The 55260-nt window shown below is 65.2% G+C and carries 53 protein-coding genes, 4 tRNA genes, 1 pseudogene and 1 CRISPR repeat array; of the genes and pseudogenes, 25 read left to right on the top strand and 33 right to left on the bottom strand.

Going from position 1 to position 55260, the window contains the following annotated elements:
* Positions 1-519: 519 nt before the first annotated feature.
* Positions 520-1134 carry a DsbA family protein gene (locus H7347_RS00290; protein ID WP_152820291.1) on the bottom strand — a complete coding sequence of 205 codons (615 nt, stop codon included), beginning with the start codon at positions 1132-1134 and terminating at the stop codon, positions 520-522.
* A 216-nt stretch (positions 1135-1350) separates the two neighbouring features.
* On the opposite strand from H7347_RS00290, the gene pepN reads away from it, so the two are divergent.
* Positions 1351-3930 carry an aminopeptidase N gene (pepN, locus tag H7347_RS00285; RefSeq protein WP_152820289.1) on the top strand — a complete coding sequence of 860 codons (2580 nt, stop codon included), beginning with the start codon at positions 1351-1353 and terminating at the stop codon, positions 3928-3930.
* Here pepN and H7347_RS10900 read toward each other — a convergent pair.
* The 3 genes and pseudogenes from H7347_RS10900 to crtI all read right to left on the bottom strand — a co-directional run bounded on the left by H7347_RS10900 (position 3927) and on the right by crtI (position 7473).
* Positions 3927-4865: pseudogene (locus H7347_RS10900) on the bottom strand (leucine zipper domain-containing protein). The gene pepN and the pseudogene H7347_RS10900 overlap by 4 nt on opposite strands.
* 181 nt (positions 4866-5046) lie before the next feature.
* Positions 5047-5778, bottom strand: a complete 732-nt coding sequence (locus tag H7347_RS00275; protein WP_255476814.1) for a GntR family transcriptional regulator — start codon at positions 5776-5778, stop codon at positions 5047-5049.
* Positions 5779-5994: 216 nt separating this feature from the next.
* A complete protein-coding gene (crtI, locus tag H7347_RS00270; protein ID WP_152820284.1) occupies positions 5995-7473 on the bottom strand; it encodes a phytoene desaturase family protein in 1479 nt (492 codons plus the stop codon).
* 32 nt (positions 7474-7505) lie between these two features.
* Between crtI and H7347_RS00265 the strand changes: the two genes are divergently transcribed.
* Positions 7506-8489, top strand: a complete 984-nt coding sequence (locus tag H7347_RS00265) for an NADP-dependent oxidoreductase (protein WP_152820281.1) — start codon at positions 7506-7508, stop codon at positions 8487-8489.
* Here the strand turns inward: H7347_RS00265 and H7347_RS00260 are convergent.
* Complete coding sequence (locus H7347_RS00260) at positions 8486-9343, bottom strand: squalene/phytoene synthase family protein (RefSeq protein ID WP_186337052.1); 858 nt, start codon at positions 9341-9343, stop codon at positions 8486-8488. The genes H7347_RS00265 and H7347_RS00260 overlap by 4 nt on opposite strands.
* A 359-nt stretch (positions 9344-9702) precedes the next feature.
* Here H7347_RS00260 and H7347_RS00255 point away from each other — a divergent pair, with 359 nt between their 5' ends.
* Positions 9703-11442 (top strand): FAD/NAD(P)-binding domain-containing protein, encoded by a 1740-nt coding sequence (locus H7347_RS00255; RefSeq protein ID WP_152820278.1) that lies wholly within the window; start codon positions 9703-9705, stop codon positions 11440-11442.
* Between the two features lie 55 nt (positions 11443-11497).
* On the opposite strand, the gene hutI is transcribed toward H7347_RS00255, so the two are convergent.
* The 5 genes from hutI to H7347_RS00230 form a co-directional block, all read right to left on the bottom strand.
* Positions 11498-12676 carry an imidazolonepropionase gene (hutI, locus tag H7347_RS00250; RefSeq protein WP_152820275.1) on the bottom strand — a complete coding sequence of 393 codons (1179 nt, stop codon included), beginning with the start codon at positions 12674-12676 and terminating at the stop codon, positions 11498-11500.
* A 5-nt stretch (positions 12677-12681) separates the two neighbouring features.
* Complete coding sequence (hutU, locus tag H7347_RS00245) at positions 12682-14370, bottom strand: urocanate hydratase (RefSeq protein WP_186337051.1); 1689 nt, start codon at positions 14368-14370, stop codon at positions 12682-12684.
* A gap of 188 nt (positions 14371-14558) precedes the next feature.
* Positions 14559-15866: a YjiH family protein gene (locus H7347_RS00240; RefSeq protein WP_152820273.1), complete on the bottom strand. Its 1308-nt coding sequence runs from the start codon at positions 15864-15866 to the stop codon at positions 14559-14561.
* Between the two features lie 2 nt (positions 15867-15868).
* The gene (locus H7347_RS00235) at positions 15869-16051 is read right to left on the bottom strand and encodes a hypothetical protein (protein ID WP_152820271.1); all 183 of its coding nucleotides are present in this window, start codon (positions 16049-16051) and stop codon (positions 15869-15871) included.
* Between the two features lie 125 nt (positions 16052-16176).
* Positions 16177-16926, bottom strand: coding sequence for an IclR family transcriptional regulator (locus H7347_RS00230; RefSeq protein ID WP_152820269.1), 750 nt, complete (start codon positions 16924-16926; stop codon positions 16177-16179).
* A 1123-nt stretch (positions 16927-18049) separates the two neighbouring features.
* Here H7347_RS00230 and H7347_RS00225 point away from each other — a divergent pair.
* Positions 18050-19390 (top strand): amino acid permease, encoded by a 1341-nt coding sequence (locus H7347_RS00225; protein WP_152821186.1) that lies wholly within the window; start codon positions 18050-18052, stop codon positions 19388-19390.
* A gap of 10 nt (positions 19391-19400) precedes the next feature.
* Positions 19401-20333, top strand: coding sequence for a formimidoylglutamase (gene hutG / locus H7347_RS00220; RefSeq protein ID WP_152820268.1), 933 nt, complete (start codon positions 19401-19403; stop codon positions 20331-20333).
* Between the two features lie 83 nt (positions 20334-20416).
* On the opposite strand, the gene H7347_RS00215 is transcribed toward hutG, so the two are convergent.
* Both H7347_RS00215 and H7347_RS00210 read right to left on the bottom strand, forming a co-directional pair.
* Positions 20417-20923 (bottom strand): hypothetical protein, encoded by a 507-nt coding sequence (locus H7347_RS00215; protein WP_152820266.1) that lies wholly within the window; start codon positions 20921-20923, stop codon positions 20417-20419.
* 13 nt (positions 20924-20936) lie between these two features.
* The gene (locus tag H7347_RS00210; RefSeq protein WP_152820264.1) at positions 20937-22151 is read right to left on the bottom strand and encodes a cystathionine gamma-synthase; all 1215 of its coding nucleotides are present in this window, start codon (positions 22149-22151) and stop codon (positions 20937-20939) included.
* A 110-nt stretch (positions 22152-22261) separates the two neighbouring features.
* On the opposite strand from H7347_RS00210, the gene H7347_RS00205 reads away from it, so the two are divergent.
* Positions 22262-23290, top strand: coding sequence for a mechanosensitive ion channel family protein (locus H7347_RS00205; RefSeq protein ID WP_152820262.1), 1029 nt, complete (start codon positions 22262-22264; stop codon positions 23288-23290).
* 19 nt (positions 23291-23309) lie between these two features.
* Entirely contained in the window at positions 23310-23699 is a 390-nt protein-coding gene (locus tag H7347_RS00200) for a globin (protein ID WP_186337050.1), read from the top strand.
* 13 nt (positions 23700-23712) lie between these two features.
* Here the strand turns inward: H7347_RS00200 and H7347_RS00195 are convergent, their stop codons facing one another.
* Genes H7347_RS00195 through H7347_RS00180 form a run of 4 tightly spaced genes read right to left on the bottom strand, consistent with a single transcriptional unit; the run spans position 23713 to position 27106 of the window.
* Positions 23713-24348, bottom strand: a complete 636-nt coding sequence (locus H7347_RS00195; RefSeq protein WP_152820259.1) for a hypothetical protein — start codon at positions 24346-24348, stop codon at positions 23713-23715.
* Between the two features lie 13 nt (positions 24349-24361).
* Positions 24362-24793: a thioesterase family protein gene (locus H7347_RS00190; protein WP_152820257.1), complete on the bottom strand. Its 432-nt coding sequence runs from the start codon at positions 24791-24793 to the stop codon at positions 24362-24364.
* A 37-nt stretch (positions 24794-24830) separates the two neighbouring features.
* On the bottom strand, positions 24831-26501 hold the full coding sequence (gene ettA, locus H7347_RS00185; protein WP_152820256.1) for an energy-dependent translational throttle protein EttA: 1671 nt from the start codon (positions 26499-26501) through the stop codon (positions 24831-24833).
* Between the two features lie 56 nt (positions 26502-26557).
* Positions 26558-27106 carry a single-stranded DNA-binding protein gene (locus H7347_RS00180; RefSeq protein ID WP_152820254.1) on the bottom strand — a complete coding sequence of 183 codons (549 nt, stop codon included), beginning with the start codon at positions 27104-27106 and terminating at the stop codon, positions 26558-26560.
* 179 nt (positions 27107-27285) lie between these two features.
* Here H7347_RS00180 and H7347_RS00175 point away from each other — a divergent pair, with 179 nt between their 5' ends.
* Positions 27286-27882, top strand: a complete 597-nt coding sequence (locus H7347_RS00175) for a TetR/AcrR family transcriptional regulator (protein WP_186337049.1) — start codon at positions 27286-27288, stop codon at positions 27880-27882.
* Here the strand turns inward: H7347_RS00175 and H7347_RS00170 are convergent.
* Positions 27879-29954, bottom strand: a complete 2076-nt coding sequence (locus tag H7347_RS00170) for a cytochrome c oxidase assembly protein (protein WP_152820250.1) — start codon at positions 29952-29954, stop codon at positions 27879-27881. The genes H7347_RS00175 and H7347_RS00170 overlap by 4 nt on opposite strands.
* An 82-nt stretch (positions 29955-30036) precedes the next feature.
* On the opposite strand from H7347_RS00170, the gene nrdI reads away from it, so the two are divergent.
* From nrdI to H7347_RS00150, 4 genes are all read left to right on the top strand, one after another.
* On the top strand, positions 30037-30444 hold the full coding sequence (gene nrdI / locus H7347_RS00165) for a class Ib ribonucleoside-diphosphate reductase assembly flavoprotein NrdI (protein ID WP_152820248.1): 408 nt from the start codon (positions 30037-30039) through the stop codon (positions 30442-30444).
* Positions 30445-31452: a class 1b ribonucleoside-diphosphate reductase subunit beta gene (gene nrdF / locus H7347_RS00160; RefSeq protein ID WP_152820246.1), complete on the top strand. Its 1008-nt coding sequence runs from the start codon at positions 30445-30447 to the stop codon at positions 31450-31452. It begins immediately after the preceding gene.
* Between the two features lie 109 nt (positions 31453-31561).
* Positions 31562-31635, top strand: a tRNA-Arg gene (locus H7347_RS00155).
* A 1019-nt stretch (positions 31636-32654) separates the two neighbouring features.
* A complete protein-coding gene (locus tag H7347_RS00150) occupies positions 32655-33272 on the top strand; it encodes a hypothetical protein (protein ID WP_152820244.1) in 618 nt (205 codons plus the stop codon).
* A 900-nt stretch (positions 33273-34172) separates the two neighbouring features.
* On the opposite strand, the gene H7347_RS00145 is transcribed toward H7347_RS00150, so the two are convergent.
* Positions 34173-34325, bottom strand: coding sequence for a hypothetical protein (locus H7347_RS00145; RefSeq protein WP_186337048.1), 153 nt, complete (start codon positions 34323-34325; stop codon positions 34173-34175).
* A gap of 116 nt (positions 34326-34441) precedes the next feature.
* Positions 34442-36055: a CRISPR direct-repeat array (repeat unit 28 nt; unit sequence GGCTCATCCCCGCTAGCGCGGGGAACAC).
* A gap of 167 nt (positions 36056-36222) precedes the next feature.
* Between H7347_RS00145 and cmrA the strand changes: the two genes are divergently transcribed.
* The gene (cmrA, locus tag H7347_RS00140) at positions 36223-37023 is read left to right on the top strand and encodes a mycolate reductase (RefSeq protein WP_186337047.1); all 801 of its coding nucleotides are present in this window, start codon (positions 36223-36225) and stop codon (positions 37021-37023) included.
* A 95-nt stretch (positions 37024-37118) separates the two neighbouring features.
* Here cmrA and H7347_RS00135 read toward each other — a convergent pair whose 3' ends face one another.
* The 4 genes from H7347_RS00135 to H7347_RS00120 all read right to left on the bottom strand — a co-directional run bounded on the left by H7347_RS00135 (position 37119) and on the right by H7347_RS00120 (position 39535).
* Complete coding sequence (locus tag H7347_RS00135; protein ID WP_152820241.1) at positions 37119-37331, bottom strand: hypothetical protein; 213 nt, start codon at positions 37329-37331, stop codon at positions 37119-37121.
* Between the two features lie 18 nt (positions 37332-37349).
* Positions 37350-37520: a hypothetical protein gene (locus H7347_RS00130; RefSeq protein WP_186337046.1), complete on the bottom strand. Its 171-nt coding sequence runs from the start codon at positions 37518-37520 to the stop codon at positions 37350-37352.
* Between the two features lie 91 nt (positions 37521-37611).
* Positions 37612-38733 carry an isochorismate synthase MenF gene (locus tag H7347_RS00125; protein ID WP_152820238.1) on the bottom strand — a complete coding sequence of 374 codons (1122 nt, stop codon included), beginning with the start codon at positions 38731-38733 and terminating at the stop codon, positions 37612-37614.
* Positions 38726-39535, bottom strand: a complete 810-nt coding sequence (locus H7347_RS00120) for an SDR family oxidoreductase (protein WP_152820236.1) — start codon at positions 39533-39535, stop codon at positions 38726-38728. The genes H7347_RS00125 and H7347_RS00120 overlap by 8 nt, the downstream gene beginning before the upstream one ends.
* A 74-nt stretch (positions 39536-39609) precedes the next feature.
* On the opposite strand from H7347_RS00120, the gene orn reads away from it, so the two are divergent.
* The 3 genes from orn (at position 39610) to H7347_RS00105 (ending at position 41648) form a co-directional block, all read left to right on the top strand.
* The gene (orn, locus tag H7347_RS00115) at positions 39610-40239 is read left to right on the top strand and encodes an oligoribonuclease (protein WP_152820235.1); all 630 of its coding nucleotides are present in this window, start codon (positions 39610-39612) and stop codon (positions 40237-40239) included.
* A gap of 49 nt (positions 40240-40288) precedes the next feature.
* A tRNA-His gene (locus H7347_RS00110) sits at positions 40289-40361 on the top strand.
* 111 nt (positions 40362-40472) lie between these two features.
* Positions 40473-41648, top strand: a complete 1176-nt coding sequence (locus H7347_RS00105; RefSeq protein WP_152820234.1) for an LppP/LprE family lipoprotein — start codon at positions 40473-40475, stop codon at positions 41646-41648.
* 8 nt (positions 41649-41656) lie between these two features.
* On the opposite strand, the gene H7347_RS00100 is transcribed toward H7347_RS00105, so the two are convergent.
* Entirely contained in the window at positions 41657-42847 is a 1191-nt protein-coding gene (locus H7347_RS00100) for an Ig-like domain-containing protein (RefSeq protein WP_370513896.1), read from the bottom strand.
* Positions 42848-43139: 292 nt separating this feature from the next.
* Here H7347_RS00100 and H7347_RS00095 point away from each other — a divergent pair.
* Positions 43140-43212: transfer RNA gene (locus H7347_RS00095), tRNA-Lys, on the top strand.
* A 100-nt stretch (positions 43213-43312) separates the two neighbouring features.
* Positions 43313-43894 (top strand): isochorismatase family protein, encoded by a 582-nt coding sequence (locus H7347_RS00090; protein ID WP_186337045.1) that lies wholly within the window; start codon positions 43313-43315, stop codon positions 43892-43894.
* Here the strand turns inward: H7347_RS00090 and H7347_RS00085 are convergent.
* From H7347_RS00085 to H7347_RS00065, 5 genes are all read right to left on the bottom strand, one after another.
* A complete protein-coding gene (locus H7347_RS00085) occupies positions 43891-44709 on the bottom strand; it encodes a hypothetical protein (protein WP_152820233.1) in 819 nt (272 codons plus the stop codon). The genes H7347_RS00090 and H7347_RS00085 overlap by 4 nt on opposite strands.
* Positions 44706-45533, bottom strand: a complete 828-nt coding sequence (locus H7347_RS00080) for a hypothetical protein (protein ID WP_152820232.1) — start codon at positions 45531-45533, stop codon at positions 44706-44708. Before H7347_RS00080 ends, H7347_RS00085 begins: the two co-directional genes overlap by 4 nt.
* Before the next feature lie 77 nt (positions 45534-45610).
* Positions 45611-45889: a DUF3618 domain-containing protein gene (locus H7347_RS00075; protein ID WP_186337044.1), complete on the bottom strand. Its 279-nt coding sequence runs from the start codon at positions 45887-45889 to the stop codon at positions 45611-45613.
* A 156-nt stretch (positions 45890-46045) separates the two neighbouring features.
* The gene (locus H7347_RS00070) at positions 46046-46879 is read right to left on the bottom strand and encodes a cytochrome c biogenesis CcdA family protein (protein ID WP_186337043.1); all 834 of its coding nucleotides are present in this window, start codon (positions 46877-46879) and stop codon (positions 46046-46048) included.
* Between the two features lie 3 nt (positions 46880-46882).
* Complete coding sequence (locus H7347_RS00065) at positions 46883-47629, bottom strand: thioredoxin domain-containing protein (protein ID WP_186337042.1); 747 nt, start codon at positions 47627-47629, stop codon at positions 46883-46885.
* A gap of 43 nt (positions 47630-47672) precedes the next feature.
* Between H7347_RS00065 and bcp the strand changes: the two genes are divergently transcribed.
* On the top strand, positions 47673-48131 hold the full coding sequence (gene bcp / locus H7347_RS00060; protein WP_152820227.1) for a thioredoxin-dependent thiol peroxidase: 459 nt from the start codon (positions 47673-47675) through the stop codon (positions 48129-48131).
* Positions 48132-48455: 324 nt separating this feature from the next.
* Here the strand turns inward: bcp and H7347_RS00055 are convergent.
* Positions 48456-48537, bottom strand: a tRNA-Leu gene (locus tag H7347_RS00055).
* An 83-nt stretch (positions 48538-48620) separates the two neighbouring features.
* Between H7347_RS00055 and H7347_RS00050 the strand changes: the two genes are divergently transcribed.
* Complete coding sequence (locus tag H7347_RS00050; RefSeq protein ID WP_152820225.1) at positions 48621-49055, top strand: hypothetical protein; 435 nt, start codon at positions 48621-48623, stop codon at positions 49053-49055.
* Positions 49056-49066: 11 nt separating this feature from the next.
* Positions 49067-49441 (top strand): DUF3817 domain-containing protein, encoded by a 375-nt coding sequence (locus tag H7347_RS00045; protein ID WP_152820223.1) that lies wholly within the window; start codon positions 49067-49069, stop codon positions 49439-49441.
* Here H7347_RS00045 and rdgB read toward each other — a convergent pair.
* Genes rdgB through H7347_RS00030 form a run of 3 tightly spaced genes read right to left on the bottom strand, consistent with a single transcriptional unit; the run spans position 49438 to position 51576 of the window.
* Positions 49438-50046 carry an RdgB/HAM1 family non-canonical purine NTP pyrophosphatase gene (gene rdgB / locus H7347_RS00040; protein ID WP_186337179.1) on the bottom strand — a complete coding sequence of 203 codons (609 nt, stop codon included), beginning with the start codon at positions 50044-50046 and terminating at the stop codon, positions 49438-49440. The genes H7347_RS00045 and rdgB overlap by 4 nt on opposite strands.
* A 5-nt stretch (positions 50047-50051) precedes the next feature.
* Positions 50052-50786, bottom strand: a complete 735-nt coding sequence (gene rph / locus H7347_RS00035) for a ribonuclease PH (protein WP_152820219.1) — start codon at positions 50784-50786, stop codon at positions 50052-50054.
* A gap of 22 nt (positions 50787-50808) precedes the next feature.
* A complete protein-coding gene (locus H7347_RS00030; RefSeq protein WP_152820217.1) occupies positions 50809-51576 on the bottom strand; it encodes an MBL fold metallo-hydrolase in 768 nt (255 codons plus the stop codon).
* Positions 51577-51698: 122 nt separating this feature from the next.
* On the opposite strand from H7347_RS00030, the gene H7347_RS00025 reads away from it, so the two are divergent.
* The 3 genes from H7347_RS00025 to H7347_RS00015 all read left to right on the top strand — a co-directional run bounded on the left by H7347_RS00025 (position 51699) and on the right by H7347_RS00015 (position 52998).
* A complete protein-coding gene (locus H7347_RS00025; protein WP_152820216.1) occupies positions 51699-51956 on the top strand; it encodes a helix-turn-helix transcriptional regulator in 258 nt (85 codons plus the stop codon).
* Between the two features lie 11 nt (positions 51957-51967).
* Complete coding sequence (locus H7347_RS00020) at positions 51968-52471, top strand: hypothetical protein (RefSeq protein ID WP_152820214.1); 504 nt, start codon at positions 51968-51970, stop codon at positions 52469-52471.
* A 242-nt stretch (positions 52472-52713) separates the two neighbouring features.
* Entirely contained in the window at positions 52714-52998 is a 285-nt protein-coding gene (locus tag H7347_RS00015; RefSeq protein WP_152820212.1) for a hypothetical protein, read from the top strand.
* 190 nt (positions 52999-53188) lie between these two features.
* On the opposite strand, the gene H7347_RS00010 is transcribed toward H7347_RS00015, so the two are convergent.
* Positions 53189-54058 (bottom strand): GIY-YIG nuclease family protein, encoded by an 870-nt coding sequence (locus H7347_RS00010; protein WP_152820209.1) that lies wholly within the window; start codon positions 54056-54058, stop codon positions 53189-53191.
* Between the two features lie 792 nt (positions 54059-54850).
* Between H7347_RS00010 and H7347_RS00005 the strand changes: the two genes are divergently transcribed.
* On the top strand, positions 54851-55260 hold a 410-nt coding region (locus H7347_RS00005; protein WP_152820208.1), incomplete at its 3' end, for a DUF485 domain-containing protein.

Genomic DNA, 55260 nt, shown 5'->3' with positions numbered 1-55260 from the left:
GTACAAGGCAGGGCTATGGCTAGAGTGGGCTAGCTTCATTTTTGCCGCCTTGCTGGTGGTATTTTGCCTCGCGTTAGCGTTCACCAGTCTCTTGCTGCTTGATTCACCAGAGTCTACCGTGGGGGCCTCTATTTTCAGTCTCGGAGCGGTAACCCCGTTGATCCTGGCTTTCATCAAAGGAACGCGAGGGCCTCGCAAATAAGTTACCCTTCCTCAGTCCGGAGTTGCCGAGGTAGCGCGCTCACACCGCCTGAACACGCGCCGTACCCACCGCGCACCCCGGGTGCAGGGCAGCACGCAGGAAAACGGCGTGGCCGCAGGGTGGAAAAATGAAGTCACCGTGAAGGGCATTATCGGAGGATACCTCTCCGCCACGAACGGCATTGGCGACGAGAGAACTATCACCTGCAAGATCGTGAAAGACGGAAAAACGCTCGTGGAGAACACCGCTTCGGGGGTGGGGCCACGGCGACGTGCTCCGCGAATGCTGGCGACATCTCATAGCCCCCGCAGCGCGCCCTACACCTGCGGGTTCTCCGTCCGCGTGCGCTTGAGCTCGAAGAAGTGCGGGTACCCGGCGAGCGTCACGGCGGCGTCGAAAAGCTCACCGGCTTCTTCGCCCCGGGGCACCCGCGTGATCACGGGGCCGAAGAAGGCAGTCTCGCCCAGTCGCACCACGGGGGTGCCCACCTCGTCGCCCACGGCGTCCATCGCGCCCTGGTGGTAGGCGCGGAGCCGCTCGTCCCATTCGGTAGTATCGGCAGCCTCGGCGTAGGCGGGGTCCAGGCCGACCTCCGCTAACGCCTGGGCGATGACGCCGTTGTAGGCGCCGTAGTCCTTCTTCGCGCCCTGGCCACCGGGATGGATGATGGTGCCCATCGCGGTGTAGAGGGCGTCGATGCGCTCGGGTTCCCGGGTTTTCACGGCGGCAAACACGCGGGCCGGGCCCCAGTTGGCCTTCATCTTTTCCAGGTAATCGGGATCAAGGTCGCGCCCCTCGTTGAGCACGGAGAGGGACATGGGCACCCACTCCACCGTGATGTCGCGGACTCGTTCTACCTCCTTGATCCACCGGGAGGTCTGCCAGCAAAACGGGCAGGAGACGTCGAACCAAAAGGTCACAGGGGTGGGCATGGAGGCTCCTCACGTTCGTGCGGTATCGCGTTCCCCTCCACGATAACCACCCCCGGGTACAAACGGCGATATAGCGTACTACGGTGGTAGGTGCACAGCGATGGGACTCAACCCATTCTTGGGTTTCCCCCACGACCATGCGCACGCGGCGCACCACACGCCCACCCCGTGCCTCCGCGCCCATCGGGATCACCCGCGATACGAAAGGCAGAAGCCATGAGTTCTATCAATCTCACGCAGGAGGAAGCCCGAGAAAGGGCCGACATGGTGGACGTCCATCACTACGACGTCATCCTGGACCTCAGCGATCCCGACTCCGGGGAGTTTGGTTCCACCACCACGATCAAGTTCGCCACGCACCGCTCCGGCGATACCTTCTTGGATCTGCGGGCCACCCGGGTGGAGGGCGTGCGCCTGGACGGCCGCGATCTGCGCCCCAGCACCCACCCCGACGGCGCGTATCACGAGGAAAACGGCATCGCGCTCACCGACCTGGAGGCGGGAGAGCACACCCTGCGCGTGGTGGCCACCTGCGCCTATTCCCGCACCGGAGAAGGGTTGCACCGCTTCGTGGATCCCGCCGACGGCCGCACCTACCTGTACACCCAGTTTGAGACGGCCGACGCCAAGCGCATGTTCGCCTGCTTCGATCAGCCCGACCTGAAGGCCACCTATTCCTTGACCGTGCATACCCCGGACGACTGGCGGGTGATCGGCAACGCCGAGCAGCACACGGTGCGTCGCGACGATCGCACCCTGACCCACACCTCCTCCGTGGATTACCCGCTGTCCACGTACCTGGTCGCCGTGTGCGCGGGCCCCTACACCGAGGTGCGCAGCACCTGGACGGGACAGCTCACCCACCACCCGGAGACCCCGACGGATCAGCCGCGGGAGGTCACCGTGCCGTTGGGGTTGTATTGTCGCAAGTCCCTGGCCCCGCATCTGGACGCGCAGCGCCTCTTCCGGGAGACCAAGCAAGGTTTTGATTTCTACCACCGCAACTTCGGCTTCTCCTATCCCTTCGGCAAGTACGATCAGATCTTCGTGCCCGAATTCAACGCTGGGGCGATGGAAAACGCCGGCTGCGTGACCATCCGCGACGAATACGTGTTTACCTCCCCGGCCACGCATTATCGCTACGAGCGCCGCGCGGATACCATTTTGCACGAGCTGGCGCACATGTGGTTCGGGGATCTCGTCACCATGCGCTGGTGGGACGACCTGTGGCTCAACGAGTCCTTTGCCACCTGGGCCTCGGCGATCTCCCAGGCCGAGGAGACGGAGTATCACACCGCCTGGGTGACCTTCGCGGCGGTGGAAAAGGCCTGGGCATACAGCCAGGATCAGCTACCCACCACGCACCCGATCTCCACGGACGCCTCCGATATCGAGACGGTGAATCAGAATTTCGACGGCATCACCTACGCCAAGGGGGCCTCCGTGCTCAAGCAACTCCAGGCCTACGTGGGCCGGGAGAACTTCTTTGCCGGGGTGCGCCGCCACTTCTCCGCCCACGCCTGGGGCAATGCCACCTTCGACGATCTGCTGCACGCCCTGGAGGAGGCCTCGGGGCGCGACCTGAGCGACTGGGCCGAGCAGTGGCTCAAGACCACGGGGATCTCCCGGCTGCGCCCAAGCTTCGAGGTCGAGGACGGCGCCTACCGCTCCTTCCGGGTGATCCAGGAGGATCTCCCCCGCACCCACCGCGTGGCGGTGGGGCTCTACTCGCTGATCGACGGCTCGGTGGTGCGCACCCGGCGCATGGAGATCGACCTGGAGGGAGAACGCACCGAGGTGCCCGAGCTCGTGAGCACACCCGCCGCCGACCTGGTGTTGGTCAATGACGACGATCTCACCTACTGCCTCATGGGCCTCGACGAGGGTTCCCGGGAGTTCCTGCTGGGCAACATCGAGCGCATCGGTGACCCGATGGCCCGCACCCTGTGCTGGTCGGCCGCCTGGGAGGCCGTGCGCGATGGCCAGATGCGCCCCCGCGATTACGTAGCCCTCGTGGCCCGCGGCGCGGCGAGCGAAACCGAGCTGGCCGTGCTGGAGAAGATCCTGGCGCAGGCAACCACGGCGGTGACCAGCTACGCCGATCCCTCCTGGGCGCGCTCAGAAGGCCGCAAGGTCCTCTGCGACCTGCTGCTTGCAGGCGCCCAGCGAGAGGACCCAGCCGCCGCGCTGATCTTTGCCCACCAACTCGCCTCCGCCCCGTTGACCGAGGAGGCCGCGCAGTACCTGCGCGGCCTCTACGAGGATCCGGCAACGCAGACGGATCTGCGCTGGTTAGCGCTGACCTCCGTGATCGCTCACGGGGGCTTTCCAGAGGCGAATGCCGCGCGCACCGCCATCACGGAGCTCAGCGCGGTGGACCGCACCTCGGCCGGGGCGCAGGCGGCGCTGCGCGCCCAGGCCGCGGTGCCCGAGGAGTCCGTCAAGAGGGAAATCTTTGAGCAACTGGTGGCCGGGGAGATGTCCAATCTGGATTCCCGCGCGAAGATGGCCGGGTTGACCTGGGTCGATTCCGCACCTCTGCTGGCGCAGTTCAACGAGGAGTACTTTGCGGTGGCCCCGGGGGTGTGGGAAAAGCTGAGTTCGGAGATGGCACAGCGCACCCTGATCGGGCTCTACCCGGTGTGGGACGCCACGCCCGAGGCCCTGGATCGCGCCGATGCATTAATCGAGGCCGCCTCCTCCGCGGGCTTACGCCGCGTGATCCTAGAAAACCGGGATCGCGTGGCCCGCATCATTCGGTTGCGCGGGGTGGATGCCGCGCCCCGGGAGAGCTAGGTGTGATGCTTGGGGAGATTATCCAAACTGGTGATCGATGGTAGCTCCCCAATCACGGAATGAAATCTGCCATGACTATAGGCATGAACCCACCCCAGCAAAACAACAAGACAGGCGGCCCCTGAAAAATAAAACTTCTTAAAAGCCCACCCCCAACCAAAGCGCAATAGAAACACCCAACCTTCCCGTTAGTCTGCGGACAGTAAGGGCGAGTACATTTATGGACGATATCAAGATCGGCACAGGTACCCCTCCATACATGAGATCGATAGCAGCCACTATTACCAATGAAAACTCGCCCTACCGTGACCCCACACTAGAAAACCAGGCCACCGCATTACACAGCAACAGCGGTATCCTTTTCCTCGTCATCACAGACTTCAACACAAGCCACGCCGGAGCAATCATCGATCACAGTATGGAGATAACACGTCCCCATCAAAGACTTATCGATAAAACGTTAATCGGCGCTCCAGTACACGCTGAGGTCACGCCCAGTCTTTACACCCCTGTTGACGCCCGACGTAGCACCATCCACCACCATCAGGAATCTTACCGAGTTTCTTAACATCCATTGGAGCAGTTCACCAGGACGATCTCGCGCGTATAGGCGAATCACCTCACCGGTTTCACAGTCGATGTAGCTAAGCCGGTTAACCCTACAGCAAACCAACACAGCATAAACGATAACGGCAGCCATGTTGAGCCATTCAGAAATGTCAATAGGGCCTAACCCTCGTCGGACCCTCAAGGCTCACGATGCGTTTGACTATGCAGGTGAGGGTTCGGTTTGGCTGGTGATGGGGTCGTAATGACCGGTCTGCCATTCCGGCTTTACCCTCATGTTGGTAGCGTCGTGACCATTTCTGTACGGTCCTGTAAGAGACGTTGTAGCATCTCGCGGCGCGAGCGATGGGCCAGCCGTTGTCGATGATGAGTTAAGCAAACTTTAACCGGGCTCGTGGCATTAAAGCAGCGTTGGAGTGGGTAGTGTGGGCCACAAGAAGGCTTGCCTGCGGTGGAACTAGCTTTCAGATTACTCCAATTCCATCACAAGAAGCCTTCGTTTATACACTCACGCCACACACACCTAACCAACCTCCCTAAACACCACAATTAAGAGTCGGGGTTCTCCTCCGTGACCACCTTGATCTTGGCGATATCGGAGCGCACGGCGTCGTCCGAATACTCCACGTAGCTGCCGTCCTTGGACTGCGCCACGCGCTGGATGCGCATGATGGGGACGTTGCGCGGGATATTAAGGTGTGCCTGTTCCGACTGCGAGGGGATGCCGGGGCTGATGATTTCCCACTTGCGGGTGGGGGCCATATCCCAGCGCTTCTGCATGAGCTCGTAGAGGGAACCAGTGAGGTCCTCCTCCAGCATCCCCGGCACAAGGTCGGCCGGGTAGTAGCTGTTCTCGATGAGCAGCGGGGTGGTATCCACCGAGCGCAGGCGCACGATATTGAGTACCGGGGCATGCGGGGGTAGATGAAGGGACTGGGAGATCCGCACCGTGGCCTCCATCATGGTGGCGCTGAGCACCTTGGAGTACACCGAAAGGCCCCGCTGACGCAGCTGGATCATCAGGCCCTCCAGGCGGGTGAGTTCCACCGTGGGTGGCACCCCCTTGACGAAGGTACCGCCGGTGCGGCCGCGACGCCGGTCGATCAGTGCCTCCATCTGCAAGATGTCCAAGGCATGACGAACCGTCATGCGGGCTACCCCGAACTCCTCCACAAGCTGCCGCTCGTTGGGCAACTTGTCTCCCGGCGCGTAGTCACCACGTTCGATCCACGTTCTCATTTCGTCTGCGATGATGACGTACGCAGGACTCTTTCTCGGCATCCGTTCAGACACCCGTATCACGCTACCAATACATGAACAATTTTGCATATGACGTCTGAGCACCATGTCCGGGTGCTATTGATAGGCTTTTTTCGCTCCGCCCACGTCAGGGCGCGTTCATCTCAGTTTCACGATATAACTTTTTATTCCCGCCCATTCTTCCGTTGTTGAATCTATTGCACAAAGCACAAGAAAACCACCCCCATATGGGGGTGGTTAGAGCCAGTGAAGAAGATTCTCCGCGGAGATGAGGCACATCGGCACCCCCACTCCGGGCAGGGTCGTAGCCCCGGCATAGAAGAGGCCCGCGACCTTCCTTGAGGCCTGCGATCCTCGCAGGAAAGCGGACTGGCGCAGGGTGTGCGAGGGGCCGATCGCCCCGGCGCTCCACGCGTGATACCGGCGCGCAAAATCCCCCGGCCCCACCGTGCGACGCACCACGATCCGATTCGCCAGATCACGCTCCCCCGCGGCCCGGGCCACCTGTTCGATGGCGCGATCGGCGATCGCCTCCACCTCGCCGTTGGCCTCCCCGTAGGCGCTGCCGCGCCCCAGATCCGCCCGCGCCGGGGCGGGAACGAGCACAAAGAGATTCTCGTAGCCCTCCGGGGCCACGTGGGGATCGGTGACCGAGGGCTTGCACACGTAGAGGGAACGCGAGGGGCCCGTGCCGCTAAACACGGCGTCGAAGTCCGGCCGCCAATCCGGGGAAAATAAGAGGTTGTGGTGCGATAGGCCGGGTAGCCGCCCGCGCACCCCCAACAGGGCCAGCACCACCGAAGGGCCGGGCTCCCGGCGGCGCCAGCGCCGCGGCGGATAGGTACGACAATCGGCGGGAAGCAACGCGGTCTCGGTGTGGTGGAGATCTGCGGCGCTGACCACGGCGTCGGCGGGCACGAAGCCGCCGCCGGTGTGCACCCCTCGGGCGCGCCCGCCGCGCACCTCGATCCCGGTCACCTCGCAGCCCAGGCGCAGGTGTACCCCGGACTCCTCGGCCAGGCGGGCGATCGACTCCACGATGGCGAAGAAACCACCCGTGGGGTACCACACCCCCTGGCGCAGATCCGTGTGGCTCATGAGGTGGTAGAGCGCGGGAATGCGCTCCGGGCGGGAGGATAAAAACATCGCCGGATATTCCAGGATATGGCGCAACAGCGGGTCGCTGGCCACCTGGGACGTCCTGGCGGCCAGCGGGCGGGCCAGCAGGCTGGCCAGGTGCGGAAGCCGGGCGCGCACCTGCGGGGTGAGCAGGCGCGCGGGGTGCTCGAAGGTGGTGTAGAGGAAGGTCTCTAGGGCGATGCAGTAGGCCTCGGAGGCGCTATCGAGGTGAGCGCGCAAGCGCGCGCCGGAGCCGGGTTCGATGGACTCGAACAGCTCCTCGGCGTCGCCCGTGCGCACCTCGACCCGGCGCTCCCCCTGAAACACCCGGTAGGCGGGATCGAGGCGGGTCAGGCCGTACTCGCGCTCCGGGGTGGTGCCAAAGTGCGCGAAGAACCTCTCGTAGGCCTCCGGCATGAGGTACCAGCTGGGCCCGGTATCGAAGCGAAAGCCCCGTTCCTCAAGGCAGCCAGCGCGCCCGCCGATCTCCTCGTTCTTCTCGCACAGCGTGACCCGGTATCCCTTGCGCCCCAGCAACGCCGCCGCTGCCAGGCCCGCCACGCCCGCGCCGATGACCACTATGTGCCCGCTTGCCATGCCCTCATTGTAGGGCCCTATGATCGTGCCCCATGCACAGTAACCAGATTCATCTCGCTTCCCGCCCCACCGGCTGGCCCCAACCAGAGAACTTCCGCGCCGTGCGCGCCGAGCTGCCCGACCTCGGCGCGGGCGAGGTGCGCGTGCGCAACGAATACATATCCGTGGACCCCTACATGCGCGGACGCATGAGCGACGCCCCCAGCTACATCCCGCCCTTTGCCCTCGACGCCCCCATGACCGGATCCGCCGTGGGCCGCGTGGTGGAGTCGCGCGCCGAGGCGCTGCCTACCGGAACTCTGGTCACCCATCAGCAGGGCTGGCGCGACCTGGCCCAGGGCCCGGCCGAGGAGTTCCGCGCCGTGGACGAAGCCGTCTCTCCCTCGGCCTACCTGGGGATTTTGGGCATTACCGGCATGACGGCCTACGCCGGGCTGACCCGCATAGGCAACCTCAAGCCCGGCGAGACCGTTTTTGTCTCCGGGGCGGCCGGGGCCGTGGGCAGCGCCGCAGGCCAGATCGCCCGCCTGCTAGGTGCCGGCACCGTGATCGGCTCGGCAGGTGGGCCGGAAAAGGCCACCCTGCTCACCGAGCGCTACGGCTTCGACGTGGCCCTGGACTACAAAGCCGCCCCCATCGCCCAGCAGCTGCCCGACGGCATCGACGTCTACTTCGACAACGTGGGCGGGGATCACCTGGAGGCCGCCATCGGCGCAATGAACCGCTTCGGGCGGCTCGTGGAGTGCGGCATGATCAGCCAGTACAACCTCGACGAGCCAGCCCCCGGGCCGCGCACCATGACCGAGATCATCAAGAAATCCCTGCGCATGGAGGGTTTCACCCTGGGCGATCACCTGGACATCGCTCCCGAGTTCCTGGGCAAGGTGATGCCCTGGCTGCGCGAGGGCAAGCTGGTGTACGAAGAGACCGTGGTGGAGGGCCTGGACAACGCCGTGGAGGCGTTCCTGTCCATGATGCGCGGGGGCAACAAGGGCAAGATGGTGGTAAAGATTTAGTGCCTGGCCACGCGCAGGATCATTGCCCGCCCGACCAACCACCACTTGCGCCGGGCGGGCACCCGCACGCGCCGCCGCGCGATCTCCCCGGCGGGGGTTTCATCAAGGACGTCTAGCAGTTCCGCATACACGTCCCGGGCCACCGTCACCGCCCGGCGTGCGGCGGGGGGCAGCAGCGCCAGGCCGGGTTCCGCCGCCACGAGGTCGGCGCGGATCTCGGCCACGATCGTTGCCTTATCCCGTTCGGTCAACGTCACCGGGTAGTAGCGGCGCTCCAGTCGAGCAGCGTCGTCGCCAAGGTCGCGCAAGAAGTTCACCTTCTGGAACGCCGCCCCCAGCCTGCGGGCGGAGCCGCCCATGATGGCCCGCTGGCCCTCGGTGGGCGCGGGGCACACCCCGCGCAGAAAAATGCTCAGGCACATCAGGCCGATCACCTCGGCGGAGCCGTAGACATAGCGTTCGAAGTCCACCCGGTTCATGGGGCCGGGGGTGAGGTCGGCGCGCATGGAGGCAAAGAAGGCCCGCACCCAGTCCTCCTCAAATCCGCATCGTTGGGCGGTGAGTCCGAAGGCGTGCAGCACGGGGTCGGGGGAAAACCGGTGCGTCATGGCCGCCAGGGCCGCACGCTCGTAGGCATCGAGGCAGGCGGCGACGTCGATACCGGCCTCCGCGCCCACGCCGTCCACGATCTCGTCGGCCACGCGAACCATCGCGTAAAGGGCCCGAATATCGGCGCGCTCGCGGCCGCCCAGCAGCCGGGTGGCCAGGGAAAAGCTGGAGGAATAGGCCGCCAGCACCCGGGCACTGGCCCGGGTGGCGAGTGCGTCGAAGAGCGCAAGACGGCTGGTGGTCACGCGTGGGTATTGTATCGGAAGCGGCGCGGAAATTCCGGCTCGCCCGGACGTCCGCCAGCAGCGGGTGGCGGACGTGGAAGCAATAAGGGGTTGTTCGCCCCGTTGGTGAGCACGGAATAGACCCGCAGGCCTCGGGCGCGCAGGTGCTATTCCTCTCTACACGCCGGCCTCCACGTGGGTGAGGCTATCGGCGGGGCGCACCCACGGCTTTCTTCATTCCACACCTTTATAGACTGATCTGTCTATTCTGATAAAGGATATTTTCCTGCATTTTAGGCTAATCACACAAACAGTAACAAGACAATAAAGACAGATCGGTCTATTACGGTCAGCCGATCGCCCTATGCCACAATGGCGCCATGACTACCCCCGCCATCGCCGTCATAGGGATGGGCCCGCGCGGCGTCTCCGTCGTCGAGCGCATCGCCGCCGCCCGCCCCGCCTCACCCCTGACCCTCCACCTCATCGACGATGCCCCCCTGGGCTCGGGACGCGTCTGGGACCCCGAGCAGACCCGCACCCTGTGCATGAACACCCTGGCGGCCAAGGTCACCCTCTTTACCGAACCGGGCTCCTCGGTGGGCGCCCCCGTAACCGAGGGCCCCACCCTCTACGAGTGGATACGCCTCCTGCGCGGCGAGGCGGACGTGCCCGAGGCCGCGGCGCGCGCCTGGTGGGAGCACCCCGCCGACGCCACCACCCGGGACGCCTTCCTCGCCGAGGCCCGAGCCACCGAGGCCTGGTCCCACCCCAGCCGGGCGCTCTACGGCGCCTACCTGCGCTGGTGCTACGAGCTGGCCCTGCGGCGCCTGCCGCCCGCCGTGACGGTGCGCGAACACCGCCACCGCGCCGTCGGCCTGCGGCGGGCCGAGTCCTCGGGCCTCGACCTCATCGATCTGGCCGACGGCACCCGCCTGCCCGCCCACGCCACGGTGCTGACCCTGGGGTGGCAGGTGCCCGCCCGCACGCCGGAGGAGAAGAGACTGCACCGCGCGGCCACCGCGCACGACCTGCTCTGGGTGCGCCCCGACAACCCCGTGGAGCAGAACCTCGACGCCATCCGCCCCGGCGAGCAGGTGCTCGCCCGCGGCCTGGGCATGGGCTTCTTCGACGTCATGGCGTTGCTTACCCTGGGCCGCGGCGGCCGCTTCGAGGAGGCCCCCACCCGCTCTGGGCTGCGCTACCTCCCCTCGGGCCGCGAGCCGCGCATCGCGGTGGGTTCCCGCCGCGGCTACCCTTTCCTGCCCAAGTCCGATTACCGCGCCCTGCCGCCCACGCCGCGGCTGCGTCACCTCAAGGAGGCCATCGCCAGGCTCTCCCCCGGCACCGCGCCGATCGACTTCCGCGAGGTCTGGCCCGACATCGTCCGCGACGCCCGAGACGCCGACCCGGCCTTTGACCCCGCGGCCTGGCTGCACCCGCTATCCGGGATGACCGGCACCCCCGAGCAGGTCACCGAGCGCATCGCCGGGCGACTGGGCGAGGATATTCGCGCGGCCGCTGCCGGGGAGCGCGATGCCACCAAGGCCGCCCTATGGGAGATCAGCGCGGCGCGCAAGCCGGTGTCCCTCCTGGGCGCCCAGGGCCGCTACACCCCGGAGTCCCTGCCCGCGCTGCGCGGGTTCATGGCCTTAGGCCAGATGGTGGGGTCCGGCCCGCCGCTGTTTCGCAGCCGCCAGCTCCTCGCGCTCATCGACGCCGGACTAGTCACCATGATGGGCGCCGGGGCGCGGGTGGAGGCGGACGAGCGCTTCACCCTGCGCGCGGCCACCAGCACCGAGTCCCGCTCGGGCCGGGTGCTCGTCGACGCTTGGATGCACGCATTCGACGTCCGCGCCTCCGCCGACCCCCTGGCCCGCTGCCTCGACGGGCGCTGGCGCTCCTTTGCGGGCAGCGGCTCCCCGGAGACCGACGCCACCACCAGGGTGCTCATCAATCCCGACGGCGCCCCCGACCCGCGCGTACACCTCATCGGCATTCCCACCCACGCCCAGATGCCGGACACCACCATCTCCCCCATACCCGGCTCCGACCCGCTCATGCTCCAGGAGACCGACCGGGCCGCCCGGCACGCGCTGGCGGTGGCGCTGGGCAGCTGATCTTTCCCATCGTTGTGTGACGGAAGTGATTCCCACCCGCCACACAACGCCGAGGTTAGGCCACCCGCTCGCCCGCCACGTACGTGCGCCAGGTCAGCGGCATGCCAGGGCGGTAGGCGAGGTCGATCGCGTGCGGGGCATCGAGCACGTGCAGATCGGCCGCCGCCCCCACCGTCAGGGTGCCCTTGGCGGGGCGGCCCTGGGCGTCGCGCCCACCGCCCACGTCGTGGCGGCGCAGCGCGCGCGCTCCCCCCGCGGTGGCCGCGGCGATGGCCTCGTCGAGCGAGAGGCGCTGCTGCAACACGGCCGTGGCCACGCAGAACGTCATGGCCGAGGTATAGGAGGTGCCGGGGTTGAGGTTGGAGGCGATGGCCACGTGCGCCCCGGCGTCGAGCAGCCGGCGGGCGGGGGCCAGGGGTTGGCGGGTGGAGAGGTCGCAGGCGGGCAGCACCGTGGCCACCGTTTCCGAGGCGGCCAGGGCGGCGACGTCCTCGTCATCGACGTAATTGACGTGATCCACGCTGGCGGCCCCCAGCTTCACGGCCAGGCGCACGCCCGGCCCCTCGCCCAGCTGATTGCCGTGCACCCGCAGCCCCAGGCCCGCGGCCCGGCCCGCCTCCAACACGCGGCGGGACTGCTCCTCGCTAAAGGCACCGCGCTCGCAGAACACGTCGATCCACCCGGCGTGCGGGGCCACGGCGGCGAGCATCTCCCCGCACACCAGCTCCACGTATTCCTCGGCATCCGCGCCTGGGGGCACCACGTGCGCCCCCAGGAAGGTCACCTCGTCCACCGCCTCGGCGGCAATCCGAGCCGCCATCTCCTCGGAGGAGACATCCAGGCCGTAGCCGGTCTTGGTCTCCATGCAGGTGGTACCCCCGGCGCGCGCGGCCGCCAGGCGTCGGCGCAGCAGCGCGCGCAGGCGTGACTCCCCGGCACTGCGGGTGGCCTCCATGGTCACGGCGATGCCCCCGGCGGCGTAGTCCTGGCCCGCCATGCGGGCCTCGAACTCCTCGGCGCGGTCGCCGTCGAAGATCATGTGGCTGTGCGAGTCCACCCAACCGGGCAGCACGGCACGCCCGCCGAGGTCCACGGCGTCGTCGCAGGCAGGGGCGTCACCGGCGGGCCCGATCCAGGCCACCGCGCCGTCCTCAGCCACCAGGGCGGCGTCGCGCAGGGTGCCCGCCTCGGAGACGGTGCGCAGCTCGGAGATTCCGGTAAAGAGCGTGGCCATATGTTTTACGCCTCCTTCTCCCGGGAGCGGAAGGCCATGGGGATGTTCACCCCGCGCTCCTCGGCCACCTCGCGGGCGCGCTCATAGCCGGCGTCGAAGTGCCGGATCACGCCCATGGCCGGGTCGTTGCTGAGCACACGGTCGAGCTTGCGGGCAGCCAACTCCGTGCCGTCGGCCACGCTGACCTGCCCGGCGTGGATGGAGCGGCCGATACCCACGCCGCCGCCGTGGTGGAGGGAGACCCAGGTGGCCCCGGAGGAGGTGGCGGTCAAGGCGTTGAGCAGGGGCCAGTCCGCAATGGCATCCGAGCCGTCGAGCATGCCCTCGGTCTCCCGGTAGGGGCTGGCCACGGAGCCGGAGTCGAGATGATCGCGGCCGATGACGATGGGCGCCTTGACCTTGCCCTCGGCCACCAGGCGGTTAAACAGCAGACCGGCCTGGTGGCGCTCGCCGTAACCCAGCCAGCAGATGCGCGCGGGCAGGCCCTCGAACTCCACGTACTCCTCGGCGGCGTCCAGCCAGCGGTGCAGGTGCTCGTTGTCCGGGAAGAGCTCCTTGAGCGCCTGGTCGGTCACGCGGATGTCCTCCGGGTCGCCGGAAAGGGCCACCCAGCGGAAGGGGCCCAGGCCCTCACAGAACAGGGGGCGGATGTAGGCGGGCACGAAGCCGGGGAACTCGAAGGCGCGGGAGTAGCCCGCGTGACGGGCCTCGTCGCGGATGGAGTTGCCGTAGTCGAACACCTCCGCGCCCTCATCCTGGAACTCCACCATCGCCTGCACCTGGGCGGCCATGGACTCGCGCGCCTTCTTGGTGAAGGTCTCCGGGTCGTCGGCCGCCTCGCGCTGCCAGTCCGCCACGGCGATCTCGGTGGGCAGGTAGCTTAAGGGGTCGTGCGCGGAGGTCTGGTCGGTGACCACGTCCACGGCGATCTCGCCCGCGCGGTGGCGCCGCAGCATCTCCGGGAACACCTCGGCGGCATTACCCACGATACCGATGGACACCGCCTCCCCGGCCTCCTTAGCCCGGGCGGCGCGCGCCACGGCGGCGTCGAGGTCCTCGTACACCTCGTCCAGGTAGCGCTTGGACTGGCGACGCTTGAGCCGGGTGACGTCCACGTCCGCGATCAGGCACACCCCGCCGTTGAGGGTGACGGCCAGCGGCTGGGCCCCGCCCATGCCGCCGCAGCCGCCGGTGAGCGTGAGGGTGCCCTTGAGGCTGCCGCCGAAGCGCTTGGCGGCCACGGCGGCAAACGTCTCGAAGGTGCCCTGGAGAATGCCCTGAGTGGCGATGTAGATCCAGGAGCCGGCGGTCATCTGCCCGTACATCATCAGCCCCTCAGCCTCCAGGCGGCGGAACTCTGGCCAGGTGGCCCAGTCGCCCACCAGGTTGGAGTTGGCGATGAGCACCCGGGGTGCCCACTCGTTGGTGCGCAGCACCGCCACGGGCTTGCCGGACTGCACCAGCAGCGTCTCGTCCTCGCCCAGGGCCTTGAGCGTATCAACGATCGCATCGAAGGCCTCCCAGCTGCGCGCGGCGCGCCCGGTGCCGCCGTAGACCACCAGGTCCTCGGGGCGCTCGGCCACCTCGGGATCGAGGTTATTCATCAACATACGCAGCGGGGCCTCGGTCTGCCAGGACTTGGCGCTGAGCTCGGTGCCCCGGGGGGCGCGGACGGTGCGGGGTTGGGATACCACGAATCTTCCTCCAAAAACATCGCGTGCCAACGCCCACTGCGGCGGGAATCCGGCCTTTGGGACCGGGGCTGTCATTCCCGCTACGTCGGGCCGGCACTGTGGTGCTCAAGAATGACGATCACGATCGTAAGGCGCAACACACCCGAGGTTCCAGGGTGCGCGCGGGCAAGGTGTCTGAAATACCAGACTCAACCGACGAGCAGGTACGCCAGCGGCGTGGCCAGCAGGATGCTCAGCGCCACGCGTTCGAACCAGATCACCACCAGCTGCCACAGCCGCAGCGGCACGGAGGTGGCCATGATGCAGGGCACCAGCCCGGAGAAGAAGATCACCGTGCTCACCGAGACCACGCCGATAACAAAGCGCAGCACCAGGGAATCGGCCTCCGCCACTACCGTGGCAGGCAGCAGCATCTCCGCGATGCCCAGGGCCGCCGCCTTGCCCGCCAGCAGCGGCTCCGGTAGGCGCACCAGCCAGGCCACCGGGTAAAAGAGGTAGCCCAGCAGGTCAAACACGCGGGTGTAGGTGGCCAACACCAGGCCCAGCACGCCCACCGACAGGATCGAGGGCACCACCGCCGCGCTCATGCGCAGGCCGTCAAGGAAGTTCTCTCCCACCGCCCGGCCCAGGCTCGGGGCCCGGCCCAGGGCCTCCCTGGCCGCCGCCCAGGCCGCCGCGAGGCGCCCGGTGGTGACTTTCGGTTCCGGGTCCGGGGTGGCCCCCGGATAGTGCTCGGCGGGGATGACGCTCAGCGGCGGAATCCACACCGTGATCGCCGTAACGGCAAAGGTCACCACCAGGCTCACGGCAAAGTACTGGCCCCAGTAGTCCATCAGGCCCAGGGTGCCGGCCACCACCACCATGAAGGCCGCCGAGACCGTGGAGAAGCCGGTGGCGATGATCGCCGCCTCCCGCGCGGTATAGCGCCCCTGACGGTACACCCGGTCGGTAATCAACATGCCCAGGGAGTAGCTGCCCACGAAGCTCGTCACGGCGTCGATGGCCGAGCGGCCCGGGGTGCGCCACAGTGGCCGCATGACCGGCTGCATGAGCACGCCCACGAACTCCATGAGGCCATAGCCCACCAGCAGGGCCAGAAAGGCCGAGCCCACGGGGATGATCAGTGCCACCGGAATGGCGATCTTCTCCCACAGGAAGGGCACTAGATCGGGACGGGCCAGCACCGCGGGCAGGGTACCGGTGAGGATCATGGCTGCCACACCCAGGCCCGCCACCGAGAGCAGGCCAAAGACCGCCTGGGTGGGGTTGCGCCACGAGGTCCTGCGCAACCCGCGCACGGTGCCGTAGAGCACCAGCGCGCCCACCACCCAACCCACCGCAGGGCCCAGCAGCTCGCGCAGGAGGGTGACCATGTGATCCAAAAGGATGGTGCTCTTGCCCCGGAACGTCACCGGAAGAAAAAACACGATGATGCCGACGGCGCTATAGACGAATAGCCGCCACAGGCCGGGGGTTGCCTTCGTTGAGGTCGTCATGGCTAGCTCAGCTCCCCCACGGCCTCTCGGGTCTCCGAGGCGATTTCTACGGGTGCGGCATAGCGGGCGACGGCCACCACCTCGGCGGGAGTAAGGAGGCCGGGGCGGAGGGTGATGGGGGTTGAGTTGCGGGGTGATGCTTGGCCTTGTGCGAGTTTGCGCGCGCTGGCCGCAATGGACGGCATGATTTTTCCGCTCCTTTATAGACTCGGCGGCCCCGAGCGAGCACAGGCGCGACAGACCGCACCGACGCCCCACGGGAACCGCAGGAATACATCAGAAAGTGGTCTGCGCGACAGCCAAGCGCAGTTTATGGTGAATCTAGCACGATCCCATAGAGGTGACTAGCCACCTTGTTCGCCTGCCCTTTCAGGCGGCCGATAATGCGCCTTCGGTCTTGCTCGGCCAGGGTTCCCACCGGGAAGGTCACCGCCAGGGCCGCCGCCGGGCGGCCCACGTGATCCAGCACCGCCACCGCCAGGCTGTGCTGACCGCGGCTCACCTCCTCGACCTCCTCCGTCCAACCGCGCTCGCGGATAAGACTCAGATCGCGGCGCACGCGCCCCCACGAGGTGCCGGCCCCATGCGGCGCGTAGGCGGCCTTCGCCTCCGACTCCGGCAAGTGCGCCAACATCACCCGCCCCGAGGCCGTGCCCAGCGCCACCAGGCGCACCCCCTCCTGCGTGACCAGGGACACCGCCCGGGGGCCACGCACCTCCAGCAGGTACACAACCTCCGAGCCCGCCAGACGAGACAGGTGCGCCGAGCCGCCCACCGACTCCGCTAAGGATTGCAGCGGGCGACGCGCCAGGCGCACCAAGGGCTGCTGCGTGACGTAGGCATTGGCCATCGAATAGGCCACCAGGCCCAGACCCCAGGTGCGGGTCTCCGGGATGCGCACCACGTAACCGGCCCGCTCCATCTCCGTAAGCAGGTGATAGGTGGTAGAGCGCGGCAGATCCAGCTCCGCGCGAATGCGGGCGGCGGAGATAGGGACGTCAATGGAAGAAAGCAGCGTGAGGATGCGCAGCGTGTTGCGGGCGGCAGGCACGTGGGTCATATAAAATATGATAATTCACTACACAATTAGTGCAAAATAATACAATCGCTATGAGATAATCATGTAGTTATGAATGTACGGCGCCCCACATATTACATTGGGTAATAATTTTACCACTTTGGCAAGCATCCGCGATAGACAGCATAATATTACTCCCTTCCCCTCATTGCGACAAAGAACTTTCCTCTTAAAATTTCTTGCCAATACCCCAATTTCTGGCCCATCAATACAAACACCCCTATCTGCTATGTGTAGAATTATCCCCGTCCGACCCCCTCAGGAAAACCACTACATGCAGACTTAGGGAAAATAGATCCTCCGATCCATACGTTTTACAAAAGAACAAAATAACCACCCACCCTTCCCTGACACAATCACTCCCCTGCCGGAAAATCCCGCTTAGCCCATTCCAAAGTTGAAATTTCTTCGCCGCAACACAACGCCCCATATAGATTACAAATCTCCTTGGAAGAATTTTTATATACTAGCTGAGCGATAACTTTTTTAATGTAATCACTAGCATTTGAAGCTTTATAACACTGCCAGCACTTAACCGATACCCATTACTCCAGGCGCCAGCCCCTATCTATACCCTCCGGGAGATACATAGATCAGATACCGGGCCGCCATCCCATCCATACCTATAGGATATTTCTCTCAATTCATCCTCTTCAAGATTATCCCACACCCCCGGGGAGTAGATAATACTTCTGAAGCATTCCCTGCGAAAAAATAAACCTTCCAGCATCACTCAGATACCGAAACCCGGAAATTAAATCAATACCCAACATTCAATAAAACTTCATTGGCATCTCATTTTCTTGCAAGATTATCTTGCCCTCACCCGTTACCCACCCCATCCACTACCCTCCCCTACCCCACCCTCTACTATCACATTAAGAAAGATTCCGTGGTGCGCACCATACGGCGCCGTGCGCCGGTTGCACCCCGCGAACCTTAAGACCCCAACGCAGGGAGGATCACCGTGCCGCAGCCCGCGCAGTCTCCGCAGAACCCGCCACGCGGCTCCGCCGCCCGCGCCGCGAGCGCTCAGGATAACGGCGCCCACGGCGTCGACACCACCCTCGGCGCCTCGACCGCCAAGGCCGCGCCCCCCAAGGGCCTGCGCGCCCGCCACATCCACTTCATCGCCCTGGGCTCGGCCATCGGCACGGGCCTATTCTACGGCTCCGCCGGTGCCATCCAGGCCGCCGGTCCCTCGGTGCTGTTGGTGTACCTCATCGCGGGAGCGGTGGTGTATTTCATGCTGCGCGCCCTGGGCGAGATGGCGGTGGCCAGCCCCATCACGGGTTCGTTTGCGGAGTACACCCGCCGCTATCTGGGGCCATGGGCGGGCTATATCACCGGCTGGATGTACGCCTTTGAGATGTTGATCGTATGCCTGGCGGATCTCACGGCCATCGCCATCTACATGCGGCTCTGGTTCCCGGATACCCCGCAGTGGGTGTGGGTGGCCGTCACCTTGTGTGTAGTGGGTGCCGCGAACCTAGCCAGCGTGCGGTTGTTCGGGGAGCTGGAGTTTGCTTTTACCCTCATCAAGGTGAGCGCGGTGATCGCCATGATCCTGGGCGGCGCGGCGATCCTGGCCTTTGGCCTGGGGTCGAGCCCGGAGACCAGCAGCATTTCCCACCTGTGGGCGGACGGCGGCTTTTTCCCGCACGGTATTGGCGGCATGATCTCAGCCTTTATCCTGGTGCTCTTTGCCTTCGGCGGCACGGAGATCATCGGCGTGGCAGGCGCAGAGGCCGAGGAGCCGGAAAGGACAATCCCTAAGGCCGTGAACACGGTACCGGTGCGCATTTTGCTCTTTTATGTGCTGGCAATCCTGGTGATTCTGGTGCTCAATCCCTGGACGGCGATCGACGGCGAGGAGTCGCCCTTCGTACAGATCTTCTCCACCCTGGGGGTCAATTGGGCCGCCGCGCTGCTCAACGCGGTGGTGATTACCGCCGCGCTTTCGGCCATTAATTCCGATCTCTTCGGCGCGGGCCGCGTGATCACCGGCATGGCGCGCGCCAGGCTGGCCCCCTCGGCCCTGGGGCGCGCGAACCGCCGGGGCGTGCCCATCGTCACCACCCTGGCGCTGGTGGCGGTGCTCACCGTGGGCGTGGTGCTCAATGCGGTGCTCCCGGAGCGGATCTTTACCATCGTCGCGGCCCTGGCGACCTTCGCCACCATCTACGTCTGGCTGATGATCCTGCTGGCCCACGTGGCCTCGCGGCGTCGCCTCGACCCCGCCGAGGAGCACAACCTCGCCTTTCCCGTCCCCTTCTGGCCCTGGGGCCAGTACTTCGCCGTCGGCTTTATCCTCTTCGCCTTTGGCATCATGGTGTGGCAATCGGAATACTGGCTGGCCCTGGGCGTGGGCGTGGGCTTCCTCGCTGTGATGACCGCCCTGTACTATGCCACGGGCCGCCACCGGCAGATCGCCGACGTCGCTTAGAGGAGGAACCATGACCCTGCCCGGTATCGACATCGCCCCCGCCGCCTGGACGGGCCGCAACGACGGCCCCGGCCCCGAACACGCCCGCTGGCACTCGGTGGTGCAGCCGCTCGACTCCGCGGACGCCACCCCCGGTGTGGCGCTGCTGGGCTTCCGTTCGGACGAGGGCGTGCGGCGCAACGGCGGGCGGCAGGGCGCCGCCGAGGCACCCAGGGCCCTGCGCGCGGCCCTGGGCAGCCTGGCTGTCCACGACGACCTGCCCCGCTACGACGCGGGCGACGTGGTCACCGCCGGTACCGACTTAGAATCCGCGCAGGAGCGCGTGAGCGAGGTTGTGGCGGCACTGACCCAGGGCGGGCACACCGTGATCGCCCTGGGCGGCGGGCACGAGACGGCCTGGGCCACCCACCGGGGGCTGCGCCGCACCCACCCGCAGGGCGTGCAGATCGTGAACCTGGATGCCCACTTCGACCTGCGCCGCGCCGAATGGCCCACCTCCGGCACGCCCTTCCTCCAGATCGCGGAGCACGTGGGCGAGGACTTCCGCTACAGCGTGCTGGGGATTTCTCGGCCGAATAACACCCGCGTGCTCTTCGATACCGCCCGCGAACTCGGGGTGCAGGTGCGCACCGACGACGAGCTGGCCGCCCTCGGCCCTCAGGACGCGGCGGCGCTCGTTACCGAGGCCGCCGACACCGCCGATCACCTGCACTTAAGCATCGACCTCGACGGGCTTCCTGCTGCCGTGGCCCCCGGCGTGAGCGCCCCCGCCGCCGTGGGGGTCTCCCTGGCCGCCTACCGGGCGATGGTGCGGGCAGCGGCGGCCTCCGGGAAGCTGCGCCTGGTGGACGTGGCGGAACTCAACCCCCGCTTCGACGTGGACGGGCGCACCGCCAGGGTTGCGGCGCGACTCATCGACGACATCGTGGCAGCGCTGGTGTAAGCCAGCCGGTGACACGGGTCCTGGGCAATCGCGCCTTGAGCACCAGCACAATCCAGCAGCATTGACGTCAGCGAGATTAGTGATCAATCTTCGCACTCCGGGGACTGCCCAGGATGTGACGGGACCTCTGGAAAATACGGAGTGAAGCCAAAGTCTCCCCCCGCCACCTCTACATCCAACCCCAGGCCTATGGGCGCCAATACCGCGCTCTCGGCCTCCTTACCGGCTTCCTCCCGGATGCCTAACACGTCGACGGCGCAGAGTCCGTGCTGTCCGCCGCTTGCCACAACCCCAATGCGTCCCTCGCTCACGTACCCCATCACTGTGGATAGCGTTGTTCCAAGCAGCTCGGCAGCCATCGCGGCGCTCACCTCGCTGGGCATAGCCACGGTGCTCAGCGGCCGTCGTTCGCGCAGGGCGCGATCCAACCGCTTCATCACCTCAATCTCCTCGGAGCTCATCTCCGCTCCGAGCACCTCCTTGCCCCGCCCTCGGGCGCCCCGAACAACGTACTCAGGTCGCTCCCTATCTCGACTCCCGGTGATGCCCATATCGCCGGTGTCCTCCTCACACCATTTATTACCGCTCATAAGCACAAATCCCCTACACCTCCCCCAGCGCCCGCTCCACGTCGGCAAGCAGGTCGGCCTCGTCCTCGATGCCGATGGAGAGGCGCACCAGGTCGTCCGGTACCTCCAGCTGAGAACCGGCGGCGGACTGGTGCGTCATGGTGGCCGGGTGCTCCAGCAGGGACTCCACCCCGCCCAGGGATTCCGCCAGACAGATCAGGCGGGTAGCCCGGCAGAACGCCAGCGCCGCCTCCCGGCCCCCGGCAAAGCGCACGGAGACCATGCCTCCCGGCCCACGCATCTGCCTCTGGGCGACCTCGTAACCGGGGTGGTCGGGCAGCCCGGGGAAGAGCACCCGGGATACCTTGGGGCTTGCCTGAAACAGCTGTGCCACCGCGAGCGCATTGGAGCAGTGCCTTTCCATGCGCAGCGGCAGGGTCTTGATGCCCCGATAGGTCAGGTAGGCATCGAAGGCGCTGGGCACCGCTCCCACTCCCCCCTGGAGGAAGAGCAGCTCAGCGTCGAGGTCGGCGTCATTGGTGACCGCCACGCCGCCCACCACGTCGGAGTGACCGCCGAGGTACTTGGTGGTGGAGTGCACCACCGCATCCGCACCTAGTTCCAGGGGCCGCTGGAGGTAGGGACTAGCGAAGGTGTTGTCCACCACCAGGCGCGCGGGGTGGGCGGCGATGGCCTGGGCCACGGCGGCGATGTCGGTGATGCCCAGCAGCGGGTTGGTGGGGCTTTCCACCCACACCACGCGGGTGTTGTCCCGCAGGGCGGCGCGCACCCGGGCGGGATCGGTGGTGTCTACCACGGTGTGCGCGATGCCCCAGTCCTTCAGGGAGGTGTCGATGAGCCGAAAGGTGCCGCCGTAGGCGTCGTTGCCCAGGATCAGGTGGTCGCCGGGGCGCATCAGGGCGCGCAGCACGGTATCGGTGGCGGCCATCCCGGAGGAGAAGGCTCGCCCGAAGGAGCCCCCTTCGAGCGCGGCCACGACGTTTTCCAGGACGGTGACCGTGGGGTTGCCTACCCTCGAGTACTCGTAGCCGCCGCGCAGGGTGGCCACGTCATCCTGGGCGAAGGTGGTGGAGGCGTAGATGGGCACGTTGATCGCCCCGGTGTGGGTATCAGGCCGATAGCCTCCGTGAATGGCGGTGGTGGCAAAGCCCCGTGCTTCCTGCTCGGCGGCCCCCTGCGCGCGGCGGGCGGCGGTGCCGGCGTCGGCGCGGCTGGTGTGAATGCTCATGGCTGATCCCTCCTACGGTCGTAGCACCACATAGTAGACCAAGCGGTTCAGATCGCGCATACTTTATTTTCCCGGCGCGGCCGCGCACAGATCGCTAGGCTGGAAACCCTATGCTCAACGAAGTACTACGTTCCGCAACCGCAACCAAAGAACCCCTCCCCGGCGCGGAGACCGCCCAGCAGACGGTGGAGACCGTGAGCAACTGGTGGGACAGCGAGCTGGCCCGCACCTGGCTCATCGACCGCCCCATCTCCATCGGCATTACCCTGCTGGTGGCGGTGGTCGCGCACTGGGCGCTGCGCCGGCTCATCGACAAGTTCGCCCAGCACAACCTGAGCAGCGCCGCCCCGCTGGGTCGTCTGGCTCGCAAGGGCCGCGCCGCCGAGTCCGAGGAGCTACCCGCGCGGGTGGCCGCCCTGAATAAGGTGCAGGAAAAACGCCGTCAGTCCCGGGTGAAGACCCTGGCACAGGTGGGCAAATCCGCCGTGGCCATCGTGGTGTGGGTCTTTGCCGTGCTGTCCATCCTGGACACCCTGGGCGTGAACATCGCCCCGCTGATCGCCTCGGCCGGTGTGATCGGCGTGGCCCTTGGCTTCGGCGCGCAATCGCTGGTCAAGGACTTCCTCTCCGGCATCTTCATGCTCCTGGAGGATCAGTACGGGGTGGGCGATACCATCGATGTCGGGGAGGGCATTATCGGGGACGTGGAGGATATCTCCCTGCGCCTGACCACCATCCGGGACATCGACGGCACCCTGTGGTACGTGCGCAACGGCGAGATCCTGCGCGTGGGGAACTTCTCCGACGAGTACGCCATCGCCCGCATCCAGGTGCCGGTGGGGCTGTCCAACGACTCCACCAAGGCCTGGGAGGTCATTCACAAGGCCACCGAGGAGGCCTGCGCCGACCCCACCACGAGCCAATGGGTGCTCGACGAGCCGGAGATGAAGGGCGTGTCCGACTTCGAGGTCGATCATCTCTCCTACCGCATCGCCATCAAGACCATGCCCGGCATGCAATGGGACGTGCAGCGCCTGGTACAGGGTCACATTCTCGATGCCATGCGGAACAATGACATCACCGTGCCCTACCCCCACGGCATCGGCATCTCCCGCCCCGCCCAGGAGCAGGAGTCTTGACCCCCTAGAATGGGAGGGTGTGACTCCTCCCCGCAGCCTGTATGACGCCCTCGGCGGCGAGGTTTTTACGCGCCTCGTCGCCGGTTTTTATCGCCGCGTACGCACCGACGACCTCCTCGGCCCCATGTACCCCCAGGACGATTGGGAGGGGGCCGAGGCCCGGCTGCGCATATTCCTTGCCCAGTATTGGGGCGGGCCGGCGGACTACCAGCAGCAACGGGGACACCCCCGGCTACGGATGCGGCATATGCCCTTTCCCATCGACGCGGCCACCGCGCAGCGCTGGCTCGACCTCATGGAGGCCTCGCTCGACGAGATCGAGGAACAGGAGCTCCCGCCCGCCTACCGCCACGCTCTCTGGGAGCACATGACGCGGGTGGCGCACATGCTGATCAACCGGCCCGGCTAAACCGGGCTCCGCCTCAGAACAGCGAGAGCCGCGTGGAGTGATACACCGTGCCGAAGGGCGCGTCCACCCGTACCCACCGGCCCAGGGCCGAGACCCGCAGGTGGCGCGGCACCTCGACGGGGGTGGCGAACCCCGGGATCAGGCCCAGGGCCGTGCAGGTAAAGATCATGCGCATGGGCACCGCCACGCTGCTGCCCTCCTCCCCGCTGACCTCCAGCACGGGCTGATTGAGCAGGCTCGCCGGGGGGCCCAGCGGTCCGGAAAACTGCCGGGCCAGGGCCTGGCCCTGATCCGCTAGGCCGCGCACCACGGAAACCGGCACCTCGTCGAGGAGTCGGAAGCCCTCCGCCGGGGGCAGGGCGCCCGGCCAGCTCGGGTCGCGGGCCACCCCGATGTCCCGGGCGCTGCTGCGCGCCGCGACGGCGCCGTAGAGGTCGTGGGCGCCGACCACGGCCCCCTCGCGGGAAGCCTGTCCCTCCACCCGGCGGGCGGCCACGACCTCGAAGGGAGTGGTGACAAAGACGTCCACGTGGTGGCCATCGGGCGTGGAGCGCAACCGGGCCAGGGCCGAGGCGTCGAGCCCCACAGCCCGAGCCAGCAGGGACTCTAGGCCCGGAGCACCTGCGCGAATACGGAGCGTTTCTCTCATGACCGCCACGCCGTTACGCCGTCCGCATGGTGAGGATTTCTACTTCCTCCGGGGTGATCTCCCTGGGTTGCAGAGTCTCTTTATCCAGGGCCACCTGCACGCAGTGGATCGCACACGCGGTGCGCCCCTCATCGTCCTTGATCTCTTGAAGGGTGGTAAAGGAAGAGCGCCCCACCTTGGTGACCGTGCTTTCCACCAGTACCTTCTTCGACGGGCTCGGCACGATGGGGATGCGGTAATCCGCCTCCAGGTGGCGCACCACGAACATCGGCATGGGCAGTCCTCGGGCCACGAAGTTATCCAGGCTGAACCGCACCCGAGACTCCTGCACGATCTCGACGTATTGGGCGTTATTCATATGCCCGAAGCGATCAAAATCGGACCACCGCAGTTCCACGTAGGCCCGGTGTACCGCGCCCGGCTGCTGCGTCTGCTCTGCGCTCATCTCGATGGCATCCTCTTTCTAGCTTGCTCGTGTTGCCTTAGCGGCTGAGCTTACGATGCGTCACGCGCGAGGGGCGCGCGGCGTCCGCGCCCAGGCGCTGGACCTTGTTCTTCTCGTAGTCCTCAAAGTTACCCTCAAACCAGAACCATTGTCCCTCGGCCACGTTGCCCTCCCAGGCGAGGATGTGGGTACAGGTGCGATCCAGGAACCAGCGATCGTGGGAGATCACCACCGCGCAGCCGGGGAACTTGGTCAGCGCGTTTTCCAGGGAACCCAGGGTCTCCACGTCGAGGTCGTTCGTCGGCTCGTCGAGAAGGATGAGATTACCGCCCTGCTTGAGGGTCAGGGCGAGGTTGAGGCGGTTGCGCTCACCGCCGGAGAGCACCTTGGAGGGCTTCTGCTGATCGGGTCCCTTGAAGCCAAAGGCGGAAAGGTAGGCGCGCGAGGGCATCTCGTTTTGTCCCACCTGAATATAGTCCAGGCCGTCGGAGACCACCTGCCACACGGTCTGCTCGGGGTCAATATTCTCGCGGTTTTGATCCACGTAGCTCAGCTGCACCGTCTCACCCACGTCCACCGCGCCCTCGTCGGGGGATTCCAGGCCCACGATGGTCTTAAAGAGGGTGGTCTTGCCCACGCCATTGGGGCCGATCACGCCCACGATGCCGTTGCGCGGCAGCGTGAAGGAGAGGTCCTTGATGAGGGTGCGGCCGTCAAAGCCCTTGACCAGGCCGCTGACTTCCACCACCTTGTTGCCCAGGCGGGGCGGGGTGGGGATCTGGATCTCCTCAAAGTCCAGCTTCTTGTACTTCTCGGCCTCGGCGGCCATCTCCTCGTAGCGTTCCAGGCGGGCCCTGTTCTTGGCCTGGCGGGCCTTGGCCCCGGAACGCACCCACTCCAGCTCATCCTTGAGGCGCTTGCGCAGCTTGGCATCCTTCTTGCCGGCCACCTCCAAGCGCTGGGCCTTCGTGTCCAGGTAGGTGGAGTAATTGCCCTCGTAGGGGTAGAGCTTGCCGCGATCGACCTCGCAGATCCATCCGGCCACGTGATCGAGGAAGTAGCGGTCGTGGGTCACGGCCAGCACGGCGCCCTTGTAATCCTGGAGATGCTTTTCCAGCCACTGCACGCTTTCCGCGTCCAGGTGGTTGGTGGGCTCATCGAGTAGCAGCAGATCAGGCTCGGAGAGCAGGAGCTTGGCCAGCGCCACGCGGCGGCGCTCACCCCCGGAGAGGTGGGTCACGGGCTCGTCGCCAGGCGGGCAGCGCAGGGCCTCCATCGCCTGTTCGATCTTGGAGTCCATCTCCCAGGCGTCGGCGGCGTCGATCTTGTCCTGGAGGGTGGTCATCTCCTCCATGAGCTCGTCGGTGTAGTTGGTGGCCATCTCCTCGGCGATGGCCTCGTAGCGCTTCTTGATCTCAAAGATCTCGCCCAGGCCCTCCTCCACGTTTTCCCGGACGGTCTTATCCTCGTTGAGGGGTGGTTCCTGGAGAAGGATGCCCACCGTGGCCCCCGGATCGAGGAAGGCCTCGCCGTTGGAGGGCTGATCTAGCCCCGCCATGATCTTGAGAATCGAGGATTTGCCGGCACCGTTTGGCCCCACCACGCCGATCTTGGCCCCCGGGTAGAAGGCCATGGTGACGTTGTCCAAGATCACCTTGTCGCCGATGGCCTTGCGCACGTTTTTCATCGTGTAGATGAATTCGCTCATGATTCCCCTTTGGTCGTTAGGTACCTTCTTTGAAGTCACCTGAGAGGCTACCCTACCTACGCTGCCATCGGGTGATCCTCCTCGTCCTCCGGCTCGCGCCGCAGGATCTCCGCGGGCGGAGCCTGGTCGAAGCCCTCTTCGGTCGCCTCGATACCGGTCCCCGGGTTTTTGTCCTCGTCCAGGTAGGCCGGGTCGATCGCATCGGGCGCCAGGGCGCCGTTATCGGTCTGCTGGGCGACCACGCGGCACTTGCGCCACCGCACCTGGTACTTGGCGAGGTCCACCCCCACGTGCCGAGCCCGCAGCAGGATCCGGGAGCGTTTCTCCCCCGTGGTCGCGTCGCACCACTCGGTGGTCACCAAGTGACCGCTGACGATCACCGGCATCCCCTTGGCCACCGAGCAACGGGTGTTATAGGCCAGGTCGCCCCACATCTCCACGTCGATGAACAGGCTATCCAGGCTGGTCCACCCCGTGCCGTCGGCGGCCGGAACACGACGATCCGCCCCCAATCGGATCCGGCACACCAGCGCCCCACTTTCGGTGCGTTTGAGCCTGGGATTCTGCGTGAGGTTTCCCGTGATGGTAATCGGCGTATTGGCCATGCGATGATCCTCCCCCTGGTAGCGTCGGCCCCCTCAAGAGCCGTCGTCGGTCTCGTAGTACTGCCGAGCATGCCCCAGGTGCATCCGTCCCCACCAGCACCACACCGCTGCGTTGTGGATAACTCCCCTCCTTCCACAGTGTGGTACCCAACACTTGCTGTGGGGTATGTTCAATGGGTATGGCCGTGAGACGATACGGGAAAACCCTCCAATCCGCCCTGCTCAACGCCGCCTGGGCGGAGCTTGAGGCCTCGGGATACACCGGCATGACGATGGATGCCGTGGCCACACGCGCGCATACCAGCCGCGCCGTGCTCTATCGCCGCTGGGCGGACAAGGAAGAGCTCGCCCGCGACGCCGTTCGTTACTTCTTCGAGACCAATCGCCTGCACCTGCCCGATACCGGCTCTCTGCGCGGGGACCTTATCGCCCTGCTCGCGGAGATCAACGATACGTATCCGAACATGATTACCCTGGTGCGCCTGCACCTTTCGGGGCTCCGCACGGAGGATCCCAGCGGCTTGAATCCCCTGATGAGCATGTTGCCGGAAGATCGCTTCGAGGTCATCGATGAGATCTACCAACGGGCGGATCGACGCGGGGAGATCGACCTAACCGCCACCACGCACATGACCCGTACCGCCGCCCCCTCCGTCCTGCGCGAGATGCTCATCACGCAGGCGCAGCCCGTGCCGCTGGGGACCATTGAGGAGATGGTAGACACCATCGCGCTGCCGCTAGCCGGGGTGCTGCCACGTTCCCCCGACGCCGCCTAACGCTTCTTCCCCGCCCCGAATTCCTCGGTGTAGTAAGCGTCATTCTGCGGGCTATCGCCGGCGTTCATGCGCGCCAGCATGGCGTTATAGTTCTCCATATCCACATCGCCTTCCGCCTCGGCGCGGCGGTCATAATCACTCGCTTTCTTTTCCTCCTCGCGTCGCCACTGGCGAAAGAGTGCACTAAACACGATCACCAGCGGAAACGCCCCGGAGGCCCAGGCGATGCCGCCACCGATGCGCTGATCCTCCAGCAGATCCGGCTCCCAGGGCAGGCCCAGCGAGGAATAGAAATCTCCGGCCAGGATGTCCGTGAGCTGCATGAGGTACACGCCAAAATAGAGGTGAAACGGCATGGAAAAGATCAGCCAGCCGATACGCGCCACGGGGGTGCCTCGACGCGGCACGGGGTCGGGGCTAATCATGTCCCAAAAGTAGAGATAACCGGAGATTAAAAAGACCATGTTCATCCCCACGTGCCCGCCGTGCTCGGAGACGAGGACGTCGTAGAGCGGAGTGAGATACAGCAGGTAGAAGATCACGATGAACTGCACGGTGTTCACGCCCGGCGCGGTGATGAACCCGATGACGCGATTGTGGCACAGCGCCCAGGCCCATTCGTGCAGCCCCGGGGGGCACCCAGGGGCTGCGGGGGGCACGGTTTCCATGACGAGCGTGAGCGGAGCACCAAGCACCAGGAACACCGGCACCACCATGGACAATCCCATGTGTACCAGCATGTGCATGGAAAAGAGCGCCATCATGTTCATTCCCATGCCGGAGCTCATCATCGCGCCCAGGGTCAGACACCCCAGCAGAAACCAGGCGGTGCGCGACCACGGCCAGGAGGCACCCGCGCAGCGCAGGCGCACGACCCCCCACAGGTAGGCAGCGGCGAGCAGGATGGCGATGGTGGCGAACATGAGATCGAAGCGCCACATGCCCCAGACGTTCCAGAAGGTGGGGCGCTGGTGAAGATCGAACCCGATGGCGATGGCCATGGGCGAGAGATTGGGATCGCGCGGCGGGGGCGGTGGGGTGCGCCCCATCGTGATGGCGATGCCGGTCACCGCGGCCATAACCAACACCTCCGCGATGGCTACGCGGAGGAAGGCCGAAGAGCGCGTGGCGTCACGCCGCAGCTGCGGGATGGTGAGCTGGCGGTGTAGGAAACCGAAGAACGCCAGCACGATCACGCCCGCGGTCTTGGCCACGATGATGCGGCCGTAGGTTGTAGTGAACCAGTCCGAGAACTCGATACGGATCGCGGCATTGATAAGACCGGAGGCGGCCATGAAGATCACGGCGACCAGCGCGAGGGCGGAGTACCGGTGCACGGCGACGTCCAGGTGCGGGCCCAGGCGACGCCCGTGGGCGATCAGCGCCATGAGTCCGCCCATCCACAGCACGAGGAAGATCAGGTGCCAAAGGTAGGAGTTCGTGCCGTAGTCGTGATCGCCTCCGGCCGCGGAGTGGCCCTCCATGCCCAGGGGGATCACCGTGAGGATGGCCCCCACCAGCAGCCACGGCTGGCTCGCCCACCGGTGGGACCACAACCCCAGGCCGCCCACCACGGCGCAGATCAGGGCCACCCACAGCCAGGCCAGGGCCGTGGATACCTGACTAATGGCCAGGCCCCAGGCCTCCGGGCGCAGGGTCTGGGCAAAGGGGGTGCCGGAGACGTCGGAAAGCGTCAGCGGGATCATCAGCAACGCCACCAGGCCGAAGCACAGGATGCTCCAGGAACCCGTGCGCGCGGCGATGTGCCCATCCACGCTCAGCCGGGCCTGGAGGATGGGCTCAGGGCGCGGGGCAATGAGGAAGGCGGAGGCCAGGAAGGAGCCCACCCCGAGCGAGGCCATCATCCAGCCCACCGCACGGAAGAAGGGCAGCCCGGCGGTGGTGAGGCGGCCGGGATCGGGGATGCCCAGGGCCGCGAGGGATTCGCTCAAAAAGCCCCAGGAGATCGCCGCCCCCACGCCGCCCGCGACCAGGGAAAAAAGCAGGTAGAGGGGCCAGGAGAGGCGCGCCTGGCTCCGGCGCTGGGGTTCGGGTGCGGCGAGGGCTGTCATGGGCTCCACCCTACTTCTCCGTCGTGCGGGCGCCTCACCGGCCCGTTGGAGTTCAACCGATTGAACTTTTATTATCTGATATATGAACACTCACCCGCCCGACATCGTCTACTTCTCCTCGGCCTCGGAAAACACCCGGCGCTTCGTGGACAAGCTCGCCCACCCCGCCGCGCGCATCCCCCTGCGCCGCGGCGACGAACCCATCCACCCCACCCGACCCTTCATCCTCATCACACCAAGCTACGGCGGAGGCGACCCTGCGCGCGCCGTGCCCAAGCAGGTCATCCACTTCCTCAACGACCCCGCCCACCGCGGCCTTTTGCGCGGCGTCATCACCAGCGGAAACACCAACTTCGGCAGCGCCTACTGCTGCGCCGGCCCTCTCATCTCCCGCAAGTGCCAGGTGCCCGAGCTCTACCGCTTCGAGCTTCTGGGCACCTCCCGCGACGTTGCGCGCGTACGCCGCCTCCTCATCGAAAGGACCCTGTAAATGCACTACATCGAACGATCCCTCCTGCCCAGCGCTTGGCGCGGCCCGCAGGACGGCCCCATCCGCCCCGTCAACTGGAACCTCCTCCAAGACCCCAAGGACACCGAGGTCTGGCGCCGCCTCACCAGCAACTTCTGGCTGCCGGAAAAGGTTCCCCTCTCCAACGACCTGCCCTCCTGGCAGGCCCTCGACCCCGCGCACCGCACCCTCACCGTGCGCGTGTTTACCGGCCTCACGCTTCTTGACACCGTGCAGGCCACCGTGGGCGAACCCGCCCAGATCCCCGACGCCCGCACCGAGCAAGAACAAGCCGTGTACACCAACATCGCCTTCATGCAATCCGTGCACGCCCGCTCCTACAGCTCCGTCTTTTCCACCCTCTGCTCCACCCGCGAGATCACCGAGGCCTACACCTGGGCCATCGACAACCCCCTCCTTCAGCGCCGGGCCACCGCCGTGCTCTCCCACTACCACGGCACCGACCCCCTCAAGCGCAAGGCCGCGGCCACCATCCTCTCCTCCCTGCTCCTCTACGCCGGGTTCTACCTGCCGCTATGGTTCTCCACCAGGGCCGTCATGCTCAACACCGCAGACATGATCCGCCTCATCCTGCGCGACAAGGCGGTGCACGGCTACTACTCCGGATACAAATACCAACGCGGGCTCGACGCCCACCCCCAGCGCCGCGAGGAAATGCACGACTTCACCCACCGACTCGTGGCCGACCTGCTGGCCCTGGAGCGCGACTACTCCGCCGAGCTCTATGCCCTCGCCCCCACCCCCGGTTTCGACGGCGTGATGCCCTTCGTGCACTACAACGCCAACAAGGCCCTGATGAACCTCGGCTACTCCCCCGCCTACGAGGACGAGGCCGAGGCCGTGGAACCGGAAATCCTTGCGGCACTGACCCCCGACGCCTCCGAGACCCACGATTTCTTCAGCGGCTCCGGCTCCAGCTACATCATCGGCGCCACCGAGCCCACGGCGGAATCGGACTGGGACTTCTAAAGAACGCTTGATGCGCTTTCGAGGGCACGCATGGGGGCACGCCTTGCCACCGCGTCCCCATGCGCTAGAATCTTCCTCGCGGTTTCCCGGTTCCGATCGGGGCCGTCATGCCTCCGTAGCTCAGCGGATGAGAGCAGTGGGTTTCTACCCCATTGGTCGCGGGTTCGAATCCTGCCGGGGGCGCTTTTTACACAGTATCCCGACTAACGGGCACAGCTCCCAGGGCTTGGGGCCTCTACGAGCCGCCCCGGGCGACATACTGGACGCACACGGGGGCATGGTCATGGCCGATGGTGCCCAGGCGCATCTGGTGGTAGTGGGTAGGGCAGAGTCCGAAGCCGCCGGGATCTAATGCGGCGCGGGGCTGTCGGCAGCCCACGCGGAGGCATGTGGGCCTGGGTTTTCGCCCCTATTCTTGCCGCTAGCAGGGCATTTTAATGCAATTTCACATCAACACCTGAAGGGATGGGGTGGCGGATTGCCACAAGCAAAGAACGTCGAGGGCTTTGCCCCGGGCCGGCACCTCAATCACATCCCCGCTATGGCCCAGGACATCGCTCCGTTAGCCGTCGATGTAGCCGATCCCGAAGCATCTGCGAGTTCATCATCCATATTTCCCAAGACATCGAGGCCCAGACGTCACGCGCCCGCGAGCTAGCGAAAGCCGCCCGGATTGCCCAGCAGTCCGCGCCACGCCCAACCCTTCCAGACAGGGCCACCGCGATAGCCGCTCAATGCTCCTCACCCGCAATACACCAAGCCCGTTTCCCATCAAGCCTGCACCCGGGCCGCTTTCGCCAGCAGACGTTGCTTCTCCGGCCTGCCGCCGGGGCGGTGTTCCACCTAATAGTTAGCGCGCCGCCTGCTCCTCTCCCGTGGTTCGTCTTCAACCTCCGGCTCCCTTCGCCCCAAGGCAACAACCCCGCCGCTCGCACCGACGGCATGAGCAACCTGACACACATAAAGGTTCAGACTTCTAGCGACGCCCTCACCTGCAAAATCACACTTCGGACACACCCAGACAGGGGAGCATAAATCACACCTGCTGCAACCTGAGACACGCCAACGTATCATGAAAATCAATCAACAGAAAGGAATAACCCAGACAAAACTCGGTAAGAAAATTCAATTTCCAGCAGAAGCCAAGAAAGGTTGAAAAATGTAAAGAATCACAAACTATCAAGACTATCACAACCGGCACCATGATTACATTGGCACCCACCAGCAACATCGCCAAGGCAGAAACCAGCGAGACAGTGAAAGAAACCGTCTGGGTAGAAGAATCAATGAAGGCCTTAGAGAACATATCAGATGAGGACCTGCAGTTTATCACAAAGGTGACCTCTCTTGGCGAGCACTACCGGGGCAAAGAAAACGGAAAATTAACTATCGATCTTACCGATGAGGAGATCGAGTCCGAGCATGGATTTTCCAATGAAGAACTCCGACAACTTCATGGAATCATGAACCTGAACCAGGAGACCCTTAATCAAAAGAAAAGCGACCAACGCTTCATCAGCCCGTATGACCACAGGATCGGCCACATCCCCCACAAAGACCTGACCGTCGGTGCTGCCGCAACCCTGGTCACAGCAGCAGAAGCAGGTCCCGCAGCGCTGGAAGCCGCATTCATTGCGTGGAATTCCCTTCAAGGCGGCCCAATCGGAACGGCCATTACGGGTGCTATCGTGGTTCTCGGCACCGGATTCTTCATTGACCTTGCCGCCAAGCTCACCACCGCAGTAGCCAGCGGACGTGGTTTGACCTTCTACGGTCATGCAGGTTCCCCGCCCCTCAAGGTTGAAGTCGAAGAAGAATAACGCAGGAGAGGATTTCATCATGAGCAATATAGAGTCTACCCAATCGGACGCCAGAGTTAATCTGGGCAGTATTGGCCACCCGCGCTTCGGCCAGCATTGAGCATTATAGCTGGAGCGGTTTCCCACATGAGACACCTTATGCCTGGATGTATGGAATACTTTTTGTTATTACATTTTCCGCGGCCTTAATATTTCCCCTGAGGCAAGAAAATTCCTGGAAAGATACGATTCGGGCAGCATTTTTCTTTTCGGCGGTAATCTTTATTACCATCTCATTCCCTAATGATATTGCGTGAGTATTCACGATAGGGTTTGGTATTGTTCATTTCTTCCTGTCACCACTCCCCCTCTCATCTCCAGACAGGAATCTTAGCCAAGCCTCAAATAGCATGACGTGAGATTGATTGGAAATTGAGACATTAACCATCTTCAGGTTGGCGCCTTATTTCCCCCACCGCGTCGCCCCTGGTTGTCATGTTCGGCTGGGGTCTCGGGATTATCCTTTCGTAGTTGACAGACCAATCATGGAAGGAATCTCGTACCCTGAGCAGTATAAACCTCCCACCTGGAAGACCGCCCCGCCTGAACTTCCCTCATCTTCGGTGTGCTAGCGATTCTGGATGGGTTCGCAGGTAGCAGACCCTACGCATCCACGGTGAGCTGTTCTCATCCTGCGCAGCCTGGTGTTCTCGGCAGCCAGTTCCCTCGCCTCAGGTTCTCCTTGCACCTCAGACTCACAACGCTGGCGTTCATCCTTAATCAACCGGCTCATCCCCGCTAGCGCGGGGAACACCGTATCGCCCAACTCGTGATCCACTGGGGTTACCCTCGACTAGTAGACACCCGATTAGTACGGATCCAGTGTCCGTAGGAGAGGATGTTCATTGTGAGTGGGCAGCTTCATCGTTGCGTAGCCCGGTAGGCATCAAAGGCAGCGGTGGCGACCAGGGCGATCCCCAAAGGGATAAGCGTCCAGCTGCGGGGGTTAGTGACGAGGACGGCGAGCCCCACGGTGGTAAGGGCGAGGTAGGGGGCTATTGGGCGTGCGCGCATGGTGATTCCTTTCTGGGGGGGGCTTAGGGTAGAGGATCTTTGTGTCACCGCTTGTGGTGCTTGCTTCTGGGTCGGCTCCGTCTCCACTCGCTGATCTGAATTGGCAGACTGAGCGCGGCTCATCCCCGCTAGCGCGGGGAACACGGCCTGGGCCTGGTGGCCGAGGGGTGGGTTCGAGGCTCATCCCCGCTAGCGCGGGGAACACCGATTCTGGTGCTGTTTGCTACCGCTTTCATGGGGCTCATCCCCGCTAGCGCGGGGAACACGCACGCCGATCTTGGTGGCTTTACCACGCCTCGGGCTCATCCCCGCTAGCGCGGGGAACACCAGCCGTCACCGTGCCACTGATCCACCATGCGGGGCTCATCCCCGCTAGCGCGGGGAACACGTTTCCTTGACCGCAAGGCCTCGGCGGGGTCGAGGCTCATCCCCGCTAGCGCGGGGAACACGGGGATGAGTTGTCGCTGCGGCAAGTTGAGGGGGGCTCATCCCCGCTAGCGCGGGGAACACAACCGTATTCCGGGGACCCGCTACGATGCGCTGGGCTCATCCCCGCTAGCGCGGGGAACACTGGGCCTGTTCCATGACGTAAGCGCGGGATTTCGGCTCATCCCCGCTAGCGCGGGGAACACTCCACCATGAAAGCATCCAACAAGGCCTCGGAGGGCTCATCCCCGCTAGCGCGGGGAACACGGGGCTTGTTTTTTGTTCACCAACACAGAAAGGGGCTCATCCCCGCTAGCGCGGGGAACACAAAAGCGCGGTCTCAAGGAACGCTCCGTCAAGGGGCTCATCCCCGCTAGCGCGGGGAACACCCGGCTGCCCCGGCGGGCCCGCGCCAGGTGGCGGGCTCATCCCCGCTAGCGCGGGGAACACCGCGATACGGCCCCCGAACCCGCCATGGCGGCGGGCTCATCCCCGCTAGCGCGGGGAACACCGCCCTTTCCCCCTCCCGGTTTGCCTCTTGGGGGGCTCATCCCCGCTAGCGCGGGGAACACATATCCCTGGTTGCCTTTTTGAATCCAGCAGAGGGCTCATCCCCGCTAGCGCGGGGAACACAACTCCCAAACCTGTGTTGGGGCGAGGACATCGGGCTCATCCCCGCTAGCGCGGGGAACACGAGAACGCCGCCGTGACCTGCCCCCACAAGCTGGGCTCATCCCCGCTAGCGCGGGGAACACGCACGTTGAATCTCCGAGCGTAGCCCCGCGGAGGGCTCATCCCCGCTAGCGCGGGGAACACAATGCTGCCCTACGCCCAGGAACTCGGCACAACGGCTCATCCCCGCTAGCGCGGGGAACACCGGGGTTATCCGATCTGCATGGGGGAGGAGAACGGCTCATCCCCGCTAGCGCGGGGAACACTACAGCCTCGTCCGGGGCAATCCTGGGAAATTCGGCTCATCCCCGCTAGCGCGGGGAACACCACTATTCAGCTCTCACACAACCCACACAGAGAGGCTCATCCCCGCTAGCGCGGGGAACACTGGCGTCGATGGGTGCGGCGATCCTAGAGCCCCGGCTCATCCCCGCTAGCGCGGGGAACACTGATTGGGTCTGCGGTTGATGGCCTGTCGAGCCGGCTCATCCCCGCTAGCGCGGGGAACACCGCATACCCGTACCCACTGCAGTACGCACCATGGGCTCATCCCCGCTAGCGCGGGGAACACAGCTCCACCGGCTCGAACCGTTCTGGCCCTCTCGGCTCATCCCCGCTAGCGCGGGGAACACACTTGCTGACCAGCAGCGATGCGAGCCTCGTACTCATTTTAGCTATAACTTCTCTCCGAGGGCCCCTCCCCCCGCTATACCCAGCCCCACCTGCCGCCGTAGCCCAGGGCTACCGCGCTTGTACGATGGGCAGGACGTCGCTTAGCCCCCACCTTAAGGATCCGCTTATGACATTACCCTCCCCTTCTCCATCCTCTTACGCCCTAATTACCGGCGCGAGCCAAGGCATCGGTGCGGCCCTGGCCCGCGAACTCGCCGCCGGGGGCCACAACCTGTTGCTGGTGGCCCGGCGCGAGTCGGTGCTCGCTGCCCTGGCGGAGGAACTCCAGGCGCAACACAAAATTAAGGTGGAGGTCTTCGCCTGTGACCTCGCCGAGGAGGACGAGGTCACTCGCCTCATCGAGCACCTGGCTAATCGGCACGTGCACATTGCCATTAATTCCGCTGGCATCGCTTCTTTTGGCCCCTTTATAAAGCAGGATTGGGGTTATGAGACCAATCAGTTTCGGCTCAACGCCGCGGCCGTGTTTCGTTTGAGCCGCGCGGTCTTGGACCCAATGGTGGAACGTGGCGAGGGAGCCCTGTGCAACGTAGGTTCGGCCGCCGGGAACATTCCCATTCCTAATAATGCCACCTACGTGTTCACCAAGGCCGGGGTGAATGCTTTTACGGAGGCCCTGCATTACGAGCTGAAGGGTACCGGCGTGCATTGCACCCTGTTGGCCCCCGGGCCGGTGCGCGAGGCACATATCAACCCCGCCGAGGCCAGCATCGTGGACAAGGTGGTGCCGGACTTCCTGTGGACTACTTATGAGTCTTGCGCGCGCGAAACCCTGGAGGCGTTGGCAAAGAACAAGCGCCGCGTGGTGCCCGGGCCACTGTCCAAGGCCATGAATACCCTGTCCGCGATCACGCCCACGGCGCTGATTTCCCCGATCATCGGACGTTTTTACGCCAAGATAGGCTAATATAGCCCGCTCTTCATGATCGTGAGAGAATCCTCCCCCACCTCGATCGACCCCCAGGGACTACGAGGACTCATCCACCACCCTGTGCGGCACGATCACCGGCCCCACGGCCGCGGTGGCGGTACCCGCCAGGATCGCCACCACCGCCACGATCCCCAGCCGAATCCGCCCCGGGAGGCGCCCAGGGCGGTGGCCGCCTCCCGGCCCAGAAAGAGCAGATCCATCGGGCGGGCCAGCAGCGCGGCGAGCAGGCTGCCGATCAGCAGGCCCGCCCAGGCCACGGCGATGTCCTCACCGCCGCGCCCCATCGTGGATCCCACCGTCCGCTACCGAATGCCATCGAACACGCCGCGCGAGGATAGCGCCAGGGCCGTGGTGACGGCCTGGAGCGCCGCGCTCACGCCCACCAGGATCACGGTGAGCGGATCAAGCAAGACCCGGGAGGGCGGGGCGGAGACCATCAGTCCCGCCCCGAGGCGACGCAGGGAAAGCGCCATGAGTGATGTCCTTTGTTCCGGCACGTCCTCTACGAAAGTGCGGGTGAGTCCCACAAACTACGCGAGCCCACAAAGATAGAGCAAGGCTTACCTATCCCTCTGCGGGTTGCGCGTCGACGCCCAACCCGGTAACGATCGTGCGCAGCTTGGCGGCGGTCTCTCGCAGCTCTGCTTCCGCCTCTGAGTCCGCCACGATCCCGGCCCCACCCCAGGCGGTCAGCTGCAGTCCGCGCAGCAGGGCGCAGCGGATAGACACGTTCCACTGCCCATCGCCCTTGGCATCAACCCAGCCCACGGCGCCGGCGTAGAGGCCCCGATCGGCGGGCTCCATCTCCGCGATGACCCGCAGCGCCCGATCCGTGGGCCAGCCCGCTACCGCCGGGGTGGGATGCAGCAGACGGGCCAGCGCGAGGGCATCGCAGCGCTCGTGTTCCGGGGCGAGCCGGCCGCTCATGCGCGTGCCCAGGTGCCACATCGTGTCCGTGGCCAGCAGGCTCGGGCGCTCCGGCACGTCTAGCTGCGCGCACACCGGCCCGAGCGCCTGCGCGATCATGCGCACCACGAAGGCGTGCTCGTGGGCATCCTTGGCCGAGGCTAACAGGCCTTGCGCGCGGCGGCGATCCTCCTCGGGATCCGGGCTGCGGGGCACGGAACCGGCCAGCGGATGACTCACCACGTTGGCTCCTTGTTTGCGCAAGAGCAGCTCGGGGCTGGCCCCGAAGAACACCTGCCGCCCCACATCCTCGGCGGGCACCGGGATGGAAAAGACCGTGGCGGCCGGATTGCGCCGGATCAGGTGATCGATCAGATCGCCCCAGACCGGCTCGTCGGCCAGGCGGGCGGTGACCGCACGGGCCAGCACCACCTTGTGCAGGTCGGTATCCGGCGCGCGCAGGCGGGACACGGCGCGGCGCACCGCCGCCAGGTAGTCGCCCGTGGGTGCCGCCGGGTGCAGATCGCGCACCTCGGGCAGCACGTCACCCGGGGCGGGCCTGCGGACGGGTAATTCCTGCCACCGCGGGGCGCGCCACAGCGCCGGGGCCGTACCGCCGGATTCGTCGAAGGGAATCGCCCCGGCCAAGATCGCTCCCGGCTCCCAAGCCTCGCCGGTATCGGGCCGCAGCGCCCGCGCGGGAACGTAGCGCACCCGCCCCTCGTGCCAGAAGAAGAGATCGCCCCTGTCCAGGGCCTCGGCCGCCCCCGCATCAGGCATGAAGGGTGGCACCCCCGTCCACGTAGAGTTCCTGGAGGGTCACGTGCCTGGCCCCCTCGGAGGCCAGGAAGTCCACCGTGCGCGCCACGTCCTCCGGCGTGGCGATCCTCCCCAGCGGAATACCCAGGCGGTGCGCGCCCAGGTCGCCCTCCAGGGAGCGACGCCGCCCCGCCTCGGGATCGCTGCCCCAAAAATCCCGCTGCATGGCCGTATCCGTCGAACCGGGACACACCACGTTGCACCTGATGGCGTGCGTCGCAAGCTCGAGCCCCAGGCAGCGCGTGAGCGCCGAGGCCGCCGCCTTCGACGCCGCGTACGCCCCCATCCCCATCCTGGGTACGCCCGCCGCATTCGACGCCACCACCACGATGCCCCGGTCGGGTGCGTCCTGCGGCAGGCACGAGCCCACGGTCATCGCGCGGGCCGCGGCGCGCAGTAGGTAGAAGGTGCCGTGAGCATTGACGTTCATCATCCGGGAGAACTCCGCCGCGCTCGTATCCACCACGGGGCGATCCACGAACACCCCCGCAGCATGAAGAAGATAACGCAGGCCCCCGTGCTGGACCACGGCCTCCTCGACCAGGGCCGTGACTTCCTCCTCCGAGGACAGATCGCAGGGCCGCGCGTCCACCCGCACCCCCTGGGCGGCCGCCGAGGCCACCTCCTGCGCCACGCGACGCAGCGGGGCTTCCTCGCGGTCCGTCAGCACCAGCGCCACGCCGGGGCGTCGGGCGCACTGCTGGGCGATGGCCGCGCCGATCCCGCCGGCGGCGCCTGTCACGATAATGAGATCCGAAGACATGATTACCCAAGTTACCCTTTCCTTATCTATGGGCAGCCGATGGGGGCCCGAACGAGCGTCCTATCCTGGGAGGCATGACTCAGCCAGCCAAAGACGACCGCCTCGTCTGGATCGACCTGGAAATGACCGGCCTGGACGTCCACCGCCACGTGATCGTGGAGGTGGCCGCGTTGGTCACCGACGCCCACCTCACCATCCTGGGTGAGGGCGTGGATCTGGTGGTGCGCGCCACCGAGGAGGAACTGGCGCAGATGGACGACTACGTGACCGCCATGCACCGCGACAACGGGCTCCTCGAAGAAATCCGCTCCTCCTCCGTGAGCCTGCAAGAGGCCGAGGACGCCGTGCTCGCGCTCATCGCCGAGCACTGCCACCCCGACCACCCCGCGCCGCTGGCCGGCAACTCGATCGCCACCGACCGCGCCTTCATCCGCGAGTACATGCCCCGCCTCGACGCCGCCCTCCACTACCGCATGGTGGACGTCTCCACCATCAAAGAACTCAGCAAACGCTGGTTCCCCCGCGCCTACTACCATCAGCCGGACAAGGGGATGTCCCACCGCGCCTTGGCGGACATCGTGGAGTCCGTGCGAGAACTGGATTACTACCGACGCAGCGTTTTTACCCCCGAGCCCGGCCCCACCTCCGAGGAAGCTGCCGCGGCGCAGGCCCAGGCCACCGAGGCCTACCAGCGATTTTTGTAAAAACGACTCGGTAGGCTATGGTTGTTCTCGCTGCTTTACGGCGGCGATGGTGGCTGTAGTTCAGCTGGTAGAGCACCAGGTTGTGATCCTGGGTGTCGCGGGTTCGAGCCCCGTCAGCCACCCCCAAGGGCCTTAACTTCTTATGGAGTTAAGGCCCTTTACCGATACCGCAATGCGAAACCCCCTGGCCCCACCCTTCCTCGGCTCACCCGCGCCGCCTAATCTTATGGGCTATGAGACTACGCCCCTTCTCCCCCGCCGCGATCCTGGCGAGCACCGCGTGCGTCGCCGCGCTGGGACTCAGCGCCTGCGACAGCCCCCAGGAAGACACCGAGACCACCACCCCCGCCGCGCCCACATCCTCAGCACACTCCGCCAAGACCAACGCGACAAGCAGCACGAGCACCGCCAGCGCTACCACAACCACAAGCGCCCCGAAGAAGGAACCAAAGAAGGACTGCCGGGCGATCCTGCTCAGCGATACCGCCCTGCGCCCGATCCTGGGCGTTCCCATCGTTCCGATCTTCCCGGAGGGCTCCCCCAGCCCAGGCCTCCAGTCCGAGGCCTGGGGCTACCTGGGACAGGTGGCCGACAACCACTTCGATCCCTGCGCGGAGCTCAGCTGGGTGACCTTCCCCGGCGCGGAGGGAGACCTGGAGAATCCGGACGCAGACCACACGTTTGCCACCATCGTGTTTTTCCACGAGGACGAACTCATCACCGCCCCCATGCCGGCCCAGGTCGGCGCGGTGGTGGGGGTGACCCGACGCTCGGATTCGGAGCTGGAGGTCACCACCACCCGGCGCGACGCGGAGGGCGAATCCACGGCCCGGGTGCGGTACCAGGACGGCAAGATGCAGATCACCTCGGAGAATCCCGAGGACGCCCTGGTCCACCCGGACTCTCGGCTGGATCTCAGCGGCGTCACCGCGCCCATCGCCCCGCGCCTCTACAACGTGGGCAGCGTGCACCGCCACGGATACGACCAGGAGATCATGTCCGTGCAGGGTGCCTCGCGCGACGCGGTACTCTTCGACGTCGATCGCTCACTCCAGGTGTCCTGCGTCATCGAGGAGGTTCCATTGTGCCAGGCCGCCGACCCGGAGAAGGCGGACTGGATTCCCGGTACTACCGATCCGGTATCCGGGGTGGCAATCTTTAACCAGGACGCCGAGTATCACGCCAATCAGGTTCGGGTGATTACCACCGATCCGGTCCAGGCCCAGGCGGTGGAGGGCCAGCTGGATCGCGTCAGCACCGTCGCGGAAGTGGGCCGGGGCAAGCGGGTGCTCTTTGACGGCTACATCTTCGACACCACGCGCGAGAACGAGTTGCGCATTTACGCGAGCGAGGACGCCGAGTCCGCCGCGTGGATCAGCGCCAAGGAATACGGCGTGGCCGGGCGCTAAGCACGCCTTTAGCCCTCGGCGTTACCGGCCTTCCATTCCTCCCAGGGGATGTTCCAGTCTCCCAGGCCGTCAAGCCCGTTCAGCTCCCCGCCGATGGTGTTACTGACCTTGACGATATCGCCGTGCTTAACGGTGTTCTGGAACCACTCGGCGGCCTCGTCGGTGACGTTGATGCAGCCGTGGGAGGTGTTCGTGTTGCCCTGGGCCCACACGGACCAGGGGGCGGCGTGGACGTAGATGCCGGAGTAGGACATCTGCGTGGCAAACTTCACGGTGGTCTTATAGCCGCCGTTCTCGCGGGAGAGGCCAAAGGTCTCGGAGTCCATCACCAGGGAGTCGTGCGCGTCCCCGATGATGTAGGTTCCGTTGGGGGTGGGCCAGCGGTCGGAGCCGAGGGAGACGGGAATGGAACGCAGTTCCTCCCCGTTGCGGTACACCGTCATGGTCTTGGTGTTGTCATCCACCTCGGCGATCACTTCATCGCCGATGGTCACCTCGATCTCGTTGTCCTCGGCCCCGTAGATGCCGCCGCCTAAGTCTTTGCCGTAGATATTGGCTTTAGCCTTGATCTTTGTGCCCGGCTCCCAAAAGTTTTCCGGCCGCCACCGCACCTCCTGGTTATTCACCCAGTAAAAGGCGCCCTCGACCTTGGGCTGAGTGGTCACCTCCAAGGCCCGCTGGGCCGCCGCTCGATCCTCGATGGATTGGGAGAATCGAAAGGCCAGGGGCTGGCCCACGCCTACCTCGCCCACTCCGTAGGGCGCAAGCGTGACCGATGCCGTTCCCTCGGGGGCCACGGTAGAAAAAACCGCGGTGGCGGTCTCCCCGTTTTTATCCCGCGCCTCCACGGTGTAGGTGCGCGAGTAGCCCAGCACCTCGTCGGTGGTCCAGGTCGTACCGTCGGCGGACAGGCTGGCCTCCACCTCGCGCCCCTCCTCGTTGGTCATGGTAACCTCCTCGAGACCCACGTCCGCGGAGGTCACCGTCACCGGTTCGGTGGGATCCACGTCCTCAGCCTCGTCGGCAACGGAGATCTCCGGAGGCTCGTGCTTTTCCTCCGTCTGCGCCTGATCCGACCCCTCGGCGCTCTGGCCCATAGTGCACGCGGATAGCCCCCCGCCCAGGGTCGCCACCATGAGCGCCGCCGCTACCACTCGAAGCCTCGAACGCACCCGCACGTCCACCTCCCGTTGAGCCATCACCAAATAATTCTCGTCATACCCTAGTTCCCCGCCGTGGCCACGCCCGAGCCGCACAGCACCTTGTTCGAAAACCTTTACCAAAGTGAGACCAAGGGGATCGTCATCGGGCGAGGGGGAGAGACGCCACCACGACGGCCGCGCTCAGATTCCTCATCGTCACGGATCCTCATTTCGTTTCATCCCCGCACGAGCGGCATCAAAAAACGCGATGAACAGGCGATTTTGCGGTATCGCCGACAGGCAGTAAAGTAAACGGACGTCGCCAGGGAGCGCCTGGCGAGACACAAAAGCGCCATTAGCTCAATTGGTAGAGCAACTGACTCTTAATCAGTGGGTTCGGGGTTCGAGTCCCTGATGGCGCACAGCGCAGCCCGGTAGGCCAGGAGGCCCACCGGGCTTTTAGTACCCCATAGCCGGTGCCGGACAAGATTTTTTGACCAACATGTGCCATAATACTTATCCGTGAAGGCCTTGGTAGTTGTAGACGTTCAAAACGATTTCTGTACCCTCGGCCCGCTGGCCACCGCCGACGGCGACCTCGCGGCCGATACCATCCGCACCCTCCTCGAATGCGAGGAGGGAATGCGCGATTATGCACACGTGGTGGCTACCCAGGACTGGCACATCGATCCCGGCAGCCATTTCTCCGACTCCCCGGACTTCCTCGACACCTGGCCCCCGCACTGCCGGGCGGGTACCCCCGGTGCCGCCCTTCACCCCTCGATCCCCCTGCACCACATCGAGGCCTTCTTCCTCAAGGGAAACTACAGCGTCGCCTACTCCGGCTTCGAGGGATTTTCCGAGGGAGTCTCCCTGGCCGAGTGGCTGCGCGAGCGCAGCATCACGGCCATCGACGTGGTGGGCATCGCCACCGATTACTGCGTGCGGGCCACGGCCCTGGACGGCCTCCGGGAGGGCTTTGACGTCCGCGTACTCTCCTACTACTGCTCCCCCGTCGATCCCAACCGAGGCCAAGCGGCCCTCGATGAGATCCAGCAGGCTGGGGCAACCGTGATCAATACCCCGGTGAAAAACTGCTGCTAGCACCGCAGCGCGGGCGCTAATTCCTGCGCCACCTCGGTGAGGAGCCGCTGCCCGCCCTCGTAGGTGCCGTCGGGAGGTTGCGCCGCCACGGCCACTCCCTTGATCCCGCAGGGAGTCTCGATCAGTCCGAACTGGCGCACCGTGTAGCGCCCCCACTCATCCGGCCCCCAGCCGCCCTTGAACCTCATTGCCTCGATGGTGCCCAGTCCGTAAGACTGCTCCGGGATGACCCGCCCCATCGCCTCTAATACCGGCTGCGCGCCATCGAGGGTGGGCAGCACCACCGCGAAGGCCGCTTGATCCGGAAGCGCCCATCTGGTTTGACCAAAGCTGGAAAACTCTGGTCGCACCCTGCGCGTTTCCACCCGGGTGTGATCGTCTCCCGCCTCGCGCAGGATCGCTTCTACCGCCGCCCCCGCCTCCTGCGGGGCACCCAGGGATTGCCACAGGCGCGCGGCGGCCTCGTTATCTGAAGCCGTCAGTGCTTTCTCCACGTCATCGATCACACCCGGGTTGGCACACAGTGCCGCCAGGGCAAGCGGCACCTTGCTGGTGGACCAGGCGGGCCCCTCGTCCGCCTCCCCGTAAGTGGTCACGCCCGAGGTATCCGCCACAGCCACTGAGGTACCCGGCGGGACGACGATGCGTTCGCGGGCGACGGGAGTTCCGGGGCCGGGTCTTTCGGTAACCACCGCGGTTTCCTCCGTGGCGTTCCCGGCACCGGGGCGTTCCATCTCACCGATAGTGCAGGCCGAGAGGAACGCGGCCCCCAGAAATACCACCAGTGCGGCCGTGCGACGATGCTGGCGGATCATCCGATGTACACATTCGCGTTGTTGCCGCCGGTGCAGTGCACGTACTCCCCTGCATCGCGGCAGTTCATCGTGTAGGTTTTACCCGTGGTGGGGCTGTAGGCCCGCACGGTGGCGGTGAGCCGACCGGTCTGTTGATACTCGCTGAGCCACTGCCGGTGCACCACCTGGGCAAAATCCTCGCTGGTGGCCCCGGAGGCCCATACCCGCTGGTATCGTCCTTCGGTTCGAGGGGCGCGGGCCGCCGCATTGACCGGGGTGGCCTCCGCCGGAATAGCCGGCGCCTGGGATGACGCCGGCGGGTCGAGGGAAGTGGGCGGGGTACTCGTCAGCGAGGCGCGCGGGGTGGTGGGTTCCACCGCAGCGGAGGTGGCACGCGGCCGGGCGGAGGAAACGGCGCTCGACGCAGGCCGCCTCGGCGCGCTGCTCGGAGCGGCGACCCGCCGGGATTCCACAGTGCGCAAGGGCCGGGCCGCGGTGGTCCGCGCCGCCGAGGTGGTCCGCACCGTGGACTGCTGGCCGGTTTCCTCGGCGGTCATCGGGGCGGCGACCGCGGGTTCCCGCCCCCGATCGCCCGAAGAAAAGAGGAAGATCCAGGTGCCCGCCCCCACCAGCACGAGCACGAAGAACATCGCGGCCAGGGCCGCAATCATGCTGGAGTTGCTGCTCTCGAAACGCGGGCGGCGAGACTCAAACGCGGGGCCCACCGCCTCGGGTCCGGCCTTGGCGGCCACGCGCGGAAACTCCGCGTAGTCTCCCTGCGTACTCTGCGCGGGAAAGCTCCGCGTGGCCGGTTCGCGGTCCTCACCGCCGTGGTGGCTCGTCATGCTCGCCTATGCTGCCACACCGGGGCGCGGCCGTCATCCCCTCGCACCCCTGCGCTCCTGACCAATACCCCCGCGAGTTAATTACGCCCGGCCAGCAGCCGCTGTAACTCCTTGATGTCCTTGTTCTTCTTCCGATTGCGTGCCATCGTCAGCACAACGGCGGCGGCAAAGACCGCCCCCACGGCCGCCAGGATCTTCTGGGTCTGCGGATCCTGGAGCTTGGTCGTGGCCTCGCGCTTGGCATCGTTCACGAGGTTCTGCGGCTTGCTGCGATCCGCGAGCTGATCCAGGGTGCTGGCCAGCTGGTAACGGGTGCGCTCAATATCCCGCTGAATGTCCTCAATACTGCGTGCCACGTTTATTCTCCCAACGGATTGTGAGTCAATTGCTTCTCCTGCGGCCGGGGCCGCACACGCCCACGCACTCGCGGGGTCTTGATCCCGCGAGTGCTTATCAGGCGGCGGAAACACACCGCGCCGTCCGAACAGCGGTGGGTGGTTTCTCCCTGGGCGTCATTCTAGCCTGTTACCGGGCGTCCCCGCAGGCCGCTTGCGCCATCGGCGCGCCGCGCACCAGCCGAGACCGCACAGCACCACCACCCCGAGCAGGAGTGCCCCGCCGGGAACATTCGCGGTGGTTCGGATCACCCAACTCTCCAGCCGCGCCTGCTGGCTCACTCCCACCACGCCGCTCAGGTCGGCCGTCCCGCCGGTGGCCCACAGCAGCGCGCCCACCGCGATGGTCACCAGCCCGCCCACGATGTTGTTCCACGAGTTCGTCCATCGGCCCACCCGCACCCCGCGCGGGCGCACGAGGGACTGCACGATGGGCAGCCGAGACCACAGCACGCTGAGCAGGACGAGCGGCACGGTCATGCCCAGGGCAAAGACCAGCATGGTCAGCCCGCCGAGGGCGGCATTGCCGCTGACCGCCGCCATCGTCAGCACCATGCCCAGCAATGGACCGGCGCACACCCCGGCCAGGCCGTAAATGGTGCCCAGCACGTACACGGCGGCCAGGGAACTGCCCCCGGCCACCCCGGCACCGCCGGGCAGCGGGATCTCCACGCCCAGCAGCATGATGATGCCCAGAGCGATCACCACGAGGGAGCCCCCCATCACCAGCACCTCTCGGTGCTCGCTGACCAACGCCCCCACGGAACCGGCCAGCACCCCCATGGGCAGCAGGGTGGTAATCAGGCCCACGTAAAACACACCGGTGCTGGTCAACAGCGCGGCGGGGCGGGAAAACGCATAGGAAAAGAAGGCGGGCAGCAGCATCGCCGAGCACGGACTGAGCAGGGTAAGCACGCCGCCCAGGAGGGCTCCCAGCAGGCTTAATTCCACGGGTTAGCGGGCCTCCTTAATCGCCTTGTCTAGGAAGCTCCGGAAGTTCTCCAGCGGTTGCGCCCCAGCGAGTACCTCGGAGCCCACCGCAAAGAAGGGCACGCCCTGCACGCCCCACTGGCGGGCCTGGTTCGTTTCCTCCTCGGCCGCGGCGCGCAGCTGGGGGTCCTTCATATCGGTTGTAAACCGCCCCATGTCCGGCACGCCGACCTCCTTGGCGATCTCCACCAGCTCCTCGTCCGGCAACTCCGGGTGCCCGCTCTCCGGGGCACGAGCGTAGACGGCCTGCAGGTATTCCACATATCTGTCCTGCTCGGCGGCCGCCCTGGCGGCCGCCGAGGCCGCGGCGGAACGATCCCCGAAGTACACCACGTCGCGGAACTCGATGCGCACCTTGCCGGTATCCACGTATTCCTTCTTTAACGTGGGCAGGATCTCCCGGGAGAAGAAACCGCAAAACGGGCAGCGCAGATCCGTCCACTCCACCATCACCACCGGGGCGTTCACGTCGCCGAGGGCGCGCGGGTCGTCGGCCTCGCGGCGCTCGATGAGCGCCTTGAGCGCGGCGTCGGAATCGGAGCCCTGGGTGGCGCTCGCCGCGGCCGTCTGTTCCTCGCCATCCCCGCCGGTAACCTGCGCGATGAGCACCACCACCAGGAACAATGCCAGCACGGCCAGCACGATATAAAACGGCGCGGTTCGGTACCACGGGCAGTGCGGATTGACGTAGGTATCGAATCGAGTCTTCACACCACGCAGGATACCGAAGGCCCCGGACCGCTATGGTGGTGCCATGACACTGAACACAGGAGACACCGCCCCCGAGTTTTCGCTTATCGACGCCCACGGGAACACCGTATCGCTCAAGGACTACGCCGGGCGGAGCGTGATCGTGTACTTCTACCCGCGCGCCAATACCCCCGGCTGCACCAAGGAGGCCTGCGACTTCCGCGATAGCCTGGAGCAGCTCAACGACATGAACATCGCCGTGGTGGGTATCTCCCCCGACGCCCCGGACAAGCTCGCGGAGTTCCGCCGCGACCACGAGCTGACCTTCCCCCTGCTCTCCGACCCCGACAAGACCGTGATGAAGGCCTACGGTGCCTTTGGGGAGAAGAAGAACTACGGGCGCGTGGTAGAAGGCGTGATCCGTTCCACCTTCCTCATCGAGCCGGACGGCACCATCGGCGCGGCCAAGTACAACGTCAAGGCCACCGGGCACGTGGCGCGGTTCATCCGGGATCTGGGCTAACGGTTCAGATAAGCCCCTGCTGCCTGGCCCAGAAGGAGAACTCACCTAGACCAAAGAGAGGAGCACCCGCGTATCAATGCCTCCGCCGGGTGCTCCTCGATCGGCGCACGAGGAAAAATTCTAGGAGACAGCAACGACCACTACGGGAATCACCGACGTGCTCATTCTTCTCCCTGACCATCGTGGCCCTCTCCTTCCCCTTCCGGGAGCGACACCCCAGTACGGAAACCGCGATCCGGGTGCTGCTCACCCCCATCGCGTATCTGGTGTGGTGCGCCATGGACAAATCCACGCAACAGAAAACACGAACCCCTAGAGTGAGAGTGCGCCCGGGGGGACTTGAACCCCCACGTCCTAAGACACTGGAACCTAAATCCAGCGCGTCTGCCAATTCCGCCACGGGCGCGCGCAAGGGGAACTATAGCACGCACCATCGGGTCACGCCGTGCCCACTGGGATCGCCTCGACAGGCACGGTACCCTGGAGGCCATGAGTGCGCAGAAGCAGACCCGCGCGCGCAAGAGGGTGCGCGCCTCCCACGTCGTCTTCCTCGCTCTCGCCGTGACGGCCACCCTGGCGCTGGCCTGGTGGCAGTGGATGCGCTTCCGCTCCGGCTCCGGTACCTTCCAGAACCTCGGCTACGCCCTGCAGTGGCCCGTGTTCGGGGCCTTCTTCGTGCACGCCTACCGCAAGTTTATGGAGTATGAGAACGAGCGGATCGACGCAGAGAACGCCGCCGACGATCCCGATTTTCTCTATCAGCGCGACGTGGAGCGCTTCGGGGAGGTAACCACCGCCATCGATGAGGGCTTCCTACCGCAACGCCCCAGCATCGACGTCGCGGAGTTCAATGAGCGGCACAAACCCCGGCGCGGCGGCAATGCCCTCGATGGCGTGCCCGTGCAGGATCACCACAACAGATAAAGGAAGCAAGCATGACCCAGCCCTCTCAACCGAAGATTCATCCCGAGCGCCAGCACCGTGTGCGCAAGGCGCTGACCTTTTTCTCCGTGGCCGCCTGGGTCACGGGCGTATTCCTGCTGGCACTCTGCACGGTCATGATCCTGAAGTACCTCACCCCCGTGGAGGTGCCAGCCGGGGCCAAGTACGTGGCCATCTTCCACGGCTGGGTGTACATCGCTTTCGTGCTCTCCGCCTTCAACCTGGGCCTCAAGGCCCGGTGGGAGCCCAAGACCTGGATCGTCACCGCGCTGTGCGGCGTGGTGCCCTTCCTCTCCTTTTACGTGGAGAAGAAGCGCCGCACGGAGACCGTCGAGCGCTTCCAGCTCGACGGCCCCCGGCCCGCCTAGCCCTCCGCCAGCGCCGCTATGCGCTCAACCAGCCCCGCCAGCGCCCGTGCGCGGTGGGAGCTGGCGTCTTTTTCCTCGGGGCTGAGCTGCGCAGAGGAGCGGCCATCCCCGTCGAGGGGGGCGAAGAGGGGGTCGTAGCCAAAGCCGTTCTCCCCCACCGGCTCGCGCAGCAGGCGGCCCTCCCAGCGCCCCTCGGAGACGATCTCCTCGCCGCCGGGAAGGACCAGCGCACACACGGAGACGAAGGCCGCCGCGCGCCGCTCGTCCGGGACGTCACCCATCTGGGCCAGCAGCAGTCGGTTGTTGGCCTCGTCGTCGCCGTGCCCGCCGGACCACCGCGCGGAGAGCACGCCGGGCATGCCGTTCATCTCTTCCACGGCCAGGCCGGAGTCGTCCGCCACGGTGGGCAGCCCGGTGTGGGCCACCCCGGCGCGCGCCTTGAGGAGGGCGTTGTCGGCAAAGGTGCGGCCGTCCTCCACCGGCTCGGGGTAGGCGTCCACCTCGGAGAGGGAGACCAGTTCCACCCCGGCCACGCCCGCGGCGTCGAGGATGCGGCGCAGCTCGCGCAGCTTCTTGGCGTTGTTGGAGGCTACCAGCAGCTTCACGGCGCTCACGCCTCCAGGGCGGCGCGCTGCGCCTCGATGAGCTGGGCGCAGCCCGCGGCGGCGGCGTCGAGCAGCTCCCCGAGCTGGGCGCAGTCGAAGGTGCCGTCCTCGCCGGTGCCCTGGATCTCCACGAAACGCCCGGAGCCGGTCATCACCACGTTCATGTCCACCTCGGCGCGGGAGTCCTCCTCGTAGGGCAGGTCGAGGCTCACGCGTCCGTCGACGATGCCCACGGAGACGGCGGCCACGGCCTCGCGCAGCGGGGAGCCGGTGACGGCGCCGCGCTCACGGAGGGCGGCCACGGCGTCGGCCAGCGCCACGTAGGCGCCGGTGATCGCAGCGGTACGGGTGCCGCCGTCGGCCTGGAGCACGTCGCAGTCGATCTGGATGGTGTTCTCGCCCAGCTCGCGCAGGTCCACGGCGGCACGCAGGGAGCGCCCGATGAGCCGGGAGATCTCATGGGTGCGCCCCTTGACCTTGCCCTTCATGGATTCGCGCGGCATCCGCTCGGAGGGAGCGGCGGGCAGCATAGCGTACTCGGCGGTCAGCCAGCCCTCGCCGGAGTCGCGCTTGAAGCGGGGCACGCCCTCCTCGGCGGTGGCCGTGCACAGCACCTTGGTGTTGCCGAACTCCACGAGCACGCTGCCCGCGGGGTTGGTGGTAAAGCGGCGGGTGAGGCGCACGGGGCGCATCTCGTTGAGGGCGCGGCCGTCGGCGCGGCGGAAATCCTGAGAACTCATGCCTGCGAGGGTACCCGCAAGGCTAGACCTCGTACACGCTGCCCGGTCGGCCAAACTCCACGGGGCCGTCGAACTCCTTCCGCGCCGCAACCACGGCCTCCTCGGGGTCGAGCCACGGCGGCACGTGCACGATCACCAGGCGCTTGGCCTCGGCCAAGCGAGCGGCGCGTCCGGCCTCCCCGCCGCTGAGGTGCATGGCGGGGGCCTTGTTATCGGTGCTGGTGCCCCAGTTCGCCTCGCAGAGGAAGAGATCGACGTCCCGGGCGGCGTCGATGAGGTTGCGGGTCCAGGCGGTATCCCCGGAGAAAGCTATCGACGCCCCGCCGGGCCCGATCACCCGCAGGGCGTAGGCCTCCACGGGATGCACCACCTCGAAGGGGGTGACGCTGAGGCTGTCGATGGTCTCCGCCTGGCGATCGCGCCAGGGACGAAAGGCGAAGGTATCGGAGAGGTCGTCCACGCCGTTGGGTTGGTCGTCGGAGAAGAGGCGACCCAGGTGCAGCGGGGCGTAGCCGGGGCCCATGAGGTGGTGGCGGCGCTTGGCTGCCAGGGCGGGGTGGTAACGGCGCCACACCAGCAGGGAGGGAAAGTCCAGGCAGTGATCGGCGTGGAGGTGGGAAAAGATGACGTGCGCCTCCGAGGGGTTGGCCAGGGTCTGAAGGTTGGCCAGGGTGCCAGGGCCGAGATCCATGATCACCCCCGGCATGTCGGGGGCCTCGATGAAGTATCCCGAGGCGGGGTTGCCGGGGGCACCGAGGCTTCCTGAACTACCAAGGATGGTCAGCTTCATGGTTTTACAGTGCCACGAATCGGGTGGTTTTTACTAACCTCTGCGTGCCCCTCCACCTATCGATTACCTGCAAAGGAAGGAAAATCTTGACAAGTTGTTATGTTTATACAACATTTTGAGTCATGTCCCCAAAGAAAAAGCCGAAGGACCCGATCTTCAATAGGATCCGGGTTCTGCGCGCGGAACGGGACATGTCGCGCGCCCAGCTCGCGGAACTCATCGACGTCAATCCCCAGACCATCGGCGCCCTCGAGCGCGGGGACCACTCCCCCAGCCTCGACCTCGCCTTTCGCATCTGCGAGGTCTTTGGCCTCCCCGTGGAGGCCGTGTTCAGCCGCAGCGAGTTCGCCCCCATGTCCACCGCGATATATCAGAAATGAGGTTCCCCGCCATGCTCCATCCCGCCACACCTCATCCCGATTCACCCCCGGCCAGCATGATCGCCCAACGCCGCTACCTCCTCAGCGCACGGGTCAGCCTGGGCCTGGCCGTCACGGCCGTTCCTCTTCTCTTTATCTCTCTCATACCCTCCATGATTCTCTGGGCCATCGGCTTGAGCGGTTATATCGGCTGCGTGCACGCCCTCGAGCGAGCCACCGGAAGGCAATCCAATACCCGCCTCGATGACCTCGACGAATACGAACAAGAGCGCGTTCTGCGCACCAAGACCCGCGCCATGAACCTGCTCCGGGACGGCCTGCTGGCCGTGATGACGGCGCTGCTCATCATGCCGACCTTCATTACCACCCTGGAGCCCTCCCCGGAGGAGACCGCCACCTGGGTGCGCGCGGTGGGTATGGCCGCCGGAATCATCGCGTTGCCTGCCGCCACCGCCGTACTCAAGGACATCGCCACCGGCATGAACCGCGACGAGACGCTACTCGACGCCCATTAAGCGACCCAACCATAAGGAACCCCATGAACTTCACCGACCTCATCCTGGGCTACGACGACCGCCAGGCGAAGCGCTAGCGCGCCAAACACGAACACCGAATCGCCTCCCTACCATCGTGGCGCTCCCCGCAGCGCCAGCGCCTGCTCATCGGGGTCTACTTCGGCACTCTCGCCCTGGGCCTCGTCACCGCCGTGGGGTGCTTCTTCTGGCTCCCCCTCACCACTATTTCTTGTGTCTCCTGGTTGGCGCTACGCGCCACCATCGACTACAAGGACACCGCCGCCGTGCTCGACGAGTATAAAAACCAGATGCTCAACACCTGGTGGGCCCTGGCCTACGGCCTGGCCTGCGCGATTTTTCCGATCCTAGCGATTGCGCTGATCGCCCTGAGCATCAAGACCCTCGCCGACCTCGACCGCTGGATGTATTCCCTGGGGCTCATCACCTGCCTGACCGGCTACGCGATCACCGCCTTCCCCACCGTGGGCTATAGCCCCGCCTTCTACCCCGCCCGGACAAAGGAGTAAGGCTATGCCGAATACCCTCCACGCCCAGCACCGGGGCAGGAACCAGGCCCACTCCGCCGCAATTACCCCGCCATCCAGGAGCTCGTAAACCAGCAAGCTCAGCATCCGATAACCCAGCGCACTACCGGCGCCCCTGGCCCCGCCGCTATTCGACATGGGTGGTAGCGGGGCTTTTCGCCGTTTGTCAGGCTTAGTAATCGGTGATCCCAAGTTCGTTACGTTCGAGATCACCTAGTGTGACACCTTGATCGTTCTTCCAATACGTCTTGCCGTTCGTGGAAGCACCAGTGAGGAAAGCAGAAGCCGCCGATGGGGAGCCAAACAATGTATCTTCCAGCAGGTTGAAGTCAGGGCCGATGCGCTTGTTATACTTCTCCCTGTTTTTCTTTGCCGAGTCAGGCACGGAGGGGACCATCTCTTCGTGAAGCTTAGAACCGGCAAGCACCACAAACCCGTCAGCCGTTTGACGTCCTTCCCCTAACGCTCCCTTGTAGTCCAGATACAGCAGCGGCTCGACATGGTCGGTTCCCGAGGACGTCGTGTCGGTGGTAGTTTTGGCCTCATCGGCCGGGTCGAACAGACGGTAGCCCAGTGATCGGATAGCAATTTTAGCGAACTCGATGAACTCGTTAAGGTCAGCTTCCTTCTCCTCGGTGACGTTACCTGGTGATGGATCGTTACTGTTCATCGTACGCACACGGCCAGCCTTGCGAGCCTGCTCGCAGAACGCGTGTTCCAGATAGGAGATTTCGGTTGGACCGAATGAATCGTCGGAAGTGACGATCATAATCGCGTGCGTGAAGTAGTCAAGTTTCCCTTCACCCACATGCTCAACAATGCGGCCGAGCACTCCGTTGCCGTTCTTACGTTCCCTGGCCTGCCCGATATAGGCCTTGTCCTCGCCGGTCTTATCATCGGTGCCAAGCAGGATGTAAACGCCGGTTTGTTTAAACTCGGAACGGTCCTTACTCTTGGCAAGATCTGTGCGCGGAATCAGGTAGACCTGCCCGATCCAGTTGCCCAACGAAGACTTAATCCGCCCAAAAGGGGAGCCATCCATCAAGTACAACTTCACTGTTTTTCGGTGTCGCCACCATCAACCTCCTGCATAAAACATTCACATACGCACATAATTCTAGCCGACCGTGTGACATAAAGCACATTACACAAGCCTGTTTGCAAGGCTAACCAGTGCCCACAATTTAACACTTCTACGCTCGTCGGCAGTGGTATAAAGGGAACACCCCACCGTAAATGATCTTGATGAACAACGAACCCGTAACCTGCGCGGCGCAGGTTGAGAATAATACGACGATCGCAGTGTTCCACAATCTGAGCCATGACCAGGTGTGGCCCGTACCGCAAAACCGCCAGCTCACAGCTGCAGCGTCGGCGGTGCACACAGCATGTAGATCGAGGCCCAGCATCTAAACATCAGACACCACAGCCCGGCATCCCACCATCAGGCGTGGAGACACTCTCATAAACCGGGAACACCCGCATGCGCGAGTACATGAACCGTGAGCACCCCTTCACGGTGGTGGCGGTGCTGACGCCATCCGCCCGCACCTACCGGCGCTCCATCCTCCGCAATGGCCAAAAGACCACCTGACGGGCCACAATCTTGAGCTGCTAGGTGCGCAGCAAGGGGGCACATACCCCCGCCGATCACCCCCAGATTCCCGCCATTTGCGCTACTAAAAGCGCCTCCCCCGCCCCACCGTCTGGGCGCGGAAACATTGCCACCCATTTTTGCCTCACAGAACGCAACCTTTTTGTATGCTATCCAACAATCCTTGCCGGATAGTGAGTCACCTCATTGTCTCACGGACTATGGATAGGCAGGCTACGCATGATCACCACCTCCGGGGTCGCGCCCCACACACCCACGAGCAAGGAGTTCCGCCGAGCTCAGCAAAGCCCGGAGTTCCGGGAGCTACGCTCAGCGATCCGCTCCTTTACCTTCCCCGTCACCGTCGCCGGCCTGGTGTGGTTTGCGCTCTACATCGTCATGGCGATGTACACACCGGGGCTCTACGCCATCCCCGTGGCGGGAAACATCAACCTCGGGATCGTACTGGGCCTCCTGCAATTTATCAGCACCTTTCTCATCACCTGGGCCTATGTGAGGTTGCCCTCGTTTAGTGGACACCCGATTAGTACGGATCCTGTGCCCGTAGGAGAAGATGTTCATTGTGAGTGGGCAACAAAGAAAGAGCTACACTCCGGAGTTCCGGAGGGAGGCAGCTCGTCTTGTGATTG

The sequence above is a fragment of the Corynebacterium sp. zg-331 genome, from assembly GCF_014267345.1.
Classification (GTDB): domain Bacteria; phylum Actinomycetota; class Actinomycetes; order Mycobacteriales; family Mycobacteriaceae; genus Corynebacterium.
Note: the sequence above shows the minus strand (reverse complement) of the source record. Positions and strands in the feature narration are given on the sequence as shown.

Bases quoted from the DNA above. Each gene is read 5' to 3' on its own strand.
- H7347_RS00290 (WP_152820291.1), bottom strand. From the start codon at position 1,134: ATGCCCACCCCTGTGACCTTTTGGTTCGACGTCTCCTGCCCGTTTTGC.
- pepN (WP_152820289.1), top strand. From the start codon at position 1,351: ATGAGTTCTATCAATCTCACGCAGGAGGAAGCCCGAGAAAGGGCCGAC.
- H7347_RS00275 (WP_255476814.1), bottom strand. From the start codon at position 5,778: ATGCCGAGAAAGAGTCCTGCGTACGTCATCATCGCAGACGAAATGAGA.
- crtI (WP_152820284.1), bottom strand. From the start codon at position 7,473: ATGGCAAGCGGGCACATAGTGGTCATCGGCGCGGGCGTGGCGGGCCTG.
- H7347_RS00265 (WP_152820281.1), top strand. From the start codon at position 7,506: ATGCACAGTAACCAGATTCATCTCGCTTCCCGCCCCACCGGCTGGCCC.
- H7347_RS00255 (WP_152820278.1), top strand. From the start codon at position 9,703: ATGACTACCCCCGCCATCGCCGTCATAGGGATGGGCCCGCGCGGCGTC.
- hutI (WP_152820275.1), bottom strand. From the start codon at position 12,676: ATGGCCACGCTCTTTACCGGAATCTCCGAGCTGCGCACCGTCTCCGAG.
- H7347_RS00240 (WP_152820273.1), bottom strand. From the start codon at position 15,866: ATGACGACCTCAACGAAGGCAACCCCCGGCCTGTGGCGGCTATTCGTC.
- H7347_RS00235 (WP_152820271.1), bottom strand. From the start codon at position 16,051: ATGCCGTCCATTGCGGCCAGCGCGCGCAAACTCGCACAAGGCCAAGCA.
- H7347_RS00230 (WP_152820269.1), bottom strand. From the start codon at position 16,926: ATGACCCACGTGCCTGCCGCCCGCAACACGCTGCGCATCCTCACGCTG.
- hutG (WP_152820268.1), top strand. From the start codon at position 19,401: ATGACCCTGCCCGGTATCGACATCGCCCCCGCCGCCTGGACGGGCCGC.
- H7347_RS00215 (WP_152820266.1), bottom strand. From the start codon at position 20,923: ATGAGCGGTAATAAATGGTGTGAGGAGGACACCGGCGATATGGGCATC.
- H7347_RS00210 (WP_152820264.1), bottom strand. From the start codon at position 22,151: ATGAGCATTCACACCAGCCGCGCCGACGCCGGCACCGCCGCCCGCCGC.
- H7347_RS00205 (WP_152820262.1), top strand. From the start codon at position 22,262: ATGCTCAACGAAGTACTACGTTCCGCAACCGCAACCAAAGAACCCCTC.
- H7347_RS00195 (WP_152820259.1), bottom strand. From the start codon at position 24,348: ATGAGAGAAACGCTCCGTATTCGCGCAGGTGCTCCGGGCCTAGAGTCC.
- H7347_RS00190 (WP_152820257.1), bottom strand. From the start codon at position 24,793: ATGAGCGCAGAGCAGACGCAGCAGCCGGGCGCGGTACACCGGGCCTAC.
- ettA (WP_152820256.1), bottom strand. From the start codon at position 26,501: ATGAGCGAATTCATCTACACGATGAAAAACGTGCGCAAGGCCATCGGC.
- H7347_RS00180 (WP_152820254.1), bottom strand. From the start codon at position 27,106: ATGGCCAATACGCCGATTACCATCACGGGAAACCTCACGCAGAATCCC.
- H7347_RS00175 (WP_186337049.1), top strand. From the start codon at position 27,286: ATGGCCGTGAGACGATACGGGAAAACCCTCCAATCCGCCCTGCTCAAC.
- H7347_RS00170 (WP_152820250.1), bottom strand. From the start codon at position 29,954: ATGACAGCCCTCGCCGCACCCGAACCCCAGCGCCGGAGCCAGGCGCGC.
- nrdI (WP_152820248.1), top strand. From the start codon at position 30,037: ATGAACACTCACCCGCCCGACATCGTCTACTTCTCCTCGGCCTCGGAA.
- nrdF (WP_152820246.1), top strand. From the start codon at position 30,445: ATGCACTACATCGAACGATCCCTCCTGCCCAGCGCTTGGCGCGGCCCG.
- H7347_RS00150 (WP_152820244.1), top strand. From the start codon at position 32,655: ATGATTACATTGGCACCCACCAGCAACATCGCCAAGGCAGAAACCAGC.
- H7347_RS00145 (WP_186337048.1), bottom strand. From the start codon at position 34,325: ATGCGCGCACGCCCAATAGCCCCCTACCTCGCCCTTACCACCGTGGGG.
- cmrA (WP_186337047.1), top strand. From the start codon at position 36,223: ATGACATTACCCTCCCCTTCTCCATCCTCTTACGCCCTAATTACCGGC.
- H7347_RS00135 (WP_152820241.1), bottom strand. From the start codon at position 37,331: ATGGGGCGCGGCGGTGAGGACATCGCCGTGGCCTGGGCGGGCCTGCTG.
- H7347_RS00130 (WP_186337046.1), bottom strand. From the start codon at position 37,520: ATGGCGCTTTCCCTGCGTCGCCTCGGGGCGGGACTGATGGTCTCCGCC.
- H7347_RS00125 (WP_152820238.1), bottom strand. From the start codon at position 38,733: ATGCCTGATGCGGGGGCGGCCGAGGCCCTGGACAGGGGCGATCTCTTC.
- H7347_RS00120 (WP_152820236.1), bottom strand. From the start codon at position 39,535: ATGTCTTCGGATCTCATTATCGTGACAGGCGCCGCCGGCGGGATCGGC.
- orn (WP_152820235.1), top strand. From the start codon at position 39,610: ATGACTCAGCCAGCCAAAGACGACCGCCTCGTCTGGATCGACCTGGAA.
- H7347_RS00105 (WP_152820234.1), top strand. From the start codon at position 40,473: ATGAGACTACGCCCCTTCTCCCCCGCCGCGATCCTGGCGAGCACCGCG.
- H7347_RS00100 (WP_370513896.1), bottom strand. From the start codon at position 42,847: ATGGCTCAACGGGAGGTGGACGTGCGGGTGCGTTCGAGGCTTCGAGTG.
- H7347_RS00085 (WP_152820233.1), bottom strand. From the start codon at position 44,709: ATGATCCGCCAGCATCGTCGCACGGCCGCACTGGTGGTATTTCTGGGG.
- H7347_RS00080 (WP_152820232.1), bottom strand. From the start codon at position 45,533: ATGACGAGCCACCACGGCGGTGAGGACCGCGAACCGGCCACGCGGAGC.
- bcp (WP_152820227.1), top strand. From the start codon at position 47,673: ATGACACTGAACACAGGAGACACCGCCCCCGAGTTTTCGCTTATCGAC.
- H7347_RS00050 (WP_152820225.1), top strand. From the start codon at position 48,621: ATGAGTGCGCAGAAGCAGACCCGCGCGCGCAAGAGGGTGCGCGCCTCC.
- H7347_RS00045 (WP_152820223.1), top strand. From the start codon at position 49,067: ATGACCCAGCCCTCTCAACCGAAGATTCATCCCGAGCGCCAGCACCGT.
- rph (WP_152820219.1), bottom strand. From the start codon at position 50,786: ATGAGTTCTCAGGATTTCCGCCGCGCCGACGGCCGCGCCCTCAACGAG.
- H7347_RS00030 (WP_152820217.1), bottom strand. From the start codon at position 51,576: ATGAAGCTGACCATCCTTGGTAGTTCAGGAAGCCTCGGTGCCCCCGGC.
- H7347_RS00025 (WP_152820216.1), top strand. From the start codon at position 51,699: ATGTCCCCAAAGAAAAAGCCGAAGGACCCGATCTTCAATAGGATCCGG.
- H7347_RS00020 (WP_152820214.1), top strand. From the start codon at position 51,968: ATGCTCCATCCCGCCACACCTCATCCCGATTCACCCCCGGCCAGCATG.
- H7347_RS00010 (WP_152820209.1), bottom strand. From the start codon at position 54,058: ATGGATGGCTCCCCTTTTGGGCGGATTAAGTCTTCGTTGGGCAACTGG.